Genomic DNA, 54,854 nt, shown 5'->3' on the forward strand with positions numbered 1-54,854 from the left:
GGCAGCCCAGGTCCGGAACTCCTCGATGCGGTCGAGTATCCGCTCGCCGGCGTGGGTTTCACCGCAGTGACCTTCCGGACAGACGGCTTTCCCCCAGATATCGACCGAGACGGTCTCGACGACCCCCTTTCGCTCCAGTCGCGATAGCTCCTTCAGGAGCCCCTCCTGTTGCTCGCGCACGCCGATCGGCGGCGCGAACGACCGCAGAAACACCTCGATCCGCGGCGGGCGTCCGCTGCGGAGTGACCGTGTCTTCGCCGTCCACCACTCACTGGTTTGGTCTGAACTGCGTCTCATTGTTACCCGTCCCTGGTTCCTGCCCAGGGTCACCGGATACCCCGCCCCGACTGTGCTTAAGTATCTCGACCGTTCGGTCCGATTGCCGTCGGTTAATTTCGGTCCAAACCGACGATAACGCGTGTATAGAGCAGGCGTCCACGGCGAATACCGTCGATACTCACGTGTAAGGAATCGGAAGCCGACGGAAGAGCGCCAATATGGACCGATCGAGCCGTAAGTAGTTCTTACGGCCCGGATCGAGCGCGTGAGACGAAGGCAGCGGGGAACCAGTGGATACCTGATCGGGTCCGGCGGGGCTCCCCCCAAGTCGGAACGGTGGCGAACCGCTCCGAGGCCGTGTGGCACGTCACGCAACTGTGCGTGTGACCCTCTGCGAGGGCCCATCCGGACGAACGGCCGAGTCCACTATTGTTATTCACTCGGTACGACGCTCGACGATCCGGTCGCCGTTCCGGACAGCCGCTGGATAACCTGACTATACTAATCACCACGAACGATGATGAGAGACTGTGCCACCGACGTGGTGGCCATCCACCATGACACAGTACGCTGACGTGGAGAACACTGGTGCACCGCTGGTTCCATTGCTCACCGATCGCACTGGTCGCGGTGACGGGACCGGTGAACTGACCGCCGGCGAGGTCGTCTGGCGGCTGGACACGGAGTGACGACCGGCGCTCGACACCGCCCGGATCCAGCGCGTTCCCCCGGTTCGGCGGCTCGCTCGCCGGTCGAAAACGCCACATAACGATACTCCCGGCAGCCGATGGATACAGTGCCGCGTCGGCGGTGACACAGTGGAAGGGTAGCTCAGTGGCAGAGCACCGTCGTGACCCTCGGTCCGACGGCGGCTGCAAGGCCCCGCGTGGTTCGATTCCCGCCCCTTCCGTGTCCTCTTTTGCACGTTACGCCGTCCGCCGTCGATTCCACCGACTAGAACGCTCCTACACACACCGGGTTTCCGGTGAAAGTTCCCGTCCGAGCGCTTCGATCCGTGAGTCGAGCGAGCGTGTGTGAAGCACAACCGATCCTCACAGGACACGCGTAGTAGCCGCCCCCTACCCGGAACAGCCGGCGTCCGGACACACCGGGTTTCCGGTGAAATCGCGTTCACAGAACCCGATAACGCTATTCGTGAAAGATATAGTATGTGATTCTACCCGGACTCGAAGACCGGTATTAGACCCGAGAATTCACGTAACCGACCTTTTTCACCGGAAACTCGGTGTGTTAATGTAACATTTCCATTCGTTTCGTGCTGTATTATTGTCGGGCAGTGGTCAGGTACGTGGACCGACACCGTGTTTCCGGTGAACCGAATCGGGGGTATTGACGGCGTGTCTATCAGAATAATAGTATACTTTCCGATGGATGCCGACCGGCCCAATTTTCGCCTTTCGTTCTACCTCGCTCTCGATTTCACCGGAAGTCCGGTGTCCAGATTTCGGGGAAAAAGTAAAGACGGGTCCACCGGAAACGCGGTGTGAGAGGATGTCCGAATCCGACGATCTGTTCATCCGGGAGGATCCGATTTTCGCGAACAAGGAGCTACTGGAGATCAACCACCTCCCGGACGAGGGGCGGATCGTCGGTCGCGACGAGGAGATCAGCCAGCTGGCGAACGCCGTCAACCCCGCCATCTTCGGCCAGAGTCCCAGTAACATCCTCATCTACGGGAAGACGGGGACGGGCAAGTCCCTGTGTGCGAAGTACGTCTCCCAGCGGCTGATCCGGACCGCCGACGAGGAGGGCGTGACGGCCGCGTTCGCCTACGTCGACTGCGCACAGGACTCGACGGAGACGCAGGCCGTCCAGACCATCGCGAGCGCACTGAACGACCGGGAGACGACCGATATCAAGATTCCCGACCGCGGGATCAGCACGGCGACGTACTACAAACGGCTCTGGTCGATCCTCGACGCGCGGCTGGACGTGGCGCTCGTCATTCTCGACGAGATCGACAAACTCGATTCCGACGACATCCTGATGCAGTTGTCGCGTGCGGGCGAGGCGGGCAAGATCGACGAGTGCAAGATCGGCGTGATCGGCATCAGCAACAAGATCAAATACAAAGACCGGATGGACGAGCGGGTCAAGTCCAGCCTCTGTGAGCGGGAGTTCGTCTTCCCCCCATACGACGCGACGCAGTTGCGCTCGATCATGGACGCCCGCAGCGACGCGTTCCGGGAGGGCGTCCTCGAGGAGTCCGTCGTGCCACGGGCCGCGGCGCTGGCGGCCAAGGAACACGGGGACGCGCGGAAGGCGATCGACATCCTGCGGTACGCCGGCGAGATCGCCCAGGCCAACGACGTGGGGACCGTCCGCGAGGAGTTCGTCATTCAGGCCCGCGAACGGGCCGAGACCGACCGATTCCGGGAACTCATCCGCGGGTCGACACCGCACTCCCGGCACGTCCTGCAGGCGCTGACCGTTCTCTCGCTGGACGAGACCGACGAGGAGGCGTTTCGGACGACACGGGTGTTCGAGGTGTACCAGCAGATTTGCCGGCAGGAGGGGGCCGATCCGCTCTCCTTGCGCCGCGTCCGGGACCTCCTGAAAGAACACGCCTTCCTGGACATCATCGAACAGTCACGACACAGCGGTGGCAGTGCGGAAGGGAGTTACACGGAACACCAGTTGCTGGAGGATCCGCACGTCGTCAAGCGCGTTCTGGCCGAAACCGTCGAGTCCTGAATCCCGCGAGTCGGTCGAAGCAGGTAAGAGGACGGACTGGATACCGAACGTATGGCCGATAAGTCGATCAGCTACGCTCTGGTTCGGGAAGTCGCTGCGGAGAAGGGGGTCGATCCGGAAGCGCTGGTCCCGCTCCACGACGTGATCGATCCGGACGCGCTCGAATCGATGTTCGACAACACCGACGGATCGACGCTTCGGAACGGCCACCTCTCCTTCAGCTACGAGGGTTTTTCCGTCAGAGTGGACGACGACGGCTCCGTCTCGCTCACGTCAGCTCCCTACGACGAGTAGAGCGACCGTGCCGACGTGTCGTGTGCGTTCTGTTCGCACGATACCTATCAGGAATTATTGACAGGAGCCAAATAACTGGCGGGCGAGGGGATACACAGATGTCAAGCGAGCGTTCACGGGGTGCTCTGGAGGGGCTGCCGGAGTCAGCCGTGTTCCCCGTCGCGCTAGTCTGTCTGTTGGTCGTCTCGTCACTGGCGTTCGCCACGAACTACGACATTCTCGGTGCCATCGGCGTGGTGCTGCTCGCTATCCTCTCGCTCGTCTACGGCGCGCTCCAGATGCCCGAGCAACTGGACTAGAACAGACCGAGAACGACAGTACTCACCGCCTGTACGATCTGCTCCCAGATGGAGAATCCGACGGTGATCGACAGCACCGTGTCGAGTCCGAAGAAGGCGAACAGGCCGGCCCCGACGAAGTGCGCCTTCCTGAGGTCGAACGCGTGGGAGAACCGATAGAAAAACAGGGCGTTGGCGAGGCTCACGGGGATGATCGCCAGCATCTCGCCGACCCAGATAGCCGGATGTGCGCCGTACTGGATCGCGAGGCCGATCGTGACCAGCTGGGTCTTGTCGCCGAACTCGCCGACGGCCATCATGCTGAAGATCGGCAGGAAGCTCCCGAGCGTGGTCGGGACCGTCCCGATCACGGGGAGTTCGTACCCGTCGACGGCCTGGACGCCGGAGCCGTCCGTGTCCATCGGCTGGTCCTCGGGTGCCGGCGCGGACCGCCAGAGCGCCGCCGCGAAGAACAGGAAGAGGGCAGCGGTGATCGCGTCCAGATAGAGCCCGGGCAAAGCGTTGCTGACCGCCTGCCCGAACCAGATCTCGAGGGCCGTCCAGCCGGCGAAGGCGGTCCCCGCGGCGGCGACGACCACGAGCGGGTTGTAGCGCGTCGAGAGCCCGGCGATGAGAAACTGCACCTTCTCACCGGGCAACACGGCGAGCTGGGCGGTCATCGCGATCACCATGATCTCGAGGAAGCCGCTCATAATTCGGAGGCGTGTCGGGTGTCGGGCTGGTCCTGGGTATCGGTCTCGGCGGCCCGCGCGCCGATCGTCTCGGCGACCTCGTCGGGGAGGTCCTGCCGACCGTCGTCGTGGGAGACCGTCACCATGCCGATGGGTGCCTTCTCCTCGATTACGAGCCGACGACCGGGGACGATGCCCGCCTCGGCGAGGTACTCCAGTTCGTCCTCGTTCCGGTCACGGACGCGCGCGACGACGACGCACTCGCCGACGGGGAACGCCGCGAGCGGCCGGGTCTCGTCGGCGGCCGGCGGTTCGAGCGTGGCTTCCGGGATCGGATCGCCGTGCGGGTCGACCGCGGGGTCACCCAGTCGCTCGGCGATCCGCGCCTCGAACTCCTCGCTGATGTGGTGTTCCAGCACGTCGGCCTCCTCGTGGACTTCGGTCCACTCGTAGTCGAGGTGGTCGACGAGGAACGCCTCCAGCAGGCGGTGGTGTCTGATGATCTCGACGGCGACCGTCTCGCCCTCGTCGGTCAGCTCCACGCCCTTGTACTTCTCGCGCGCGACGAGCCCCCGATCCTCCAGTTTCTCCATCATGCTCGTGACCGTCGGCGCGGTCACGTCCAGCGAGTCCGCGATCAGCGAGGGCTTGACCGGTGCCCCGTGCTCGCGCTGGAGTTCGTAGATCCCCTTGAGATAGTCCTCCATCACGTCACTCAGCATCTTGGTTTGTTTTAGACGCATCTAATCCATAAGTCTGTTCCTTCAAACAACCGAGTTCACACGCACGAATTCACGTCCGTCGACCGATAGACCTGGCCGCCTCAGGCGGGATCCTCGCGGATGCGGTGCAGATCGACGTCCGCGGATAGATCGCCGAACTCCGGGTCCGCTCCGACGACGAGTGTTGCGTCTTCCTCGAGCGCCAGCGCTGCCGCGTACGAATCACCCAGCGAGATGCCGCCGGCACCTTTGATCCGGGCGACACCGCTCCAGGACGGGGTCTCGACCGTCAGGCCGTAGCCCCGAAGAATTCGCAGGTCCCGCTGTCCGACCTCGAACTCGTCGTCGCCCGGCGGAACTCGATTCGGATCTCCCGTTTCGAGACGCGCGATCTTGTAGACGATCTCGGTCGCTGTGGCGTGGGAGATCGCGCCGGTCGACTCGTCGCGTTCGATCGCCTGCAGTCGCTCGGTCACGTCAGACGCGCCCGGCTCGTCGTAGAGATACGCGAGAAGGGGCTCCGTGTCGAAGACGTACTCCGTCATCGGTGCCGGTCGAGTTCCGCGTCGCGCTCACGTTCGAGTTCCTCGTCCTCCGCCTTCATCTCCTGTAAGTGCTCGCGGACCTCGCCCGTCTCGTAGCGACCGGCGTGGACGCCCTGCATCTCTTCGACCGAGGGCAGGGGTTCGACCACGATCTTCCCCTCCGCTTCGTGGATGAGTACTTTCCCGGGCGTCTCGATACCGAACCGCTCCCGCAACTCCTTGGGAATCGTCGCTTGCCCCTTCTTGGAGACGCGGATGACCTCGCCGTCGTCGGTATTACTGGACATCTTTGTATTACATTTCGAGTCAGTCATACTAAACCCTTCTTGCTATACTCACGGCTGTCGTCGGTACCGATGAGGAAATCGTGAAATCGGTGGCGGCTCGACGGGGTTCCGGTCGACGAACGGCGGTCGCGGAATCGACCTACAGGCCCCAGTCCAGGTTCGCGGCGATCTCCAGGTGGTCGGTCGAGTGCAACACCGTCGCGACGCCCACGCCCACGAGGACGGCGCCGGCGAGGACGCCCGAAGCCAGCACGGTCCACACCGTCGGTCCCGCCGACTGGATCGACGGCGAGTACGTCGCGATGGCCCAGAAGAAGTCGCCGATGAAGATCCCGCCGCCGATCAGAAGGATGGTCCCGAGGAGACGACTCGGCGTCGGCGTTGCGGGTTTGTCCTTGATACGCATTGCATTAGGTACGGTCTTCCAGCGAAATATGTGTTACTACGGTCACGGCCGTCGAAAGTGTTGAGCAGTCGGTTCCGGTCCGGCGATCCGACGGCCGGTATCGGGTCCGTTGCCCGCAACTAACTGCGAAGAGAGTGACTTCGACGCGGCAGGATCTCAATTACAAAGCCTTCACCGACGAGTCTCAGACGCGGATGTACAGCGGGCAAACTGTCGCGGTCGTGGTCCCGGCGTACAACGAGGAGGGGTTCGTGGGAGACGTCCTCGATTCGATCCCGGCGTTCGTGGATCGTGTCTACGTCGTCGACGACTGTTCGACCGATGGGACGTGGCGGGAGATTCGCGACCACAGCGAACGGGACGATCGGGCGGTCGCAGCGAAAGCCGACGGCGGACGGTCGGTCGACCGGATCGAAGCGATCCGACACGAGACCAACCGTGGTGTCGGCGGCGCGATCAAGACGGGGTATCGGCGTGCGCTTCAGGACGGGATGGACGTGACCGCGGTGATAGCCGGCGACGGGCAGATGGACCCGTCGATCCTCGACCGGTTCGTCGAGCCTATCGTCGAGGGCCGGGCCGACTACACCAAGGGGGACCGCCTCCAGTCGCCCGAGCTCCGGGCTGGGATGTCGTCGTGGCGGTCGGTCGGCAACTACCTCCTGACCTTCCTGACGAAACTGGCCAGCGGGTACTGGCGTACCAACGACCCACAGAACGGCTACACGGCCATCTCGATCGACGCGCTCGAACGGATCGATCTGGACGAACTGTACGACCGCTACGGGTTCAGCAACGACCTGTTGATCACGCTCAACGCCTACGGCTTCCGGGTCGCCGACGTGCCGATGCGGGCCATCTACGGCGACGAACAGAGCCACATCAACTACGCGTCGTTCGTTCCGCGGCTCTCGACGCTGTTGTTCGTCGGCTTCCTGTGGCGGCTGAAGGTCAAGTACTGTCTCGCCGACTTCCACCCGCTCGTGTTCCTGTACGCGCTGGGCGTGCTCGGCGGCGCGTCCGGGCTCGCACTCGTCGGGCTGGTGGTGACACAGGGCGCGTCCCTGCTGGCCGGGAGCGTGTCGGTGTTCATCCTCCTGTTCAGTTGCGCGCTGCTGGTGTTCGCGATGATCTTCGACATGCAGCACAACGAACACCTCGAAGAGACGGTTTCGTACTGAACGCGGCTCCACCGACCCTATTTTTTCAGTCGGCCGTCGACGACCGCCCGACTTCTGCGGCCCCTGTCGATACCCGTCGCGAGACACCCGTGACGCTGTCGACCGCGTGGGGATTCTCGGCGACGGTCACGAGCAACTCGGTGAGGTCGACGGTCTCGTCCAGCAGGTCACGTCGGCGAGACTCCCAGCGGTCGACTGCTTCGTCGTCGGTCAGCAGCTCGAGGGCTGTCTCGCGGACGCGCTCGAAGGACGCGACGTTGCGGACGAGGCCGCGCTCTTCCAGTTCGAGGAAGTTGCCCATGTCGTCCGCGCCGACGAAGGAGTTCGAGCGGACCGCGGGCGTCCCGAGCAGCGCGGCCTCGGTCACCATCGTCTGGGTGTCGGCGACCAGCAGCGACGCCTCGGCCAGCGCGTCGTGGAGCCGGGCGGGGTGGAGATCGAAGCGCCGGCCCGCGGTCGATTCCACGTCCAGGTCGTCGCCCTCGTCGGAGACGAGGACCGTCGCGTGATCGGCCAGATCGGCGATCAGCGTCCGGACCTGCTCGACGGAGAATCCGCCGTGGCCCACGTCGTGGTGGGAGCCGAAGGCGTTCAGGCGGAGGATCACGAACGGATCGTCCCCCACGCCGAGGTCCTCGCGGACGGACGGATCGGCGGCAAAGCGGTCGGGGTGGAGGTAGGCCGACTCCTTGAACCCGTGGAACACGCGGTGTTTCGAACCGAGGTCGTTCCGGAACGTGTCGGGAGTCAGGAGTGCGTCGGCCAGCAAGCGGGCGATCCGGTGGTCCAGCGACGAGGGCTCGGAGTCGTGGACGAGGATCGTCCGGGCACCGGTCAGGCGGCCGGCGGGCGCGGCGTAGGCCCCGATCCCGAACACCACGTCGGGGTCGAACCGCCGCGCCGCCGCGAGGGCGCGGGCGTACTGGGCGGGCAGGTTGGTCAGGAGCGAGCGTTTCGTCGTCCCGCACTCGCCGTAGACCTGATAGGGGAGATCGGCGGCGTCGGCGAGCGCGAGCGTACAGCCGTAGTCACGCGCGAGAACGCGTACCTCGTGGCCCCGCTGCTGTAGTTCCGAGACGGCGTTTTTGTACAGGTGGACGTGTGCCGGCGTGTTCGTGAAGAACAGGTATCGCATTACCGGTTCTGTACCGGGAGAACTCTTTGTTAACGGCTCTATTCGGTTGGGCACCGAAAGAATCGGCAGGTCGGAGTACCGCTTGCTGGTCCCGTTCTAGATCTGCGCGGGATCGATCTCCTCGCCGTCGACGAGCAGGCGGAACCGGTCGGCGGAGACGTTGGCGGTCCAGTCGGTCAACCGGCCGCGAATCTCGTAGTCGTCGGTATAGCCGTTACCGGTCGCACCGGCGACGATAGTCGTATCGCCGTCTTCGGTGACCGTATCGCTGGCCACGCTCTTTCCGCCTTCGGCGTTCGGCCCCTTCGAGACTGGTCCGTCGACGGTGAACTCGTAGCGGACGAGCGGCCCACCTTCGGACGTCTCGATCGTGAACGTCCGCGGTTCGTCGGGTGCGGCCGTCGCTTCTTCGCCGTCGACGAGGACGCGGTAGTGTTCGGGGTCGACGTCGGCGGACCAGTCGACGAGTTCGCCATCGAAGCGGTAGTCGTCGGTGTAGCCGTTGCCGGTCACGCCGGCGACGATGGTCGTCTCACCGTCCTCCGTGATGGTGTCGTTGCCCTCGGCAGCATCGCCTTTTGAGACAGTTCCCTCGACCGTGAGTTCGTACTCGACGAGCGGGCCCCCTTCGTTCGTTTCGACCGTGAGCGTGTGCTCCGTCGACTCGTCGGCCGTCGCTTCCTCACCGTCGACGAGGACGCGGTAGTGTTCGGGGTCGACGTCGGCGGACCAGTCGACGAGTTCGCCATCGAAGCGGTAGTCGTCGGTGTAGCCGTTGCCGGTCACGCCGGCGACGATGGTCGTCCCACCGTCCTCCGTGATGGTGTCGTTGCCCTCGGCAGCATCGCCTTTTGAGACAGTCCCCTCGACCGTGAGTTCGTACTCGACGAGCGGGCCGCCCTCGTTCGTCTCGACCGTGAGCGTGTGCGGGAGTGTGGTCTCTTCGTCGTCGGTCTCGGTCCCGTCATCGCTTCCCGAGCCATCGGTGTCTCCCACGCTTCCGTCGGTGTTCGCGTCGGTACTGCTACCAGCGGCTTCCTCGGGAGTCGTGGGTACACCTGCGGGCGGATCGGTCCGCGGTTGGCCCGCAGAACTGCCGGTTAGTTCGTTCCCGTCCCAGTAGAGATGGGTCGTCCCGTATCTGGTGTCTTCCACCCTGACGCTGGCCGTATCACTGGTATCCCAGCCCGGCGCGCCGACGACGACGTCACCGAAGCGGCCGCCGGAGAAGTCACAGTCGTACGCTTCGGTGTGCTGGAATCGACCGATGAACCCTCGGTCGCCACCCACGGCCACGCAGTTCCGGCAGTACGACCCGTCCGTGCCGATCCGGAAGTGTGCGGCCCGGCAGTCGGCAGCGAAGGAGTTCGTGATGTGGACTTCGCCACCGCCGCCGGTCCCGCTGTCGTATTCGTCGGTGTGTCCCGGTGTGCTCGCGTAGATGGCGTTGTCCGGGAACCCCTGGATGTTCACCCGGTCGATCTTGAGCGTCCCAGCGTGTGCCTTCCCAACGTAGATGCCCGTCGAGCCCGGGTACGAGTCGTCGATCGCGCCATCGCCGAGATACACGTTCTCGATGACGCCCGTACTTCCTTCGTCGACGAGGGCGATGAACGGTTCCGCCTTCTCGAACTCGTCCCACACGCCACGAACGCCGACGTTCCTGACCGTCCAGTCGCTTCCACTCGCGTAGATCAGGTACGTCGCTCCGTCGGCTGTGATATCGATCAGCGTATTCTCGAAGGTCTCACCGTCGCCGATTCGCTTCTCGTATCGTTCGCCCGCCGGAACTTCGATGACGTCGTAGTCGCCATCGGCAGCCGCCGCGACGCCAGTCGAGGCAACTCCCAGCGTGGCGACCGCCCCCATCATCGACTTCAGATACGGGCGTCGGCCCACTACACCTCGGGTGGTGTGCTTTCTCTCGTCGCTTTCGTCACCGTAACTATCGTCTTCCATACACCTCGATCAGGAGATGCTTACCCAGTATAAATATTTCATTTATGTATCAAAACCGCATGTTAGAGTGCGTAATTGGCCTTGAATAGTCATATAACATATAATAAACGCAAGTAAATAAGAGTAGTCGGATAGCATGCGAGCCCAACCGTATTCGGCCGGCTCGTTATCGGATCGAACCTCGGTAAGAACCGCCTAACAGTCGTGAGAACGGTCCGGAACCGGTCGGAGTTTTCCCTGTAGTCGGGGTCAGCGTTCGGCCGGAGTCGAGATCGGTAGCTGGCGCGCGGTCAGATCAACTCCGTGCGGAGCTGGTCGACGTCGAGCAGTCCCATCGAGACGGCCAACAGGGTCCAGGTCGTAACGCCGAGGAGGACACTGCCGATCAGCGTTGGTATGTCGGTAACGAACCGCTGGGAGAACGAGACGACTGCGGCCATCACCAGTGCGACGGCACAGACCCGACCCAACCGGTTCCCAACCTGGGTCCGGGAGATCGGGAGTTCCGAGTCTATCAGGTAGAGGTTCACGGTCAACATGATCGCGTAGCTACCGACCGTCGCGACCGTCGCTCCGACAGCACCGTATACGGGGATGACGACGAGGTTCAGACCGAAGTTGAGCAGGGCGGTACCGCCTTTGGCGACAGCTCTGCCCCGAGCGCGGCCGAGATAGTCGAGCGTGTCGTTCGTGATTCTATTGATCGCTTGCAGGACGACGAACACCGACAGAATCTGAACCAGCGGAATGGCACCGAGATATCCGTCACCGAAGACGTACCTGACGGCCGGGTCGGCGACGAGATAGATGCCGACTGCTGCTGGGAGGTAACACAGGAGCGTGTACTCGAGCGTCGTCTCGTATACGCGGGCCGCGCGGTCGAGGTTACCGCTCGACTTGTACTCACCGAAGGATGGAGAGAGTGCGAAGCCGAGCGAACTCGCCGGCGCAGTGACGAACTCCGTCAGTTGTTTCGCTAGCGTGTAGTACCCCACGACGACCGGCGTGAGGAAGTACCCGATCAGAAGTATGTCCACGCGCTTGTAGAGGATTTCCGCCGCGCTCGTGACCGTTAACGGCACGCAGTACGAGAGGATGCGCCGAAGGAGCGCCAGATTCGAGACGGCTGCATCCTCGGCATTACGACCGTCGTCCCTCCCGTCCCCAGCCAAGTCGGCAGCCCCCTGTTCCGTCGACGTATCCGTATCGGGACCGTCCTCCCGCGAGGAGACTCCGATCCGTGATACCAGTCGGAACAGGGCGAACAGGCCGAACACCGCACCGAGTGCGTATCCGGACACGTAGCCGAGGAGTGCACCCGTCGCACCCATCCCCAGACCGAGAAACAGGAGCATCGAGACGAGTGTCCCAACGTCCGTGACGACGGACTGGCGGGCGCTCCAGTCGACCTCGTTGAACCCTTGACACAGATAGTAGCCGTAGGTGTTGAGCGTTCGAAAAGCGATATACAGGAAACCGACCGAGAGTAACGCAGTCAGTTCGTCCCCGCCGAACAACCCGGCGATCCGGCTGCGAAACAGGAACACCGTAGCCGAGACGACGAGGATAGTCAGGCCGTTGATGAGGATCATCGAGCGGACGATGAACGGAATCCGTGTGGGGTCCCGCTCGCGGTACTCGGTGACGTAGCGGGCAGTCGACTTGGCGATACCCAGCTGACTGACCAGCAGGGCGAGACCGAGAACGGAGATGGCGAGGTATAGCCGACCGTACTCCGAGGGAGTCAGAAACACCCTGGTGAGCAGAAGGGTGATCACTGCGCTGATGCCAATTCGGAGCAGTTGCGACGCCAGAACGGCCTTGAAACCGTCGAGTAGGTTCCTCGTCGACGGCATATTAGCTAGTGTCCTTTGCGGTGAACGTGATGGACCAGTTTGCCGCCTCGTCGACCGACCGACCGCCGACCGTTTGCCCCTCCTCCGAGAGCGGACGGACGACGAGCGTCGTCGTCTCGGTCGCGAGCGAGAGCGGAGGAGTGGTGTCGGGGAGAAACCCATGCGCCGAGAGTGATTCCGTCGGGATCGAGCCGGGCAACGCGGTACAGAGGTCGACGTCCCGGTACCGGTCGACGACGGCGGCGAGCAATGCCCGGACGACGGCAGGCCGCAGCCCCGAGAGTGGGAGGGCGTCGACGATGTTCGCGCGATCGAACCCGTATCGGTTCCGGTGCCCGACGACGACTGCAGCGACGACAGCCCCTCCCTCGCGGGCCAGGAACGTATCGTAGTCCCAGCGAGGATTGTCGAACCGCCAGTCGAGGAACTGCTCCTCCCGATGCGTGTGCAACGTGTCCGGGACGGCGCTCCGATACAAACGGGACAGGATGTCGATCGGAACGCCCCGACGGCGTTCCACGGTCACGGGCGATCCACCGGGTCTGGCGAGGGCGTCGCGTACACGGTAATACGCATCGGTCGCAGACGCGATGGTTCGAGCAACGGGTGTGCCGATCGGGCCTTCGATCCGTGAGCCGACGACTGCGGCCGGGTGCTGGATCCGATAGTATATCGGGTGTGTCGTTACGGCCCGCCAGCCGAGATCGAGGTTGCCGGGGAGGGTCCGGTCGTTCGGGAAGTTGAAGTACAGAGACGGGGGGCCGTCGCGATGGGCCTCGATGGCGGCTTCTGTCATTTCGGTGAACAGCCCGCGTCGACGGTGGTCAGCGGCGACCATCGTATCACACGGCTGGTACGCGAGCACGGCGTCGTCGCCGGCCGCGATCGGCATCGGGAAAAACGACCTCGCGCCGACCAGTTCCCCGTCGGTCTCGGCGACGTAGATAGTGACGTCGTCGGCGTAGGGGTTATCCTGGTATTTCCAGCGGAACCACGCTGGCCTGGCCGGCCCGTCGAAGACGTCACGGTAGAGCGATAGGTACGCGTCGTGGTCGTCCGGCCGGAAGGGACGAACCGTGTAGCTAACCGGCATACTCACCGTCCAGCGTTCGGCGAGCGACTTCGTCCATCGTCGCAACCGTGATCGCGCCGTCCCGTCGTCGTCGGGCCACGTGTGAGAGGACGGCCCGGAGCCGCTCGAAGTCGGCCGCTCGCGTCAGATTGTTCGGATGGAGCCAGAGGTGGAACACGCCGTCGGTGTCGGCCGCCGCGTCGATACCGAGTTTCGCCTGCCTGACGACGGGATCCTCGGCGATCAGTTCGAGGGCCGACGTGACGGGGGTCTCCAACGAGAAGAGGTCGAGTGACGCCGGCAGTTCGACCAGCCCGTGTTCGTCGACTCGTGGTGTCACGACCGGCGGCGCGTCGCCGACAGTGTATCCGGCGAGTTTCGCGAGTGGGTACAGCGGCGCGTCGTCGTACCACCGTGAGGGCGTTCTGGTGCGGTAACAGCGGAACCCGTGTTCGGCCAGTTGCGCTCGGAATCCGACTACGTTCCGGGGATAGACGAACGAGCGGAGCGAAATATCGTGTGTTGCAGCGATCTCGACGCACGTTTCGAATTCGGCGGCCGCCACGTCGGTACCGATCTGACCTGGGTCGAAGATGACATGTGAGAACGAGTGACAACCAATCTCGTGATCGACGCCCGCACTTCGGATGTGGTCGATCAATGCCGACCCGTACCACCGACGGTGGGAGACCTCGGTACCACCCGGATCCCGGGCGAACCACTCCGTTGGTGCGGGGTGGTTCCCGTGTCGACCGTCACACTCGTCGAGAAACAGGTGGCCGACCACGGCCCACGTCGCCGGCACCTCGAAGCGATCAAGATACCCGAGGAGACGTACCCATGCGGACCGGGCCCGCTCGATCCGTTCCGTGGGCCGGTCCGGCTGATCGTGGAACCCCCAGGCAAGTTCGGCGTCGATCGATATCACGATCCGTCCCATCGTCGTTTGATCAACAGATCGCTGTCCGCAATAGTTAGGAGCGAACTTGTGACCCGTGTTCACGATCGGGTCCTGTGACGACCGTCCCGGTATACGACTTATAACAAAGACCCAACCCATCGGGGAAGATACACGATGAGGGAGTCCCTGATTCGGTCGACAGGTGACGGCGTTCTCGGGACGGTACGCGGGCGTATCCAGTCGGCGGTACGGCAGGTACCGACCGATCTCGTGTTGGTGGTCGCCTTCGCGCTCGGTGCGGTGAGCCTGCTCACGGTCGGGGTGTCGTCGCCGCTCGTCCGGGCCGTTCTCGGGTTCCCGCTTCTGTTTCTGGTTCCGGGATACGTAACCGTCGCGGCTGCGTTCCCGCGGGCACGCTCGGGCACTCTCGAGCGAACGGGCGCTCTCGGGCAGGTTCGAGAGGTGAGTGGCGTCGAACGAGCAGCACTGTCGTTTGGACTGAGCGTCGCGCTTTTGCCACTACTCGCACTCGCCATCGACGTCTCACCATGGCCGTTCGAGTCACCCGTACGCGCCGGGGCTGTGAGCGGGTATGCGGGGGTGATGGCGGCGGTAGCCGTGTACCGACGGGCACAGGTCTCGGACGCCGACCGGTATAGGTGGCACGTCGGCCGCACCCTTGCGTCGATTCGGACTGCACTCGCCGGGACTTCGAAGCGGGAGACTGTGCTGAACCTGCTCGTCGCTGTTAGCCTCGTTGCGGCGACTGGCGCTGTTGGATACGCGCTGGCCACGCCACAGGACGGCGAGCAGTACTCGACGATCTCGATACTCACCGAGAACGAGTCGGGAGACCGAGTTGCGGGGGACTATCCAACCGATCTCGACACAGCAGACGATCGGCGACTCGTCGCGGCCGTCGAGAATCGCGAGGGGCGGGAAACCACCTACGAACTAGTCGTAGTGGTTGAGCGAGTCGATCCGTCAGGCGAGGACAATCGGGTGACCGAGCGCGCGGTGCTCTCCCGCGGGAACGCGACTGTCCCGCCAGGTGGGACGTGGTACTACAGACACGGTCTTCGACCAGTTCTGGACGGCGAGAACCTGCGGGTGAGCTATTTCCTGTACGAGGGCGACGCACCCGCGACGCCGACACCGGAGAGTGCGTCTCAGCACGCCTACTTCTGGGTATCGGCCGCTGACGAAACCCCATGATCCCCGCCCGTTGCGGTTCGGCGGGGAGTAAATAGAGGATAACAAACTGTGAGGGGGTCGATCAGTCGTTGAAATGGTCCTTTCGCCGACCCGGCGTCGCCTCGGAAAGGTCGGTCTCGTAATCGGGGCGACAGCGGTGGCAGTGGGGGTGTTGATCGCACACCGAACGCCAGCAACCGGGTACGAACTGTCAGTCTACCACGCGACGCCGGTTGCGGTCTGGGCGTGTCTCGCCGTGGCGCTTGCCACGGCGATCCTCGTGGGACTCACCGCTGGCGCAGCCGATGATCGAGGGGTACTGGCCGGCGCGCTCGTGGTCGGAGGGGCAGCGATGACGGTGTTCATCGGCCTCCCGATCGTCCGCGGATACCGCTACTACGGACACCACGACGCATTGACCCACCTCGGGTGGGCACGAGCGATCAGCACGGGTACCATGTCGCCGTTTGACCTGTTCTATCCGGGTATTCACACGGCCGGTGGGTTCGTCAGTGGCGTCGTCGGGATACCGCTGTCGCGGGCGATGCTGTTCGTCGTGCTGGGATCGGCCCTCGTATATCTCGTCTTCGTACCGCTCTGTGTCAGGCTCGTCGCTCCAACCGGAATGGCGACCGCCATCGCCGCGTTCGGCGCGTTTTTGCTCCTTCCGATCACGTCGATCTCGACGTATCTCCTCCCACACGCAATGTCGCAGGCGATATTCGTCTCGACCGTCTTCCTTTTTCTCCTTCTGAAGTACGTCACCACATCCTCCCGGGGCATCTCGATATCGGCGGTCGGAGCGATGCTGGCGCTCGTCTCGGCGTGTACGCTCCTGTACCATCCACAGCTCGTGGCCCACCTGATAGCCGTCGCAGTCGGAATTTGTCTCGTTCAGTACGCGTATCGTCGTAGAGCGTCGTCCGGTCCGGTCGACAGCTGGTCCTCACGGACCCGGATCAGCGACCACGAAACACTGTACGGGCAGACGCTGTTTCTGATCGTGCTCTTTTTCGGGTGGTCTTCGAATCACGGATTTTTCCTCGGGACCGTCAGCGCCGCTGTGGGGGGAACGCTCGAGTTCCTGTTCGGGGGGGCGGGAACGGCCGGGGCGGCAGTCGCCTCACAGAGCGGATCGCTGCAGGAAGTCGGCGGGAGTCTCCCGGAACTGTTCCTCAAACTGTTCGCTGTAAAGGCGATCGTTGCGCTAGCGGCCGGGGCGCTGATCGTCGACATCCTCCTCAGGGGATCGGAGGGTCGATTCCGTGATATTCCGTCGGTGACGAAATACGTCACCGTCGGACTGATCGGCCTCAGCACGGTGTTCGGGCTCTATTTCCTCAGTTCGGCTTCGAAGCTGTACTTCCGGGTCGTCGGTCTGGTCATGGTGCTCGTCGTGGTCCTTGCGGCGATCGCTGTCTACGAAGGCGTCAGCCGCGTTCGGTGGTCGTCGTCGATCTCGATTCAGGCAGGGCTCTCGGTCATCTTGGGTGTACTCGTCGTGGCGTCCTTGATCACCGTATTTCCGTCGCCGTACGTCTACAAGGCGTCGCCACACGTCACCGACATGCAGATAGAGGGGTACGAGCAAACGTTCGCTGTCCGGAACACGAGCAAGGGTCTCGCGGGCTTTCGAAACGCGCCCAATCGCTACGACGACGCGGTTAACGGGAACGAGGACCTGAAGCGAAGCCACTACACGATCACCGAGGACGATATGGCCGAACCGCTAACTAGGCGTTTCGAGACGGACACCTACGTCGTGGTAAGTCAGGCCACCATCGAGCGGGAACAACGAGCCTATCGCGGGCTCCGATTCACACGGCCCGAGATACGTGGAATCGGAACACAGCGCCGTGTCGATCGTGTCGTCGCCAACGACCAGTTCGATCTCTACCTGGTCCCCGCCTCGAGATAGCCATTCCGGTGGCCCGCTGGCGGCCAGCGACACCGAATCCACTCTATAACTAACGGTCTCGCCTCGGGGTACTACCTCGATGACCGGTACGTCAACGCAGGAGTCATCGGTGTTGGTCGTCGCCGATTTCACTGGGAACCAGGGAAAAGCGGAGCGACACGTCGGGCCACTCGCGCGGGTCGCCGATCCCACGATGCTCTGTGTGAATCCGCCGGCGGCAATCGACGGCGTGGACATCGAAACGCCGCCGACCGTCGGCGTCAGACCGCTCGACCTCCTCATTCTGTCGCTGTTCGCCGTGGTCGAGTGCGTTCGTCGCGACTATGCGGCCGTCTGCTCGTTCTCTCTGTTCCCGTACGGATGTGCGGCACTCGTCGCCGGTCGAGTCGCTTCTGTCCCGACCCACCTCGGTGTCATCGGGGGCGACATCGACGTACACGCGACCGGATACTACGGGCCGGCAGTCCGGTGGCTCATGAGTCGGTTCGCGGTCGTTTCCGTCCCGGGGACTGCGTCTTGTCGGAAACTCGATGCACTCGGCGTGCGACCAGGGAGGGTAGCGACACTCACGAATCCGATCAGACCGGCCGCGTTTCCGGCGGCTTCGCCTGTGTCCCACCGGCCAATCGACCTGCTCTGGGTCGGGCGGTTCTCCCGGGAGAAGGATCCGGTACAGTTCGTCGACGTGGTAGCGGAGATAGTCGCAGGTGCTGGGAGGGGTGATCTTCGGGCGGTCATGGTCGGCGACGGCACCGAACGGGCGGCCGTCGAGTCGCGGATTCGCCACCACGGCGTCGGGGACCACGTGGAGTTGCCGGGGTGGGTAGACGATCCGACGCGGTACTACCGGAACGCGCGGCTCTACGTACTCACATCCGACCGGGAGGGATTGCCGCTTACGCTCATCGAGGCGATGGCGACGGGGGTCACACCGGTCGTCCCGGACGTCGGGAACGTGTGTGACGTCGCCGTAGACGAACAGACCGCAGTCGTCATTCCCGGTGGAGAGACGGCCGGATTGGTCGAAGCGGCGAAGCGGTTGCTCACCGACGACGACCGTCGGACGACCCTGGCGGAGAACGCGATGTCAGTCCGGGAGACCTATTCCTATGAGGCCGCGGCCGACGACTGGCGACGGATACTCGCCGCCATCGGCGTTCCTGGAATCGAGGCCGTCGATACGGGGACAGCCCAGTCCCGGGCGACCAATGTCCTGTCGGAGTAAGTCATACGGCGGAACGGCCGGGATACCGGCCGTTGGTAGAGCGTTCGAATGTCGTAGACGACACATAACCAAAATAGTAGGGCGTCAATCCCAGATCGATGGTGGGCCAATCCCGGAGTGACGACGATCAGGAGGCACGGCGCAGGCTCTCTCGGCGGGAACTGCTGCTTGCGTGTGCCGCGGGTCTGGCTGGATGTAACGGTTTCGACGCCAGTCGTTCCCAATCCGGTCCCGGTTCACCGACTCCATCCATGACTCAGAGTGCAACGGCCGACCACGGAACGGTACGACGCGCAGCGCCGGGCGAAGTAACGGACGTACTGGCAGCGGGAGCCGACGCGCCCGGCACGACGCGTGTCGAGCTCTACCCCGAATCCGTCTACCGGCCGAGCACCCCCTGGTCGATCGCAGATGGCGTCGTCCTGCGGTACAACGGCGCGACCGTCGAGCCGCGGGGGGACGTAGACCTCCACCACGTTTACCCGGGTGGCCGGGTCGAGGACGCACACGTGAACCTCCGCAACGTCGACGGAACTTACACGTCGAGTGTGTTCCGCTTCGACAGCGGGAAGTTCGGATTCTACGGAAATTCGAACCCCTGGCACGTACGCGGCGGCTTCACCGAGGGACGGATCGGCGAGGGAACGCTCTTCGAGTTCGCGCAGGGAGGCGAGCAAGCGATCTACTTCGTTCGGGTAGCGCACTCGGTCCGGAACATCGGCACGGTCGTGGACATGCACCGGTCGGACGCATACGGGATCAACGGATGTCAAATATCCGGCATTTGGTATGGGTTCCAGCGAGGTATACACACGCACAACTCCGGCTCTGTCGATCGCCTGACCGACAACATTGCGGGCAACGAGTTCGACGTTGTCGTCCAACCCGCCGACGAAACCGAAATACTCTGGGACCTCGAACGGGGTCGATTCAACGTTCTTCGAGGCCGGTTCTGGGACTACGGTATGTACGACGACGTGATGTGGCGGTTACACGGGGACGACGCCGACGACCGATACGGGAACGTCCTGCGCTGGTTCCCCGTCGACGGGAGCAGGCGGTGGTTGTTGGCGGAAAATCGGGTGGGCCACGCCTTCGACGACCAAGTCGGTAGCGACCGGAACCGGATCGTCGTACCGTGGTTACAGGGACACCCAATTACCGATTTCACTGGATGAGCGGTCGTCTACCCAATCCAGCGAGACTCACTCGTTAATCCGCCCAGGAGCGTTTAGCGACGTGATCTGTTGGTGCCCCTCAGTACGGAGAAACTCCGAGCAGAACTCCCCGGGCGACCCGACCCAGCCACCCATGTCGAGCGCTCGCTCGATCAGCCGGCGGTAGAGCCGTCGGTACCCGGGGAACTCGCGGGGATCGAACAGTCGCGGGTGAAAGAGCACGGTCATCACGGCGTCGTTGGCCCGGGCCTCGGTGAGCAGGGACTCACAGGCCGCCCACGCGGCCTCGAACCGCTCGCCGGGATCGGGGAGGGTCTGCTCCATGAGCGTCAGCGGGAAGACGACGAACCCGTCGTCGAAGGGCCGGCGGAGGTCGTACCCGTGCAGGAAGCCGTACTCCTCGGTCGAGCCGAGGCTGGTGTCGTAGGCGAGGCCGAGATCGCGGTAGTGACGCCACGTCTCGGGATCGTCGAATCGGAGGTAGTGCTGGCGACCACCTGCGATGTCGTGGCCCAGCACCGACTCGATACGGGCTTTCTCCTCGGCCAGGCGCTCGCGGTCGCGAGCGGTGTGGTAGGAACCGTGGAGGCCGACCTCCCACCCGCCGCGGTCGAGCTGGCGCACGGCCCGGGCGATCGCTGGGTCGCGCACGTCGTACCGGCTGACGGTCTCTACTAGCGTCTGCGGGTCGGTCAGGTCCGACCACGGCCGCGAGCGTACTGACTGTTCGTTGAGGAAGTAAAACGCCGAGCGAACGCCCAGTTTCGCTTCGAGAGTCATGATCTCCTCGAACTGCCAGTAGGGGTTGTGGCCCGGCAGGAGAGCGCGCAGATGTCGGGGTGACCGCTCCGCGAGGGCGTAGAACGCGGCGTGGACGGCGGTCTTGTAGGGCCGGTCCACGTCGTGGGTGAGGCAGAGCGCGAACGGGTACTCGGTGTCCGTGATCGCCGTCACGGCTCATCCCCGGACCGCGTCCTCGACGGGTGCAGCCTCGATCGTCCGGTCGAGCGCGCGGACGATACGTTCGGCCGTATTCCCGTCGCCGTATGGCTGTGGTTTCTCCGTGACCGCGAAGCGTCGGCCGAGGTTCCGCCGGATCGCACCGGCGTCGGCCCCGACGAGGACGTTCCAGCCGGCCTCGACGGTCTCGATCCACTCGGTCTCCTCGCGCATGGTGACACAGGGCGTATCGAGGTAGAACGCCTCCTTCTGGACGCCGCCGGAGTCGGTGGCTACGCGTTCGGCACCGTCGAGCAGGCGGACGAAGTCCAGATAGCCCACCGGATCGACGAGGTGGACGGACTCGGGCAGGTCGCCGATACCGTCGGCGGCTTTCAGCGCCGCAATGGTCCGTGGGTGAGCAGGGAAGACGACGGGCAAGGGCGCGTCGGCTAGTCCCTCGACGATAGCGGCCAGTCGCTGTTCGTCCTCGGTGTTCGCGGCGCGGTGGACCGTCGCGAGGATGTACTCGCCGTCGTCGTGGCCCAGACGGTCCAGCACCCGCGAGCGGTCGCGGGCGCGGTCGCGGACGGCAAGCAGGGCGTCGTAGGTCACGTCCCCGACCTCGTGGACGCCCTCGGTGACGCCCTCGCCGGCCAGCGTCTCGACTGCCCGCTCGGAGGGGGCAAAGAGCAGATCCGAGCAGTGGTCGGTCAGCACGCGGTTGATCTCTTCGGGCATGGCCCGGTTGTCGCTCCGGAGTCCCGCCTCGACGTGTGCGAGTCGTACGTCGCGTTTCGCGCCGACGAGTGCCGCAGCGAGCGTGGAGTTGGTGTCGCCGTAGACGAGCACAACGTCGGGGGATTCGCGGGCCACGACGGTGTCGAGTTCTGCGACCATCGAACCGGTCTGTTCGGCGTGCGTCCCCGAGCCGACGCCGAGGTTCACGTCCGGTTCGGGGATCGGGAGCTCCTCGAAGAACACGTCGCTGAGCTCGCGGTCGTAGTGCTGGCCGGTGTGAACGAGGACGTGCTCGTGCGTTCCCAGTGCCTCTGAGACCGGGAACGCCTTCACGAACTGTGGCCGTGCGCCGACCACCGAGAGCACCTTCATCGCCGTCCCCCGTGTCGCTCGTCGTCGATCGACTCCTCGGCCGTTCCTGCCCGTCGCCGTCCCGATTGCCTGGTAGCCAACATCGTGTCGTGGCGGCGGCTTCCCGCCGGCCGGCCTTTGTTATGGCTTCGGTGCAATCGCGAACGCGGCGTGCAGATGTCGTTTAACGGCGGTCACGGGGCTGTATACTCGTCTTTGGATGGTTGCGGCGTAGTTGCGACGCGTAGGCGAGGTATAACAAACTTGGCCGGTCACGAGAGGTTGACACGTTCTCCCGGCGCCGACGGCGGGAGGGAAGTGAGTATGACACAGATCGAATCCGAGCGAGCGACGGCGGAGCCAGCGGCGGGCGGGATCACCGGGGCCGACAGGACCGTACTCCGGTGGTTCGACCGCACGCTCACGTACGCGCGTGAGCGTGACTATCGCGGGTGGGACTACGGCGACGGCATGAGCAGTCGCCTGTTACAGGCACTCCCGGTCGAGAACAAGTGGGTGAACCTGGCCGTCCAGGAGACGGTCAAGCGCGCCCCGGTCAACGTCAGGCCCCTGTTCCTGGTCGAACAGCGCCGCAACTACAAGGGGACGGCGCTGTTCGCGATGGCGAACCTGACGGCGGCCCGGCTCCGCGGCGACGAAGCCGTCGACTTCGAGGGGACCACCGCCGTCGACTATCGCGGGGAGGCCCGCCGGCTGGCCGACTGGCTCGTCGACGAGCGCCGGGATGGGTACAGCGGCTTCTGTGGCGGCCACAACCACACGATCCAGTTCCTCGACGGTCGCGGCCGCCCCGAGGACCCCGACGCGGTGTCGACTACCTACGCGGTGAAGGCGCTTCTCAGAGCGAGCGCGCTCGACGACTCCTACGCCGACCTCGCGCGGACGGCAGCCGACTTCCTGATCGAGGACCTGAACTACCGGCCCGTCTCAGACGGGCGCGGCGCGGTGATCGACTACCACCTGAACAAGTCGGGCGACCACTACACGATCAACGCGGGGGCGCTGTGTGCGCGGACGTTCCTCGACATCTACGACGCGTTCGGGGACGAGGAGTACCGACGACGGGCGACGGAACTGCTCGATCACGTCGCGGACCTGCAGACCGCACGCGGCGGCTGGTACTACCGCGATCCACCGGACGCCTCTCACCTCTCGATGGACGGCCATCACAACGGATTCGTGATCGAGTGTTTCCAGCGGTACCGGGCGGTGACCGGCTCGGATCGGTACGACGGGACGCTGACCGACGCGCTCTCCTTTTACCGCCGGGAGCTGTTCGAGCCCACGGGCGCGCCGAACTTCGACGAGGAGAACGCCTATCCCCGGGACATCCACGCGAGTACGCAGGGCGCGCTCGTGTTCACCTACGCCGGCGAGTACGAGTTCGCCCGGCGGATTCTGGAGTGGGTGTTCGAGAACCTCCACGCGGGCGACGGGGCCTTCTACTACCGGAAAGAGCGGTTTTTCACGCGTCGCGTCACGCTGATGCGGTGGTGTCAGGCGTGGATGGCCTACGCCATGGCCGAGTACCTCGACGCGCGACGGACGGAATCGATTACCGACGGGTAACCGTCGCATAACAAAACAGCCAGTAGTCGAAGGACAGCGCCACGGTGCGACAGCGAACTCGCAGCACGTGGACTCAAAATCATGAGCGTCGAAGTACGTGAAGCAACGCAGTCGGATCTGGAGCACTGGAACAGCTACGTCGAGCAGTCCCCGTGGGCTGGGCTCTTTCACCGCACGGAGGCGTTGTCGGCGCTCGCTCGTCATACCGAGTGCGAGCTCGTCCGTCTGGTGGGGTTCAAGGGACAGGAACCGGTCGGAATCTTCCCGGTCTTCGAGATACAGAAGGGCCCAGTCACCGCGGCGGTGTCACCGCCGCCCGACGTGCGGGTGCCGTATCTGGGTCCCGCCCCGCTGAACCTCGGCGGGCTCAAACAGCGCAAAGCCGAGCGCCGTCACCGTCGGTTCGTCGAGGCGGCGCTCGACTGGATCGACGACCGCCTCGACCCGCAGTACACGCATCTGCGCCTCCATCGGGGCTACCCCGACCTCCGGCCGTTAACGTGGGACGAATTCGACACGGAACCGGCCTACACCTACCTCGTCGACCTTTCGGTCGGGAGAGAGGACCTGCTCGATTCGTTCAGCCGCGACGCTCGAACCAACATCCGTGACGGACGAGAGGACGACCGCATCGCGATCTGTGAAGGCGGCCGTGCGAACGTGCCCTTCATCCTCGACCGGGTCAGGGACCGCTACCGGGCCCAGGGCATCGACTTTCGGCTCCCGACCGCACTCGTCACGGATCTCTACGACGACCTCCCCGAGGGTGCGATTCGCCCGTACATCTGTCGCGTCGACGACCGGCCCGTCGGCGGGATCCTGGCCTGTGAACACGGCGACACCGTCTCTCGGTGGCAGGGCGGCGTCAAGACCGACGCCGACGCACCCGTCAACGACCTGCTGGACTGGCGGGTGATGGAAGACGCCGTCGACCGCGGCTGTACCACCTACGACCTCGTCGGCGCGAACGACCAGCGCATCAACGAGTACAAGGCGAAGTTCAACCCGGAACTCCAGCCGTTCTACAGCGTCGAGCGCGGGTCGACGATCCTGACGCTCGCGACCCACCTCTACGACCGCATCCGGTCGGCGTCGGTGACGCCTGCAAAGTGAGTGCCGGACTGGCCGACTGGATTAGAGATCGTAGCCCCAGGTCCGCAGTATCTCCTCGGCGTCGTCCAAGTGTGCCATCCCCGCCAGATAGATCGCCTCGCGTGCGTCCGTGCGCGAGAGGTCGACGCCGAGTCGGTCCTCGAGCGTCCGTTCGGCGTCGACGGCGCGGTCGTGAGTCTCCTGCTGGACGAACAGCTGGTGGACCTCCGGCCGCTCGTCTTTGACCCGATCCCGCCGCAAGACGAGCGGGAGTTCGTCACGGTCGAGTGGCCCGTCGTCCTCGGCCGCATCACTCCCCTCCTCTGGTTCCGTGCCGCCTTCGATGGCCGGGTCCGTCTCGGCATCGTCTTCTAGGGTCGCCGCTCGACTGTCCGAGGACTCACTGCGTTCGTCCTCGCTCTCCTCACTATCTCGCGGGTCGCTTCGCTCCCCGCTCGATTTCTCCGAGGACTCGCTTCGTTCGTCCTCGTCGTCCTCACGCTCACGGTTCGCTTCGCTCTCCGTTCGCGATTCCGAGGACTCGCTTCGCTCGTCCTCGCTATCCCCAAACGGATCAGACGCACCGGACTTCATGCGACAACCCCCTCTTCGTCTTCACGGAGATCCCCGGACGTGAGTTCAACGTCGAACTGCGCCGAGACGAACCGCGCGAGTTCGTCGAACGCCGCCAGCGTCTCCCGCTCGCGCTCGGGCCGGTCGTTCGTCGCGACGTAGTCGAACGCGGTCGTCTGTGCGTCCCAGGCCCCGTTGAGCATCGCCTCGCGAACCGGGATCTGGACCGGCGAGACGGGATAGGACACCTCCGAGAGGGCCTCCTCGTACTTGTCGCGCATCCGCGTCCGCCGCACTTTGTTCGGAACCACTGCGACCACGCCGACTTCCGTGTCGACGTCGGCCTCCAGATTCGAGACGGTGTCTTCCAGCCCGCGCAGCGACTGCTCGCCCTTCGGCGAGAGTTCGAGCGGGATCACGACGTTCGCAGTCGCAGAGACGGCATTGTAGACGTGTTGCCCGCCGGTCGCGGGCGGATCGACGATCACCACGTCGTAGGTCTCGGGCACACCGGCGTCGCGGATCACCCGGCGCAACTGCAACTCCTTGACGAACCGGCCGCCCATGTCCTGTTCCATCTCCTGGGCGCGCTGGAGGTTCGTCTCCAGACTGTCGAGCATGTTGTGGCTCGGCACCACGTCCAGTCCGTGGCTGGTCGTCCGGACCAGCTCCTCGAACTCGCCGTTGGGGCGGTCGATCAGATGCCGGACGATGTTGTCCACGTCGGGATCGGCGCGCTCCTCGTCGACGCCGAGGTGGTGACTCGCGCCGCCGTTCTGCGGATCGAGGTCGATCAGCAGCGTCCGCTGGCCGTGGCGCTGGTGGGCCGCCGCCAGATTGACCGCCAGCGCCGTCTTCCCGACGCCGCCCGCCTCACTCCACAGCGCGTACGAGATCATATGATGCACTGCACACACTAACTGATCATAAATATTCGTCAGACGTACTGACCAGACTGTCCAGTAATACTGAACAATAATACTGGCCAGCATTACTGATCAGAAATACTGATTAGTATTATTGGCCAGAGCGACTGACCAACAACACCAATCAGAAGAACTGCCCAGGAATAGTGGCCAGAAGAACCGACTCTCCGTTCGGATCAATAATACCGATCGGTATTACTGTCCAGTCATACCAATAGTACGATTCGGGCCCCACTAAAGGTACTCGTCGAACACCGACGCCAGTTCCTCACGCACGAGGTCGGCCATCGCGTCCGCGCGCGCCTGGCGGCGCGTGCGCTCGTCGAGGTAGTTGCGTTCGGACACCGACGGATCGCTCGACCCCTGCGCGTCGGCTACGGCCGCCGTATCGGCCGTAATCGACGGCCGCTGGGCCCTGTACAGTCGATACCAGGTCCGCCGGCCCATCTTCGGTTTCGGTGGCTCGCCGTCGACGGTCACGTCGGCCCGTTCACCCAGATCCCGGAGCCAGCGGCGGGCAGTCTGGGTCGTGATCGGACCGCCTTCGGGCGACGGAAGCAGGTGGCCCGACCAGTCGCTCGCCTGCAGGCGGTCGATTCGGGCCCGCACGGCCTCAACGCCGACGAGAATCGCCACCGTGTTACGGGTCCGCCGGGCGTTCTTCCGTTCGCCGGCCGCGAAGGTGACGTGTGGCGTGTCGCCGTCGGGCGGATCGATGACCAGCTGATCGACGTGCAACTGGCAGGCTTCGACGGGACGGAGGCCCCAACCGGCGAGAAAGAGGAGCAGGAACCGCTCGTCGGCATCCGCGACCGAGAGGAGAGCGTCCAGTTCGGGCGTCGACAGCGCCGGGTGATCGTACACCGGCCGGCGGTCCCAGCCGAACCGCCGCGTGAGGTTCCGGGCAGGGTTGTACGTCGCTCGCCCCGTCTCTTCGAGGTAGGTGTACCAGTTTTTCACTGCCGACACGTACTTGCGCTTCGAGGCGAGCGTCCCGAGGCGGTCGTCGAGAACCCGGAAGACGGCCTTCGTGCGGGCGATCTCGTCGGGTTTCGCGCTCTCGTCCAGCAGCGGCGAGAGGAGATCAGCGCGGTCGTGAGTGTTGCTGTAAGTCGTAACGTACGTTCGAAGGCGCGCGCGACGCGAGTCGACGGTGGACTCGGCGCGGTCGCGGTCCCGGGTCAGTTCGGTGACGTACCCCTCCAGCGCGGCCGTCGTCGGCTCGTGCGCGAGTCCCCAGGGATCGCCCTCGCCGCCGTCCGGTGGGAGACCGACCTCGTCGTAGAACTCGCCGGGCGAGAGCCCGTAATCGCGGCGCAGTCGCTCGACGAACCCCGAGTAGTTCGACTTCAACCACGCGTAGGGCGGCGTCTCGCGGTCGGGGTCGATCGACAGCTCCTCGTCGGCCGCCATCGCCGGGCCGATCTCCTCGCGATAGAACGACTCGAACTCCGCCAGCGAATCGAAGGCGGCGTAGCTCGTCATAGCTGTCTCGCGTCGTCCGCGTGGTTGGCTGTATCGGTCGATCTCACTATTTCCAACGATCGTATCGAGAAACCTAACTGTTGTGGTGTCTTGGTGTCCAACGCAGACAACCATACAACACGCGTATGCCGCCAATTTATGATTGTCGGGAATAAACCGTATGTCGATATACCGTTTTCACGACGGGCGGCAGACGAGTAAACCACCGTAGGAGGGTTCCGCTACTCCAGTTCCACGGTCGGTGGCTCGCCGTTCCAGCCGTACGAGAAGACGACGAACAGCACGGTCAACAGGCCGATCCCCACGAGTCCGAGTTTCAGCAGTTTGGTGAGCGTTCGGATCACGTCCCTAGATTCGGGTGACAGGACCAAGTAGTTTCATGTCCGGTCCCGAGACTGTCGAGTTCGGGTGCCTACGTCTGTGGGGTCAGATCGTCGGGTCGTCCGGGGTCAGGTCGAGAGTCGAGGCGGTCGAATTCGGCCTCGATGGCTTCGATCCGCCGTTCGATGCGATGTTCGGCTTCGGTCATGCGGCGTGTGAGTTCTTCGAGTTCCTCGGTCGTGCGCTCCCGATCCGGAGACGCACAGCACCACCGGATATGGGTGTCGAGTCGGCGGTGTGAGAGGATCCTGTAACATTCTGGACAGCGTGGCATGTATTACCGTGAGTACTCCAGCCGTATCCTTCATCGTTCGCCCAAATCCTTTAGGGTGGTACGGCCGCCCACCCGTGCCGGCCTTGGGTTTTATCAGCGGGTTCGTGGTACCACTACTCGGTCGGTCGCGTATCACTGACCGACGGCAATCATGAGTCACCAGGGAGACGATCCGAAGGGATCACGTGAGCGACAGCGCACCGGAACGCCGCCCAGCCAGCCACAGCAGACGAGCCAACAGCCGCCCCGACAGTCACAGCCGACACAGTGGCAGGGCCAGACCCAGGGGACACCCAGCCAGCAGCCCCAGCAGGAGTTCACACAGGGACCGGGGGGTGGCCAACAGATCGGAGGCGGCCGACAGTCGAGTGGGCAACAACCTAGCGAGCGACGATCGAGCGGCCAGCGGGGCGGAATGCCACCGGGCGGGACACAGCAGCCAGGTGGTGGCCAGCAGCCGCGTGGGCAGCCACAGGGTGGTCGCCAGCAGGGGGGACAGCCGCCACAGTCCGGTGGACAGATCGGAGCGCAGGGAGGCGGAGCGATGGGTGCCGGTCAGCCGGGAGGATTCACGCAGCAGGCGAGCGCGATGCAGTCGGCACCCCCACGAGCGACTGGCGGCGCGGCCGCACCGCCACGGGGTCGTCGGATGGCACCGGCGAGCGTCGAGGAAGTCATCAGCACCGACGTGATCACCGCCCGTCGTGACACACCGATCCCCACGGTCGTGTCGCTACTGCGCGAAAACGACGTGGGCTCCGTGATCGTCGTCGAAGACGACGGGGAGACGCCAATCGGCCTCCTCACGGACCGCAAGATCGCGCTCGCGATCGAGTCCGAACCCGATATCGCCGATCTGACCGCGGAGGAACTCGTCTCGACGGACCTGCTCACCGGACGGACCGACATGACGGTGTTCGAGGCCCTCGATCAGCTGAAGGAGGCCGGCATTCGCCGGCTTCCCATCCTCGACGAGGACGGTTCACTCGTCGGTATCGTCACGCTCGACGACCTGCTCGTCCTGTTCGGGAGGAATCTCAACGACGCAGCCGAGATCATCGCCACCCAGACTATGAGCCACTCCTGACGGAGCCGGCGGCCTCACGGCCACCGCCCTCGATGGTCCCCAGTCCATCGCCACGAGTCGCTCGTTCTGCCATTCGAATACCGGATAGTTGCAAACTCGATTCGTTTGCGTTCCAGTTCGAGTCACGTAGCTGCAAGGCGTTACAGTAGTACGTTCGTAATGCAGTCGAATAGGTGTCGGTCGATTGCCGAATCGGTGCCCGGAGCGCATGGTGTCGGTCTGCATCTGCAGGCAGCAGCCATTCCCCGACGAGGACCGTACGTCGGACGAACTATGGTAGAACTCACAGAGGAAGACGAGGGGAAGACGGTCGTTCGCGGCGACGAATCGGTCGGGCGGGTCGTCGAAATAGATCACGGCACGGCTTACATCGATCCGGATCCCGGAATCACCGACACGATCAAATCGAAACTCGGGTGGGGCGAACGGGAGAGCGAGGACACCTATCCCCTCCAGGAGGCCAGCATCGAATCGGTCACCGACGACGAGGTGCGGCTCGAAGGCGATCTGTAGCGGCGGGTAACCTTTTTCGCGGCGTCCGGACGAGTTCGAGCGACAGCCCTGTCGTGCACTCGGACCCGATGGATCCGTCGTCCGAGTATCGGGGTAGAAGAAACCGATTACTCGATGTAACGCTCGATTACCGCCGGACGGCAACGGACCGATGGACCGGGCGGGTGGGGGTTTCGCGAGGGCGGCGTAAGTGGAGAAAAACTTTTGGTAGCGGTACTGTAACGGAACCACGAGACAGATGAGAAATCCCAACGTGTCACAGCGTGACCACGCTACCGCTTCACAGTCTCTCGGTCACCGGACACAACCGTACGTCGTCCACCACGACTTCGACGGGCCGTCGGAGCTGACCACGACGCTCGCACACGCCATCGCCGACGTGACCGGTTTCGACGTGACCGAGACCGGGTTCACCCTGAGTGACTACGTCGATCCGGCGGCGCTGGACCGCCTGTTCGCCCCCAAATCCGACGGAACACCGCGGACGAACGGCCACCTCGGGTTCACGATCTGGGACTGTCAGGTCACCGTCTACAGCACCGGACAGATCGTCGTCACGCAGACCCAGCCCCAGAACGGCGGCCGCAACCAGCAGAATCCGACTCCTCGCTGAACCGTCGGTCGTCGGCTACGCTCGGTCTCCGATAGCGACTGCGACGGGGAACGCGCCGGCGGCGGACAACAACCGCTTACCGAGGGACGAAACCGACAACCGACGGCTATGGGGGTGAACGATAGCGGTTGTTTATAGCGACGCCAGCGGACGACACGCACGCACCGGTCGGAACGCGGTAGGCCACTCGCCTGCACGCACCGGACGGCAGACGCAGATCGCTTATCCATCTATGAGCCAGCAACGACAGACCCAGCGAGAGACCGGCGAGTCGAGCGAGCAGACGGAAGAACTCCAGCGGACACTGATGGAGAACGGGCGCAAAGCCATGCGGCAGTTCGTCGAACTGCCGCTCCAGCAGAGCCTGCAGTTCCAGCGCAGCGCGGCGGAACTGTTCGTGAACGGACTGGAGGCACAGAAGTGGGCCCAGGAGCGGGGGATCGAACTCACCAAGAACACGATGGGCAACTACCTCCAGACGCTCGACGACGTCACCCAGAACGCCGAGGAGCTGGCCAAGACCGAGATGGCAGCGGGCCAGCAACAGGGCCAGGCGATACAGCAAGCCATGGGCCAGTTCCAGGGCGGCCGGGGAATGCAACGACAGCCGTCGGGCGGCCAACAGATGGGCGGTCAGCAGTCGACCCCACAGCGGTCCCCCGAGATGGGACAGCAGACTCCGACAGGCGGAGTCCAGCAACCGCAGGGGTCACAGCCCCAAGAGATCGGGCAACAGCAATCTCAGCAGCCGGGCGGCCAACAGCAACCACAGCCCCAGGAAATCAGGCAGCAGCCACAACCACAGGGGCTGGGTCAGCCACAGCCTCCGGAGATCGGGCAGCAGCGACCGCCGCAGATCCAGGGGCAACAACGGCCGCTCGGGCAGCAGCCGTCGCCACAGCAGCCAGCGACGGAGCAGTCGCCCACACCGCAGGAAGGCGAACGACAGACGAGGCCCGACCCCACGGAGGCCTCACAGCAGGGTTCCAGAGCCGAAGGGAAACAGGCGGACGGGCCGGCACAGAAAGAATCGCCGCCCGAGACGCAGTAACGCCGACGAATCGGCCGTTTTTTCGGTCCCGCTCGATCAGTCCTCGGTCCAGTACATCAGATCCTCCTTCGGAACGTCGCAGTTCGGGCACGTCGGAGGGAGGTCGCCGGCGATCTCGCCCATCTCGCCACAGCCGATACAGCGCCACATCAGTTCGGCCTCGCCGAAGGCGTGGCCGGATCGGGCGTGTTCGATGCTGAGTGACTCCACTCCGTGTCGGACGGTCAGGTAGAGGCCGCCGTCCTCCATGCCGCGGACGGTGCCCACGGCGTGTCCGGCCTCCGTGTACAGCGTCTGTCCGAACGCGAGATCGACCTCGTCGGGATCCGTCGATTCTGGGGTTTCACCTCGGCCGCTCATACCCCGGATTCGGGACGGACCGGCAAAAAGTGTCTGTCGGGTCGGCCGTCATCTTAGAACGACTGCTCTTCGTGATCGAGTTCGGTGTCGTTGGTCGCGCGGTCGCTGTATGATTTTCGGCCGACGGCCTCCTCACCGATCATGTTGAGGACGCTCTGTTGGACCTCGTCGGCGGACTCGTAGGTCTGGTCGTCCTGTGTGTCGAGTACCGACTGGAGTTCGACCGTGCCGTTCGCGTGCTCGATCTCGCGGTCACCGTGGGCCGCGAGCAAGTCCTCGTTCGTCAGCGGGTACGATTCGGCGTCGAGTTCGTCGTCGAGACCGCCGAAATCGAGACCCATATCGCGGTCTTCTGTCACTGTGCTCACCGACAGCCCGTACCACGCCGACGGACAAAAGGGGTCGGGCCGCAACTCCGACGGGAGCGTCAGGTCGGTTCACCCTCCGACTCGAGTTGTTTCCCCGTCTCGGGTTCGTCCTTCGTCCTGGGGTCGTCCTTCGCCCGGAGTTCGACGTCGGTCCCGGTCGTCCGCTCGATGCGGTCCGTGTCGATCCGATAGGCGTCCTCGTCGTACCCCTCCCACTTCAGCGTCGTCTTGACCCGGTCGACCAGCGACGGATCGGGTTTGACGTAGATCCCCTCGGCAGTCACGTCCGTCACGATCCCGATATCGTTACCTGCCGCGTCGACGACCGTCTTCCCCTCGTCGGTCTCGGTGAGCGTCGGCCGTTCCTTTGCCATGGTACCACTGGTCACGGTACGCGGGGAGCAGCCATAACTCTCCGGGGCGGGAGCGTCGGGCCGGAACGCCGGCGGGTTCGGCCAGCCGGCTGATTTGAGTGACTTGGGCCTGCAGGCTCGGTGTTGATCCGGGTTGGCGGTGTATCGGCCACCGGTGAGACCCATGAGTTTCCACGCGCGAACGGTCCTGCAGGTCGAGGTACCGGACATGATCTCGTCGACGATCGCCGACGTGGTCGCGTTCCTCCCCCGACTGATCGGTGCGTTACTGATCCTGCTGATCGGCTGGGCGATCGGGATCGCGATCGGCAAGGTCGTCAGCAAGGTGACCGATAGCGCCGAACTCGACCAGCTGGTACTCGATACGCCGCTCGGGAGGATGCTGGGGGGAACGGAAAAGGCCGTCTCGCGGGCGTTCGGGGCCACGGCGAAGTGGTTCGTCGTCGCCCTGTCCGTCCTGGCGGCCGCGGACGTGCTGGCGGTCACGTTGCTCTCGGAGTGGATCCAGACCGCGGTGTCGTACCTCCCCGCGTTCATCGGCGGGCTGGCGGTCATCGTCGCCGGGTTCATCGTCGCGGACTTCATCGGCGACGCGATGATGCGAACCCGGGCGGCGACCCAGACGGCGTACACGTCCTGGTTCGCCACGGGCACCCGGATGTTCCTGTATTTCACCGCGGTCGTGATCGGCCTCGACACGATGGGGATCGACGTGAGTATCCTGTTCGTGTTCGCCCGTGCGCTGGCCTACGGGCTCGGCGCGGCGATCGCCATCGGCCTGGGCGTCGCGTTCGGGTGGGGCGGCCACCGCTACGTCGCCAACAACATCGACCGCTGGATGGGACAGGCCTCCAACGGAGCACCGCGCCCGTCCGGCTCACCCGAAGCCGACGGGGGAGCGCGAGACCGGCCCGCTCCCGGCAATCGGGAGCCACCCGTACCAGACGACCGGGACCCGACCGCGTCGGACGACCGAACGGAGGACTGACAACGGAACTCGACAGCCTGCGGGCACCAGCTGGCTGATACGCTGGCTCGGACCAGCCGGCGTTCGGGCCGTGTCCCCTGTTTCGCCGAGCTTTCCCACCTGTCAACGCGGGCTCAGGAGCGGGTACTGCCGCGTTACCACACGTAATCAGTGTATAATAAAACGTCCGTCCGTTCTGGACTTCCCATGGGCACGATCGTGGAGGCACAGGTCCCGGCGTCGGAGTTCGCGCTCGGTGACACGGTAGCATCGGTTCCGGACGTCTCCTTCGAGCCCGTCCGAACAGTCTCGGCCGGGACGGAGCGACCGTTACCGTTCCTGTGGGCCGCAGCCCCGGAGTTCGACCGCCTCGACGAGGCGCTGCGTGCCGACGAGAGCACGGCCGACGTACACCGACTGGTCCGTGACGGGAACCACGTCCTCTACGCCGTCCGCTGGCAGTCCCGCGTCCGCGCGCTCGTCCAGCTCGTCGCCGTCGAGGACGGCACGCTGCTCGACGCCCGACTCCACGACGACACGTGGAAGCTGCGCGTCCTCTTCCCGGAGAAGGCGGCGATGTCGTCGTTCTACGACACCTGCCGGAACTACGGCCTCGACATCGACGTGAACCGGGTGAACGGCCTCGAAAGCGTCGTCCGGCACGGCGGAACGCGACTCTCCCCCGAGCAGTACGAGGCACTCTCCGAGGCGCTGGAAGCTGACTACTACGGCGTCCCGCGGGGTTCGACACTGGTCGAACTGTCCGACCGCCTCGACGTCTCCCACCAGGCCGTCTCCGAGCGACTCCGGCGGGCCCACCAGTCCCTCATCGAGTCGTCGCTCCACGACGGCCTCACGCCGGACGAGCCACACCCCTGACCGGGATCGCCCCCGCCGGGCGACGTCGGAAATCCGGCAGTATTCCGCTGGTCCCGGTAGCGACGGGACCGTGACGGGGCGGCCTCGGCAGGTACTTCCCAACAGTCCGGCTCACCCGAGCCGGTCGCGTCCCTCGGTACCTTCGTAGGCAAGTCCGGCGTTCGGGGGGCGACGGCCGGCGAGGACGACGTTCGTGACGCCCCCGAGCAGGAAGATCAGCGATGCGAAGTAGAGCCAGGTGATGAGCAGGAGGACGCCGCCGAGGACGCCGTACAGTTCCGCGGTCGAGGAGAGGGAGATGTACAGTTGAAAGAGCAGTTGCAGGAGCGTCCAGCCGACCACGGTGACGATCACACCGGGCACCGCTTCCAGGGGCTCGATGTCCACGTCCGGGAAGACGTAGTACACCGGGTAGAAGACGGCCGACAGCGCCGCGATCAGAAAGAGGACGTTGAGAACGCCCAGGAACGGAAGCTGTGGGACCATCGCGAAGATCAGGCCGGCGAACAACATCGCGAGCGTCGCGCCGGCCATCGCCGAGATCACGATCAGCGCGTCGGTCACCTGCCCCCGGAGCGGGCGGCGGCCCTCCGTGTCGTACAGCTGTGCGAATGCGGTATCGAGCCGACGGAACAGCGTGGTCGCACCCCACAGCAGCGCCACGAGCCCGAGTACGGAGAGTCCGAGTCGACCGCTGGCGCGGGTCAACGCGTCGTAGACCACGTTCTGTCCGGCCGGGGAGAGGTACTGTCGGGTCAGCGACAGTACGACGGCGACGAGGCGATCACCGCCGAGCCACGAGAGGGCAATTACGATCAGTAACAGGAGCGGGAGCAGGGAGACGAACGCGGAGTACGCCAGACTCCCGGCCATGAAGGGCACGTCACGCTCGCGAAACTCGGTGACGATCACGCGGACGACGGTGGTCGCCTCGCCGACCCGATCGGGAAGCGCGTTACTCATCGCGCACACCGCCGTCGGCGTCGTGACTCGGGCCACATCCGTGCTAGCACGTGGGATGGCAGGCACTTATCAGTCGCGGGGCATCGCCCGGTCGATAGCTCGGTTCCTTGCAGTGGCTGGCCGCGGGTTTTCCCGTCCGGACGTGGAGCGATCAGTCGCTGCTCCGCGCAGCCGTGATTCCCATGCACCCCGAGGAGACCCGACCGAAAGGCGGCGACACGACCGATAACGGCGACGGCGTCACCGACGGCGGCGACGGCCACCGTTCGCTGTGGCTGGCCGAGGAGTCCGAGACCCAGTACGGCCCGCTGACCGACGACCTGACCGTCGACACCGTCGTCGTCGGCGGGGGAATCGTCGGTATCACGACGGCCTACCACCTCGCGACCGCCGGGCAGTCCGTAGCGCTGCTCGAACGCGACCGCCTGCTCGGCGGGACGACCGGCCACACGACGGCGAAACTCACCTCGCTGCACGGCCTGCGGTACGCCGACCTGCTCGAACGCCGGGGAGAGACCCGGGCCAGGGAGTACGCCGAGGCGAACGAGGCCGCCATCGACCGCGTCGAGCGACTGGTCGACGACCTCGGCGTCGACTGTGAGTTCGAACGCACCGAGGCGTACACCTACGTGACGGACCGGGATCGGGTGTCCCGTGTACGGGAGGAAGTCCGGGCCGCGGAGCGACTCGACCTCCCCGCGTCGCTCGCCGAGACGACCGATCTCCCGTTCGAGATCGCGGGCGCGGTCCGGTTCGACTCGCAGGCGCGGTTCGATCCCGCGACCTACCTGCAGGAGCTCGCGGCCGCGACGGCAGATTCGGGTGGCCGGCTCTTCGAGCGGACGACGGCGACGGGCGTCTCGGGCGGGTCGCCCTGTCGCGTCGAGACCGACCGGGGGACGATCACGGCCGACGCCGTCGCGGTCGCGACGAACTTCCCGATCACGGACCACGCGGGGTACTTCGCACGGATGACGCCCAAACGGTCGTACGTCCTCGCCGTTCGCCTGCGGGACGAACCGCCGGAGGGGCTGTACTACGATCCGACGGAGCCGTACTTCTCCGTCCGGCCGCGGCCGGGCGACCGCGACTCGCTGGCGCTGATCGGCGGGCAGAACCACCGCACTGGACACGGCGGCAGTACCGCGGCCCGCTACCGCCGACTCGAATCCCAGGCGCGCGACCGGTTCGACGTCGAGGCCGTCGAGTACCGCTGGTCGACCCAGGACTTCCGGACGTTCGACGACGTGCCGTTCGTGGGGACACTCCCGGTGTTCGACGAGGGCGTGTACGTCGCGACGGGGTTCGGTGGCTGGGGGATGACCAACGGCACCGCGGCGGCACGGCAGCTCGCGGACCGCATCCTCGGTCGCGATCCGGAGTGGAGCCGCGTGTTCCGACCGACGCGAGTCACGCTCGGCGTCGGACCGTTCGTCTCCCACAACGCTCAGGCCGCTCGGCATCTCCTCTCCGGGCGGTTCGGGCAACGGACGACGCCGCCCGCGGCCGCGCTCGATCCCGGCGAGGCGGGCGTCTTCCGCCGCGACGGGGAACAGGTCGCCGCCTACCGCGACGCGGACGGGCGACTGTACACCCGGTCGGCGGTGTGTCCCCACCTGGGCTGTCTCGTCGAGTGGAACGACGGCGAGCGCTCCTGGGACTGCCCGTGTCACGGCTCCCGGTTCGACGTGGACGGGACCGTCCTCGACGCGCCCGCGGTCCAGGAACTGGAACCGGTCGACGTTCGACCCACCCGGACGGAGCGCGACCGGCGACCGTCGGCCCCGTCGGAGGAAGATTGAGGAGGCGGGCCGCCGGCCGTCACGGAGGCCCGGACTGCGACTGAGATACTGGTATCGGGTCGGCGACGGACCTCAGCGTTGCTGCTGGAAGCTCCCGCCGGTCTGCTCCTGTTGACCCTGTTGCTGGCCTCGCTGTTTGTACTGGAGGCCGCCCCGTGACTGCTCGGATTCCTGCTGGCCCTGCTGGGGCTGCTGTTGCTGACGCTGCTGGGGTCGTTGCTGTTGTTGATCCTGCTGGGGCTGCTGTTGCTGGCCCTGCTGGGGCCGTTGCTGGCTCATCGGGGACTGTTGCTGACCTCTCTGTGGCTGTTGTTGCCCCATCCGAGATTGCTGTCCCTGCTGGCGGCCCTGAATCTGTGGCTGTTGCTGTTGCCCCATCTGAGACGGCTGTTGTCGACCCATCCGGGACTGTTGTCCCTGCTGTGGCTGCTGTTGTCTCATCTGGGGTCGCTGTTGACTCATCTGTGGCTGCTGTTGGCCTATCTGTGACTGTTGCCGGCCGATCTGTGGTTGCTGTTCCCGCTGGAACTGTTGCTGGCCCCCTCGCTGGCGGGACTGGGCCTGCTGTCCCTGCTGGGTGCCCTGTCCCCGGATTTCGCCGCCGAACTGCTCGCTCTGGCCCCGCTGTGGCATCTGCTGGGACTGTTTTTTCTGGCCGGACTCCTGCTGGGACTGCTGTGGTTGCATGCCAGCCTGGGACTGCTGAGAGTGCTGTCCCTGTGCCAGCCCGATCTGCTGTCGAAACTGTCGTTTGCCCTGCTCGCCCTGCTGGTCGTGCTGCTGGGGTTGTTGCTCGATCTGCCCCTGCTGTCGTCCCTGTTGGCGCTGCTGTTGCTGGCGTCCCTGCTGGCCGCCCTGTTGCTGTCTCTGCCCTTTCTGGCCCTGATTCTGCTGGCCCTGGCCCTGCTGATACTGTTCGGTCTGGTATGGATTTTGCTGGTTCATGGGTTCGTCTGTGGCTGCTGTCAGCTGTGTATCGGCTCCCGTTCCGGGTGAGGAAGCGGTCCCGGGACGGCGTTACCGGAGTCCGTCGCTACCCCGTCGGTGGCTGCCACCGCGCCGCCATTAACCGTTTCGTCGGTTCCGGGTTCTAAGGCGACGTTACTCCGTTTCGTCGGGAGTTGGGGCCGGCTAGAACCCCTGTGTCATGCCGCCGGAGGCGCCACCGGACTGCATTCCGCCGCCTCCCATTCCGCCACCACCCATTCCGCCGCCGGCTCCCTGCGTCGTGCCCATCCCCTGCTGGATCTCCTGCATCGTCTGCCCGAGAACCTGCGCGCACTCCTGACAGTGGCTGCGGTCGTGCTGCCCGCACTCCTTCGCACAGGCCTGGGCGGCCTGCTGGAAGGTCTGAAGGATCGATCCGGCGAACCGAGAGTTCTTCGGGAGCAGAGCGATGGCCGCCTCGCCGATCTCCGTCACGTCCTCACAGAGCCGGATGCACTCCACCATCTGCGGATTGCTCTCCTGAATGCACTGGTCCGCACACCAGCCACACACGTCGATAGCGCGTGCGATGCTTTCGGCGAGTTGCTGGGGCTGGCCGGGCTGTTGCTGGGAGCCGCCCTGGGACATCCAGCCCTGTGTCTGTCCGTACTGCTGTCCGCCCTGTGTGCCTGTCGACTGCTGGAACTGGCCCTGGGTCATGATCTGACGGGCGAAGACGCCCAGCGGGAGTTTCACTACCCGGTCAATAGGTATATCTCGGTTATCGCCAGTAACGGCGGCGTATCTGCTCACACCCCCGGAACGCCGGCCGCGTCGAACGTCGTCACCCCGAGGGCAGCGAGGATGGCGACGACCACGAGCGAGGCGATCCAGGCGATCAGTGCGATCCCGATGGCCTTGAGCCAGCCGCCGGGGTACCGGTAGTTGATGACGGCGATGTACGCGATCAGCGCGACGAGTGGGCCGAGCAGGGGAATCCAGCCGATAAACAGCGCGACGAATGTCCAGACGATCGCCCCGATCAGTGCCGTGACGAGCGCGTAGGTGTAGTCGTCGGTGTTGGTGATCACCCGCGCCCCGACGTAGATGCCGAGCGCGCCGATGAGGAGGCTCACCACGAACACGATGATGGAGTCGATGACGGCCATGCCGCCACTCACCCACCACGTACCGTTGTTATTGGGAGGTTTCCCGAATCGACGGCTCGACGGGCGAAACCCCGGACGCGTCAGGGTTCGACCCATCCACCGTCGGCAGCTGCGCGCTGGACGGCGTCGAGCAGTCGCTGGACCGCCAGCCCCGCCTCGAAGTCGGGGTCGTACGGGTCGTCGGCCGCGATCGCGCGCAAGAACTCGTAGTTCTCGTGGACCACCGCGTGCTCCCAGCCGAGGACGTGCCCCGGCGGCCACCAGTGGTCCGCGTAGGGATCGTCGGCCTCGGTGACGAGCTCCCGCTCGAATCCGCGACTGTCGGGCCATCGGACGAGGAGTTCGTTGGGGCGTTCGAGCGACCAGCGCAGCGCGCCCTCGGTCCCGTCGAGTTCGATCCGGTGGTCGTTCTTCCGCCCGGGCGCGACCCGAGAGACCTCGACGGTTCCCGTCGCGCCGTTCTCGAAGGCCAGCTGCGCGGTGGTGGCGTCGTCGACGGTGACCGACTGCGTGCCGTCGCCCTCGGGATCGGGCCGTTCGTCGACGAACGTTCGGGTGTGACCGCTGACCCGGGTCACGTCGCCGACGAAGTAGCGCGCGAGGTCGAGCGTGTGCGCGCCGAGGTCGCCCAGCGCGCCGCTGCCGGCGAGGTCGGCGTCCAGCCGCCAGGACCACGGGGCCGTCGGGTCGACGAGCCAGTCCTGGAGATAGCGGCCGCGGAACGCACGGATCTCGCCGAGTTTCCCGGCCTCGACGAGTCGCTTCGCGCGCGCGACCGCGGGCAGAAACCGGTAGTTGAACGCGACGGCGGCGGTGGCGTCGCTCTCGCGCGCGGCGGTCGCCATCCGTTCCGCGTCGTCGAGGCTGTCCGCGAGCGGTTTCTCACAGAGGACGTGGACGCCGGCGTCGAGCGCCTCGATCGCCGGTTCGGCGTGCAGGAAGTTCGGGGCGAGGTTGTAGAACACGTCCACGTCGTCGATGGCGTCGCGCCAGCCGGTCGCGGTCTCGGTGAATCCGAGCCGGTCGGCGGCGTCGTCGAGGGCCGCCTCGTCGCGTCCGATCAGGATCCGCCGTTCGGTCTCGGGGGTATCGGGGAAGAACATCGGGAGCCGCGCGAGGGCGTTGGCGTGGGCCCGGCCCATGAACCGGTAGCCGAGGAAGCCGATCCGGAGCGTCACGCCCAGAACGCCTCCCCGGGTTCGGATTCCAGCAGGACCCGGTCCAGTAGCTCGACGGCCTTCTCGAGGCCTTCCTGCGGGCTCGTCAGGGCGTCCTCGTGTTCGATGCTCACCGCGCCGTCGTAGCCCACCAGACGCAGGGCGGTGACGATGCGTTTCCAGTGTTGCTCGCCGTGGCCGTACCCCACCGTTCGGAACAGCCACGACCGCTCGGCGGGCCGGTCGTAGGCCGTCGTGTCGAGGACCCCGCGGGTTCGCTGCCGGGACTCGTACAGTTCCGTGTCTTTGGCGTGGACGTGGTGGATCGCGTCGCGCTCGCCGAGCCAGCGGATCGTCGCGACCGGATCGATCCCCTGCCAGTAGAGGTGCGAGGGGTCGACGTTCGCACCGACCCGTTCGTTGGTCGCGTCGCGGAGGCGAGCGAGGGCGTGGGGTTCGTGGGCGAGTGTATTCGGGTGCATCTCGATGGCTACGTCGACGCCGTGTTCGGCCGCGAGGGCGGCCACGTCGGTCCAGTACTCGGTGGCGCGGTCCCACTGGTACGCGAGGGCGTCGGCGTGTTCGGGCGGCCAGGGGGCCGTGATCCAGTTCGGCGTCACGTCCTCGGGGCTGCCACCGGGGAGTCCGGAAAAGCAGGTGACGGCGGCCACGTCGAGTGCGTCGGCGAGGCGGATCGCCCGGCGGAGTTCGCGGTCGGCCCGGTCGGCACGGTCGTCGTCGGGGTGGAGCGGGTTGTTGTGCGTCGCGAGCGCGCTGATCGACAGGTCCCGGTCGTCGAGAGTCGTGTCGAGGGTCGCTCGTTCGTCCGGGTCTTCCAGCAACGTGTCGGGGTCGAGGTGGTCACTCCCGGGGAAGCCGCCACAGCCCAGTTCCACGGCGTCGACGCCCAGGTCGGCGAGGTAATCGAGTGTGTCCTCCAGGGGGCGCTCCCCGAGGGGGACGGTCAGGACACCGAGGTCCATACCTGTCGTTCCACGCGCGGCCGGTAATAGTTCACCCCGGCGTGGGAGTCTCCTCGGGTGGCGCGCTCGGGACTCCCCTCACCGCTGGGGGCGGGAGCGGCCGTCGGCACCGTCGTCGGTTCGGGAGCGATTGACGTCGAGTTCGGCTTCGAGCGCGCGGAGTCGGCGGTACATCCGTCGTTCGGACTGAGATATCCGGCGGTCGAGACGCTCGATTTGCCGTTCCGTATCGTTGTCCAGTGCCGTGCAGTACTGCTCGTGCGTCGCGAGTCGGTCGTACGGGACCGGCCGCTCACAGCCAGGGCAGGTCGGCATGTGTCGTCCGTAGTACAACCGCTCACGGCTTCACTCTTTGGTCGCCTGCGGGAGGTGTTCCGGAACGGAGGCTGGCGGAGTCGGGAGACGGCGGCGTCAGACCTTTCGCCGTGAATAACACAGGAGTTGTATGGTCCTGCAGATCGGCGTCATCGGTGTCGGCGGACTCGGCTACCTCCAGGCCAAGACGTACGCTGAACTCGGGAGCGTCGATATCGTCGCGGCCGCGGACGTCACTGCGGACGCTCGCGACCTCTTCGAGCGAGAGTTCCACGCACCGGCCTACGAGACGTACCGCGCACTCCTGCACGAACACGGTGCCGAACTCGACGCCGTCACCATCGTCACACCCCACACCCTCCACTACGAACAGACCATGGCCTGTCTGGAATCGGGCCTGCACGTCCTCGTCGAGAAACCGATGGTCACGGACGTGGGCCACGCCAAAGGGCTCGTCGAGGCGGCTGCCGATCGCAATCTCGTCCTGCAGGTCGGCTACCAGCGCCGGTTCCACGACGGGTTCAGGGAGATCGACCGGGTGCTCCGGAGCGGTCGCATCGGCCGCCTCCGCGCCGTGGACTGTTTCGTCAGTCAGAACTGGATCGACAACCACCGCGGCACCTGGCGGGTCGATCCCCAGCTGTCCGGCGGCGGCCAGCTCTACGACACCGGCTCACACGTCCTCGACGCTCTCGTCTGGCTCTCTCACGCCCAGCCGACGGCGGTGACTGCCCAGATCCAGTACGCCATGCCCGATATCGACGTCGACAGCGTGTTGACGGTCAGACTGGAGCGCGACGCCGAACCGATCCTGGCGAGCGTCGCCATCGTCGGTGACGGCGTCGACGCCACTCCCCGGGAGGGATACCGGTTCTGGGGAACCGACGGGACCATCTCCTACATGGACGACGAACTGGAGATCGACGAACAGAACGGCGCAGCCTACCGGACCGAGATGGCCATCGACGCCGACTTCGACACGCTCAACCGCCGGAAGCTCCGGAACTTCGTCGACGCAATCGAGGGGACGGCCGAGTTAGCCGTCCCCGGAACCGTCGGGCTCACCATCACCGCGCTCACCGAAGCGGCCTACGAGGCGGACGCGACGGACTCTACCGTGTCGGTCCAGTCGGTCGTCGAGAACGCCACCGTCCAGCAGTGAGATTCCGGCGCGATTCCGCCTGCGTCAGCCACCCGGCACGACCCGGCGCGCGAGCCAGCCGAGGAAGGGTGCCACGTCGCGCTGGGACGTGAGGCGGTACTCGGCGGCGGTGTCACGCGAGCCGACGTGGACCCCGACGTCACCGGCTGTGAGGACCCGGAAGACGTCCTCGTCCGTGGTATCGTCGCCGAGATAGACGGTCCGATACCCGTCGGGAAGCCGCCCCTGCATCCAGCGCACCGCCTGCCCTTTGTCCCAGTCGATGCGCGGCCGTATCTCGACCGATTTGCGCCCGGAGACGAGTTCGAGCCGATCGTCCAGTTCCGGAGAGAGCGCATCGATGCGGTCGGTCACGACGGATTGCAGCGCCGCCGGGACCCGTCGATAGTGGACCGTCAGCGAGAGCCGCTTGTCCTCGATCTGGCAGCCGGGCACGTCACCGAGCGCCTGCCGGAGAACGGTCCCAGCGTGGTCGAGGGCGGGCCTGTGACGTTCCACCTCGGGATGGAGCTCTCTCGTGTCACCCCATACCAGTTCGAGCCCGTGATTGCCTGCGTAGACTGCATCCGTGATTCCGGTGCGCGAGCGGAGATCGTCCAGTTCGCGGCCGCTCACGATGGCGACGACGGCGTCGGTCCGCGCGGCGAGACCGCCGAGGGCGGCCGCGTTCGCGGTGGTGATCTGCGGGTGATCGGGATCCTTCGCGATGGGTGCGAGCGTGCCGTCGAAGTCGGTGGCGACCAGCAGTCCCGATCCGCGTTCCAGTCGCGCCGCGATCTCGCCGAGATGGGAAGCAGCCGGTCTCGTTCCGCGCTCGTGTGCTGGCGGCCGTGTTCGACGCTGTGAATTCGGCCGGCGCTGGTAATTGGTATCGTTAGTCACGGGTCGTAGGTCACGCGGGACGACGATGTACCGGAGACCGCCGTTCGCCCGGTCGGAGGCACTGGTTGACCCACGAATCGAGGGTCTGTTCGGTAACCGCCCGACGGAGGCCGTCCATCCGCTGTCGTCGCTCGTCGTCCGGCATGGCGAGGGCGTCCTCGATGGTCGTGGCGAAGTCGGGCACGTCCAGGGGGTCGATCGCGAGTGCGTGGTCGCCGAACTCGTCGTACGCACCGGTCCCTCGACTCAACAGGAGGACGCCCGGGTCGGAGCCCTGCGCGGCGACGTACTCCTGGGCGACGAGGTTCATCCCGTCCCTGAGCGGGCTGACGATGGCGAGGTCCGCCTCGCGGTAGAGCCCGAACAGTTCGGCCTGTGAGAGGTGCGCCGTCGTGTAGATGACCGGTTGCCAGTCGTCGGTGCCGAACCGATCGTTGAGCCGCTCGACCCGATCCTCGACGGTCGCCCGAATCTCCCTGTACGCCTTGATCTCCTCCCGGCTGACGCTCCCGACCTGCACGTAGGTGAGGTCACCGCGGAGGTCGGGATTGTCGGTCAGGAGCCGTTCGAGCGCGCGGAGGCGTTCGGGGATTCCCTTGGTGTAGTCCAGTCGGTCGACGCCGACACCTAGCGTCACGTCGTCGGCGATTCCGTGCTGTTTCCTGAGACGGGCCGGGAACGCGGTCGCGGCCGCAGTCCCTACGGTGTCGCGAACGTCCTCGACGGGAACGCCCATCGGATTAGACTGGATGGCGATCTCACGACCGCGATACGCGATCCGTCGGTCGGACCAGTCGACGACGGCATCGTCGACGGCGGTCGCGACGCACTCGAGGAAGTTCTGGACGTAGCGTTCGGTGTGGAACCCGATCCGGTCACAGCCGAGTAGCCCCCGGAGAAGATCCTGTCGTCGCGGGCAGGCGCGGAACGTGTCCCACGCCGGCCAGGGGATGTGCCAGAACTGCGCCACGTCGACCGCCGGGCCGAGTTGCCGTCGGACGATACGCGGCGCGAGCGCGAAGTGATAATCGTGAAACCAGATCGTCGTCTCGTCGAGTCGGTCCCCGGGCGCGCTCGCGATTGCATTCGCGGCGAATCGCTCGTTCACCGTCCGATAGGTGTCCCAGAACGCCCCCTCGCAGTTCACGTGACCGAGAAACGAGTGACAGAGCGGCCACAGCACCTGGTTGCTGAACCCGTAGTAATAGTTCTCCACCTCGGCGTCGGAGAGCCAGACGCGTCGCAACGTGTATCGTTCGTCCGTCGGCCCCGAGTCGGTTCGAGGGGGTGCCCCGGACGAATTTCGAGGGGGCGCCCCGGACGAATCGGTGTTTTCCGATAGATCCTCGGCTGGCGGGACCGCGACACAGCCGTCGTCGTCGACGACTTCCTCGTCGGCGTCACCGTCCCCCCAAGCGATCCACGTGCCGCCGAGTTTTCGCATCACCGGATCGAGACCCGCAGTGACACCTCCCGTCGGTCGGTCCACAGTGATCGCCCCCTCGTCGAACTCGTGACTGTACGGCTGTCGGTTCGACACTACGATCAGATCGCGAGCCACGTTTCGATCAGGCGGCCCATGCCCCGCTCCTATGTCGCGTTGCGGTTGCCGTGTCGATTCCCGATTCGACGATCCGGGACCACCGGTCCCGGTTCCGTTCGGCCGTGGTGGCGTATGGTCGTACATGATCCCGAGAGATACCGTAGTCCGGACCGGAGTGCAGGTTTTGCCGGACCAAGCCGGTGGTGCTTGCATCTGAAAGGACGATCCCGGTTGGACGACGGATCCCCTGGTCACGGTCGATGCCGACAACGGGTCACGGTCGATGCCGACACCCGGACAGAATCGAACTCCGTCCTCGGTGAGTCACGGCGAAGCGGCAGTGGGAGCCGACCGGATCCTTGCCACTTCGTTTCGTATTCACAGCTATTTACAGTCGTATGGCTGTAAAGTTGGAGCGACAGACAGGAGTAGCGTTCACGAGGGACGAGTCAGTGGCGCGCGCACACCGGGTTTCCGGTGAAACGGGTGGTAGAGAGGGGGTGTGGAACGAGGGGTGTTTGTTCGAGGCGAGGTGGTATTTGGAGCGCGCGCACACCGGGTTTCCGGTGAAACCGGGGCAGAAGGGGACTGGGGAGGGAGATCCAGCGGGGGACGAGGGAAAACACCCTAGAAACAGACACACACCGGATTTCCGGTGAAAGTCTATGCTAGAGCGGCCAGTAGTACCGAAATCCGCTGAGATATTGTGGCGCTAGAGACTGAGCTAGAGACTGGGCTTCCGCTAGCACTATCTGAATAAAACTGGATAAAATTGATAACTGTGTTTAATTACATTAGTTTTATATACTACAAAGGAGTAAAGTCCATTGATTAGATCACAACCATTAGAGTGATAGCTGGCGCTATCACGTAGAGCGGAAGCTGCCATCCGAAACGATCCTCTTCGAGTGGTGTGGTTCTCGCTTTCGGTATCGTTCTTCGCTCCAGCTCTCGCTGTCACGCTTGCTTCCACTCTCGGTTCGATTCCTCTGTCACCGTGATCTCCCTCCGTTCTGGTCCGTAGCTTTCTCGTTGAGAGGTCTACTCCGGCTTCAGACGGCGCTTCGACCGACGATACTCCTGCAGACAACGTGCAACCGACGACACTCTCATCGACGACCTCACTGGCGACGGCTCCCCACCGACGATCCCTCAACCCCCGTTTCAACTGCACCCCTCCCCCTCCAACCCCCCATTTCACCGGAAACCCGGTGTGTGTCTCTAACCCGATTCTTTATAAACCATTTCACCGGAAACCCGGTGTCCGATTTCGAAATTTTACAAAAGTTATAATACATAAATTCTCCATCCAGTTTCTGGCTTCGTCCATCGGTCGTCAGTGTCCCGACATCTCACTGGGATTCACTTCTCGATCGTCGTCACCAACTGGTCTTTCTGAACCGGTCGGTGCCGGCTACCCCTCGTTAGCCTGAACGTACGTTCGAACGTCTCGGGTAATTGGTGTATAACTATAGACGAAAATTCATAACGAGAATACGGACCCATGTTCGACCTGACTGGTTTCCAACGAGACATCATGTACCTGGTTGCGGGGTTAGACGACCCACACGGCCTCGCGGTCAAGGACGAACTCGAGAAGTACTACGAATCGGAGATACACCACGGCCGCCTGTATCCGAACCTGGACGAACTGGTGAAGAAAGGCCTCATCAAGAAAGGCAAGAAGGATCGACGTACCAACGTCTACAAACTCACCGACCGCGGCGTTCGCGAGCTTCAGGACCGTCGGGACTGGGAAGACCAGTACCTGCAGGACAAACAGGCCATCCCGACGTAACGGCCCACGTAGCGATCCCGACTATTTTTTCGACCCGTCCGACCAGCCAGTTACGGATCGGCAGTTCCTGACAGCGTCAGTGACTCTCACCGACGCCGATCGCACATGGACCGGGTAACAAACCGTCCATCTCCCGTCGATCGGAGTCGATGCTACCGTCCCGGGAGACGCGATCGGCGCTATCGGCGGACCACCACAGCTGGCTCCGGTCCGTCTCGCTGCCCTGGATACTCGCTCTCGTCGCGAGCAAGTCGGGCGATCTCGTGACGACCGTCGTCGGACTGGCGGTCGTCGACGGCCTCACGGAACGCAATCCCGTGGCCGGTACTGTCTTCCGCCAGTTCGGCGTCGTCGGACTGTGCGTGATGACCGCCGCCGTGTTGCTCGTCGTCGTCCTCGTCGTCGAGCATGCTGCATCGGTCCTCGAACGTCACGACGATACCTCGGTCGGGCCAAACACCGTCTATTTCCTGGGATACTTGCCACTCGTTACCGTATTCGGTGCGGCGACGGTGTATAACGCCGTCTTACTCTGTATACACGCCTGACTGCGCCCGGTTGGGTCGGCGTATCGGGCTGCCGTCCGTGGGTTACTGCGCATAACCGGGGTATAACTATCCCACCGGCACGATACGCCCCGGTCGATGTCGCGCCGGTACGGTCCGGCGAAGGGTGATAGCATGGACGAGGCTCATACGACCGACGACGTGGCGGACGATGTACAGGCGGAGCCGGAACTGATCTCGGTGGTCGTCGAGGACGACGACGCGCCCGACCAGTGTACCATCTTCCACCCGGAGTCGTCGGGTGTCGACCGGATGTCACAGTGGATCACTGCGGAGACCGATCTCTTCGTCGATCTCTACAGCGTCCGGTAGAACCAGAAATTCGGTTGTCGGACACTCAGTCGCCGGTCTCAGCCCCGACTTCGATCGCGTGGAGTGCCGAACAGCCGCCGACGGCCAGGACGAGCACGCCCAGGGCGGCGATCGACGCTGCGCCGCCCGCGACCAGGCTGACGAAAAAGAGCGCGGCACCGACGCCGCTCAGCCCGAGATAGTACTCGTGCCAGGGTCGCGTGTCCGGTGACTGGTTGTCCAGATACTCGTAGAGCTGTGGGGCGTTCTCACCGAGAGAGACGATCCCGCGGTTCTGGTTGAACTGGACGATTCCCATGTCGGCCATCTTCGGCAGGTGACACTGGTAGAGGCCCACGTACACCCGCTTGCGCTGGCTGGAGGTGATCGACGCGATGTCCGTGTCGTTTTCCAGCGCAGCGATATGCTCCGCCAGGTCACTGAGTGTGACCTGCTGTTCGTGTTCGCGCAGGTATCTGATCACTTCGCGACGACGCTCGTTTTTCAAAATCTCGAATATGAGATCTAGTGATAGTTCTTCGGCGGGCGACTCCTCACCCCCCTCGGCGCTCGTCGTCGGTTCCGTTGCCGATTCCTCGATCTGCTGTGTCGTTGGTCCCGTTGACCCCGTTTCCTGTGTACTCATGCTCTAATCACCCGTCTCTGGGATCGCACTCGTTCCCCCTCCCAGTCGGTCGTGTACGTCCTACCGGGACGCGTCTCCATTCGCCCCTTTACTGCTGGTAGGCCTCTCCCAATGACCGACGCCACGTGGGAACGCGTTGATTTATCCGCGGCGTCTACACGCACGACAGGCAGGCACTTAATTGTTATTTGTCGTATAAGAAATGAATACTTCACGCTGGCGCTACGATCGGTAAGGATCTGTTTCGGTCTCGGTGGCTAGCGAATCAGCACGGTCAGACAGTAACAGGACGGAGAACAGCAACCGCACGGTCGTATAGTATCAAAAACATTTTCGAAAAATGGGATCGGACGAGATACGTTCGGGCGTGTCAGTCACTCTCTACCGGAATCACCGACACCGACGGTCGTCACCGGGGTTTCGAATTCGGTACCGTCGACGACGTTTCGGCCGTCGACGACGACCGCACCGTCGAGTTCGCTCCAGTCGAGGCTGTCGAACTCGTCGTGAGCAGTCGCGACGACCACCCCATCTAATTCCGTCTCGGGGAGGTCACCGACCTCGGCCGATCGGACGTCGAACGCGTCCAGGTCGACGACGGGATCGACCCCGATTACGTCGGCGCCGGCGTCTCGCAGCAGGGACGCGATGGCGACGCCGGGGGATTCACGGGTCTCGTCGACGCCGGGCCGGTACGCGAGACCGAGGACGGCGACCGTCGCGTCCGAGGGTGCCACGCCCGTCTCGCGCAGTGCCTCGCACAGTTTCCCGACGGTGTATCCCGGCATCGCGTCGTTGATGCGTCTCGCCCGTCGCAACAGGGGCGTCCCGGTCTCGGTAGTGTCGATGAGGAAGTACGGATAGTAGGGGATACAGTGGCCGCCGACGCCGGCACCGGGACGATGCAGGTCGCAGTACGGTTGTGCGTTGGCCGTCTCGATGGCCTCGAACACGTCGACCCCCATCTCCTCGGTCAGCGTCGCGAGTTCGTTGGCCAGCGCGATGTTCACGTCCCGATAGACCCCCTCGAACACTTTGACGCACTCGGCGGTCGTGGCGTCGGAGACCGCGTGGACCTCGTTGTCCGTTAGCACGTCGTACAGGGCCGCGGCGGCCCGTGTACTCTCGGGGTCGACGCCCCCGACGACTTTCGGATACGCCCCGCGAACGTCACGGAGTGCCCGCCCGCTCGCGGTCCGCTCGGGACAGAACGCCACGCCGAACTCGCCGGGGTCGCAGTCGCTCTCCTCGGCCAGTATCGGGGCGACAACCTCATCGCAGGTTCCTGGCGGGACGGTCGACTCGACACACACCAGATCGCCGGGTTCGAGGCCGCTCGCGACGGCCGAGATCGCCGCCCGGAGCGTCGTGAGGTCGGGACTCCCGTCCTCGACGAGGGTCGGGACGATGACGACGTGGACGCTCGCACGGGCGGCGGCCGCGTCCCCCTCGGTCGTCGCGACGAAGGACCCGTCGGCGACGACCTCCCGCATCGCCTCGGGGAGCCCCGGTTCTCCGCTGACGGGGCAGTCCCCGTCGTTGATCGATTCGACGACGGATGCGTCGACGTCGACGCCGGTCGTGTTCCCCGTGACCTCGGCGAACACCGTCGCGAGGGGGAGCCCCATCTTGCCGAGACCGTAGACTGCCACTGGCACCCGGCCGGCGCGGATCGCGGTGCCCTGTCCGTTCGCCGGACTCGAACCACCGTACAGCGAGACGGCCGATTCGGACTCGCGGTGCATGTTAGTTCTCTATCGCCGGGGGCTCGCCGGTCGCGTGGTCGTCGATCCGACGGGCCACGTCGAGTGCGGCCAGCGCGTCCTCGCCGGTCACCGGCGGGCGCGATCCGGTGGTCGCAGCCTCGACGAAGGCTTCGAGTTCGGCCCTGAGCGGCTCCCCGTTCTCGATGGTCGGTCGCTCGATGATGCTCTCGTGGCGGTACCGAAGGTCGCCGTCGGACTCGTAGTACTCCGGGACGGAGTGGCGGTGAATCTGGACGCTCTGGGCCTCGTAATCGACGTTGACGCGACACTCCTCGGCCGTGATGGCGAGTCGTCTGACCTTCTCCTGGGTCACACGGCTGGCGGTCAGGTCGGCGACCACGCCGTCGGCCAGCTCGAGCTGGGCGGTGACGTGATTCCGGTCCCGGGTGCCCATCGCCGAGACGCGCTCGACGGTCGAGCCGATGGTCGAGAGCACCACGTCGATGTCGTGGATCATCAGATCGAGGACGACGCCGTCCTTGCTGTCGCGGTCCACCGGCGGGCCGAGCCGCTGGACGTCGACGGCGATCACGTCCAGGTCGGCGACGATCTCGGACAGCGCCCTGACGGCGGGGTTGAACCGCTCGACGTGCCCGACCTGTAACGCCACGTCCCGCTCCCGCGCCATCTCGACTAGTTCTCGCCCGCGCGCGAGGTCCGAGACGAACGGCTTCTCGACGAGGACGTTCACGCCCCGATCGATGGCCTCGGTGGCCACGCCGTAGTGGTAGCGCGTCGGGACGGCGATCGAGACCGCGTCACAGCGCTCCAGCAGGTCGGTCTGGTCCATCGCGTCGGTCCCGTACTTCGTCGCCACGTCGGCGGCGCGGTCCGCGTCGGCGTCGGCGACACCCCCGAAGTCGACCCCGGGGAGCTCGTTGTACACGCGCGCGTGATGCTGGCCCATCGATCCGACGCCGACGACGCCGGCCGTCGGTCGCTCCTCACTCATGTGTCGTCCATCGTGTCGCGGTCTCGTTTTCCGTCTCGTCGCGCCGTCTCCGGTCGTTCGTGGTGGGTTTCCGTTCGATCACTCGTGGCTCACCTCGCGGATCGTCCGCGCGATCGTGCGCCGGTCGGCCTCGGTCGTCTCGGGATGGATCGGCAGGGACAGCACTTCCTCGGCCGCCCGGCTAGCGACGGGGGCCGACGCGTCGACCCCCTCGTAGGCCGGCTGTTCGTGGATCGGCGTCGGGTAGTAGACGCCGGTGTCGACGCCGGCCGCCGACAGCGCGTCCTGCAACCGCTCCCGCCGCTGGGTCCGGATCGTGTACTGGTGGTAGACGTGTCGCCGCTCGACCGGCTCGACCGGCGGGATGACCGACGTGTCTTCGAGCATGTCGGTCAACTCGGCGGCGTTGGCGCGGCGCGCCCGGTTGAACTGGGGGAGCTTCTCCAGCTGGACCAGTCCGATGGCGGCCGCGAGGTTGGTCATCCGGAAGTTGTGTCCCAGATCCACGTGCCGGTAGCTGCCGTCGCGCCCGTGGTTGACGAACCGCTCGGCCCGCTCGGCCACGTCGTCGCGGTCGGTCACGACCGCGCCCCCCTCCCCGGTCGTCATGTTCTTCGTCGGGTAGAAGCTGAACGTCCCCGCATCGCCGATGGCGCCGACGGGGCGGCCGTCGTGGCGCGCGCCGTGGGCCTGTGCGGCGTCCTCGATCAGCGCGAGGTCGTGTGTCTCGGCGATGTCGGCGAGGTGGTCCATGTCCGCCGGCAGTCCGTAGAGGTGGACCGCGAGGATCGCGTCGACGTCGTGTTCCCTGACGACGGACTCGACCGCGTGGGGATCGAGGTTGTACGTCTCGGGGTCGATGTCGGCGAACACCGGTTCGGCACCGCAAAACCGGACGGCGTTGGCCGAGGCGACGAAGGAAAACGGCGTCGTCACGACGCGGTCGCCCTCGCCGATGCCAAGCGCGTGGAGCGCGGTGTGGAGCGCGGTCGTCCCGTTGCTGGTGGCGACCGCGTGGTCGGTCTCACAGAAGTCCGCGAAGGCGGTCTCGAACTCCGTGACGGTCTCGCCGGCCGCCAGGCGACCGGATTCGACGACCTCGGACACGCGAGCCGATTCGCGCTCGTCGAGTTGTGGGGCGGCGATGTCGACCGACCGGACGCGTTCCTCGCCGGTTACCATCGTCGTCCTCCCGGCGACCGATGTCGCTCGACAGCACAGTTGCGCCGACAGACAGTGTTCGTTCTTGGGGACCTCATGGTTCGAGTTCGCCAGCGGGCGAAACCCCTGGCACGCCTCCATCCAGTCGGCAGTTCGCCTTTGTTATGCGGCCCATTTACCCGACGTATCGGACGCCTCACGGCTGTACGCCCCGACTCCGTCGATTCCTGACCGACTACGGGTCGGTTCGGGGCCGTATCACCCGCCAGGCGACACAGTGTGGCACGCTAACGGGATGGGCGGACAACGGTAGCACGCTGGTACCGTTTATAAGCTGGGTGTAACAAAGGGACGAGGCAGAAATTGGGAGGCACGTCACGCAGAAATGACCGTGCCAGGCGTCCAGTCTCGTCGAGAGAGCTAATCACGAGGGACGAACTCCTTGATGGCATACGATCAGGAAGAACTGACGCAAGACCTCGTTTTCGACATCTTGAGCAGTCCGCGCCGTCGGTACGTTCTGTACTATCTGCGGACTGTCGGGGAGCCGGTCGCGCTGAACGACCTGGCCGAACAGGTCGCGGCGTGGGAAAACGAGACGGAAGTCGACGAACTGTCCGATCAGGAGCGCAAGCGAGTGTACGTCTCCCTGTACCAGACTCACATTCCGAAACTGGATTCGGTCGGCATCGTCGAGTACGATCAACAGAGCGGGATGGTCGAGTTGACCGACCGCGTCCACCGGATCGACGACTACCTCACCGAGACGAGCGAGCCGATCCCCTGGCAGGCGTTCTACATGGGGCTGGCCGCCGTCAGCGCGGTGTTGCTCCTGCTCGTCGGGCTCGGAATCGGCCCGTTCGGGCAGATACCGGCACTGGTTGTCGGCATCGTCATCACCGCCGGGTTCGCGATCTCGGCGTCGGCCCACTACCTCTACTGGCGGTCACAGCGAAAACAGGTGCCGAACGAACTGCGTACCCGCGGTGGCTGAGTACGTGGTTCGTCGCTGCGTCACTCGTGGACGACGCCGCTGCCGGTCCTGAGTGAGCGCATCGTCGAGCACTCCAGACACGCGTACACGTGATCCTTGTTGTCGCCGAAGACGCGGGCGAAGGCGCTCGTGACGTAACTCCCGCAGTTTTGACATCGGGTGGACGTCTCGTCTGGCGTCTCGTCGGCCACGGTCGTGAGTTCCGCTGTCATGTGCGGTAGGCACGTGGAGTGGGGGGTGCTTTGTTATAATCGGGCTATTGATGCGTATTTGGATTGTTACGAGCTTATTCAGATTGTTACGGGCTTACTGTGGGTGACCGTATCGCTGACGGCCGCTCACGCCGAATCGGGTGAGGCAGGGGCTGCGTTACGATCACACTGCGCCTTCGAAAGGTAAGTGACGAGTGGTCCGGGGGCAGGTGGAGTCCGGCGGGGAACCACCTGAGAACGTGTCGCTGACCGCGCAATAAGGGGGACAAAATTATTGGGGGTGACGACGAACAGGTGGCAAGTCACCGAAGGACGCCACGGACGAGCCGTGAGCGGTGAATCGTGTCGGTGAGGCAGTCGCGGCGGGGTGACGAAGACGTGAGCGACGGGGCTGAGTACGCGAACGAACGCGGTACGGCTGGCGCGATCAGGAGGACGATCAACTAAATGAACTCAGACTGGGACGACGTAAGCTTCGTTATCAGTTCGCAGTACCGCATCGCGGTCCTCAGGCGGCTCGCCGACGGGCCGGCGACCCCGTCGCGCATCGCGAACGACGCCGATCTCGGCATCGCACACATCTCGCGGGCCCTCCAGGGGCTCCGCGAGCGGAATCTCGTCGAACTGCTGGTCTCCGAGGACAGACGCAAGGGTCGTGTCTACGGGATCACCGAAAAAGGCGGCAACGTGTGGCAGAAGATCGAGGCCGAAAACATGGTGTAAGCGTCCGGGTTCACCCCGAGCGTCGCCACGGTCGATCTCCGGAGCCGGGCGAGTGCTTCCGAGATGCCAATACACCCCGCCCCACGACACCGTTACTCGTCTTCGGTCTCGCGTGACGCGTTCCCCACGTCGGTGTCTTCCGGAACGAGCTGTTCCGGCGTCCGCTCGTGCATCGGTGTCCGAGCGAACTCTGTAATCCGTTCCCACTCACTATCTGTCAGCCGTCCTTGCATGCGCACGTTCGTTTGGCGTGTCGTGTCTTAGTAATACCCTCCTTAGTTCACAGGTAATCGACTGGTAAAAACCGGATTCGAACACTATCGGGCACAAAGCTAGTTATTGCTCACTGATAGTATGGGTGTTCTGTCTTCGCAAGCAATCGGTAGCCGAGACGGGATCAGCCGTGAACGGGGCGTAATCGATCCGACACCGGCCGGCAGT

The 54,854-nt window shown here is 64.8% G+C and carries 61 protein-coding genes and 1 tRNA gene (1 of these 62 only partly in view); 26 read left to right on the forward strand and 36 right to left on the reverse strand.

Translation table 11 applies throughout. The features are described from left to right. Nucleotides 1-297, reverse strand: the 5' portion of a protein-coding gene (locus tag BV210_RS19115) for an HTH domain-containing protein (protein ID WP_157526195.1). The gene continues 234 nt to the left of window position 1, outside the view; 297 of the gene's 531 nt are visible here — the first part of the coding sequence; it begins with the start codon at nt 295-297; the stop codon falls past the left edge of the window. 539 nt (nt 298-836) lie between these two features. On the opposite strand from BV210_RS19115, the gene BV210_RS20795 reads away from it, so the two are divergent. From BV210_RS20795 to BV210_RS20095, 5 genes are all read left to right on the forward strand, one after another. Then, nucleotides 837-968 (forward strand): hypothetical protein, encoded by a 132-nt coding sequence (locus BV210_RS20795; RefSeq protein ID WP_256385570.1) that lies wholly within the window; start codon nt 837-839, stop codon nt 966-968. A 131-nt stretch (nt 969-1,099) separates the two neighbouring features. Next, nucleotides 1,100-1,189 (forward strand) — tRNA-OTHER (locus BV210_RS19120). A gap of 602 nt (nt 1,190-1,791) precedes the next feature. After that, nucleotides 1,792-2,994 (forward strand): orc1/cdc6 family replication initiation protein, encoded by a 1,203-nt coding sequence (locus BV210_RS19125; RefSeq protein ID WP_077208411.1) that lies wholly within the window; start codon nt 1,792-1,794, stop codon nt 2,992-2,994. A gap of 51 nt (nt 2,995-3,045) precedes the next feature. Then, the gene (locus tag BV210_RS19130) at nt 3,046-3,288 is read left to right on the forward strand and encodes a HalOD1 output domain-containing protein (RefSeq protein ID WP_084802737.1); all 243 of its coding nucleotides are present in this window, start codon (nt 3,046-3,048) and stop codon (nt 3,286-3,288) included. Nucleotides 3,289-3,386: 98 nt separating this feature from the next. Then, nucleotides 3,387-3,587: a hypothetical protein gene (locus BV210_RS20095; protein ID WP_157526197.1), complete on the forward strand. Its 201-nt coding sequence runs from the start codon at nt 3,387-3,389 to the stop codon at nt 3,585-3,587. On the opposite strand, the gene BV210_RS19135 is transcribed toward BV210_RS20095, so the two are convergent. The 5 genes from BV210_RS19135 to BV210_RS19155 all read right to left on the reverse strand — a co-directional run bounded on the left by BV210_RS19135 (nt 3,584) and on the right by BV210_RS19155 (nt 6,218). Then, nucleotides 3,584-4,279 carry a TMEM165/GDT1 family protein gene (locus tag BV210_RS19135; protein WP_077208413.1) on the reverse strand — a complete coding sequence of 232 codons (696 nt, stop codon included), beginning with the start codon at nt 4,277-4,279 and terminating at the stop codon, nt 3,584-3,586. The two genes, BV210_RS20095 and BV210_RS19135, sit on opposite strands and share 4 nt — an antisense overlap. Beyond that, nucleotides 4,276-4,980 (reverse strand): metal-dependent transcriptional regulator, encoded by a 705-nt coding sequence (locus tag BV210_RS19140; RefSeq protein WP_077208414.1) that lies wholly within the window; start codon nt 4,978-4,980, stop codon nt 4,276-4,278. The genes BV210_RS19135 and BV210_RS19140 overlap by 4 nt, the downstream gene beginning before the upstream one ends. A 101-nt stretch (nt 4,981-5,081) precedes the next feature. Then, entirely contained in the window at nt 5,082-5,525 is a 444-nt protein-coding gene (locus BV210_RS19145) for a PIN domain-containing protein (protein WP_077208415.1), read from the reverse strand. Next, nucleotides 5,522-5,812 (reverse strand): AbrB/MazE/SpoVT family DNA-binding domain-containing protein, encoded by a 291-nt coding sequence (locus tag BV210_RS19150; RefSeq protein ID WP_077208416.1) that lies wholly within the window; start codon nt 5,810-5,812, stop codon nt 5,522-5,524. The genes BV210_RS19145 and BV210_RS19150 overlap by 4 nt, the downstream gene beginning before the upstream one ends. A 139-nt stretch (nt 5,813-5,951) precedes the next feature. Further along, nucleotides 5,952-6,218, reverse strand: a complete 267-nt coding sequence (locus BV210_RS19155) for a hypothetical protein (protein ID WP_077208417.1) — start codon at nt 6,216-6,218, stop codon at nt 5,952-5,954. 194 nt (nt 6,219-6,412) lie between these two features. Between BV210_RS19155 and BV210_RS19160 the strand changes: the two genes are divergently transcribed. Next, complete coding sequence (locus BV210_RS19160; protein ID WP_077208464.1) at nt 6,413-7,399, forward strand: glycosyltransferase family 2 protein; 987 nt, start codon at nt 6,413-6,415, stop codon at nt 7,397-7,399. Nucleotides 7,400-7,424: 25 nt separating this feature from the next. Here the strand turns inward: BV210_RS19160 and BV210_RS19165 are convergent, their stop codons facing one another. From BV210_RS19165 to BV210_RS19185, 5 genes are all read right to left on the reverse strand, one after another. Further along, on the reverse strand, nt 7,425-8,534 hold the full coding sequence (locus BV210_RS19165) for a DUF354 domain-containing protein (RefSeq protein WP_077208418.1): 1,110 nt from the start codon (nt 8,532-8,534) through the stop codon (nt 7,425-7,427). Between the two features lie 96 nt (nt 8,535-8,630). Continuing rightward, on the reverse strand, nt 8,631-10,493 hold the full coding sequence (locus tag BV210_RS19170) for a hypothetical protein (RefSeq protein ID WP_077208419.1): 1,863 nt from the start codon (nt 10,491-10,493) through the stop codon (nt 8,631-8,633). A gap of 290 nt (nt 10,494-10,783) precedes the next feature. Continuing rightward, complete coding sequence (locus BV210_RS19175) at nt 10,784-12,349, reverse strand: flippase (RefSeq protein ID WP_077208420.1); 1,566 nt, start codon at nt 12,347-12,349, stop codon at nt 10,784-10,786. A 1-nt stretch (nt 12,350) separates the two neighbouring features. Next, the gene (locus BV210_RS19180; RefSeq protein ID WP_084802738.1) at nt 12,351-13,442 is read right to left on the reverse strand and encodes a GNAT family N-acetyltransferase; all 1,092 of its coding nucleotides are present in this window, start codon (nt 13,440-13,442) and stop codon (nt 12,351-12,353) included. Then, complete coding sequence (locus BV210_RS19185; RefSeq protein ID WP_253741739.1) at nt 13,432-14,349, reverse strand: polysaccharide deacetylase family protein; 918 nt, start codon at nt 14,347-14,349, stop codon at nt 13,432-13,434. Before BV210_RS19185 ends, BV210_RS19180 begins: the two co-directional genes overlap by 11 nt. Nucleotides 14,350-14,496: 147 nt before the next feature. Between BV210_RS19185 and BV210_RS19190 the strand changes: the two genes are divergently transcribed. From BV210_RS19190 to BV210_RS19205, 4 genes are all read left to right on the forward strand, one after another. Beyond that, nucleotides 14,497-15,537 (forward strand): DUF1616 domain-containing protein, encoded by a 1,041-nt coding sequence (locus BV210_RS19190; RefSeq protein WP_077208423.1) that lies wholly within the window; start codon nt 14,497-14,499, stop codon nt 15,535-15,537. 73 nt (nt 15,538-15,610) lie between these two features. Further along, complete coding sequence (locus BV210_RS19195; RefSeq protein WP_077208424.1) at nt 15,611-17,434, forward strand: hypothetical protein; 1,824 nt, start codon at nt 15,611-15,613, stop codon at nt 17,432-17,434. Between the two features lie 109 nt (nt 17,435-17,543). Continuing rightward, the gene (locus tag BV210_RS19200; RefSeq protein ID WP_172824939.1) at nt 17,544-18,659 is read left to right on the forward strand and encodes a glycosyltransferase family 4 protein; all 1,116 of its coding nucleotides are present in this window, start codon (nt 17,544-17,546) and stop codon (nt 18,657-18,659) included. Between the two features lie 251 nt (nt 18,660-18,910). Next, nucleotides 18,911-19,837, forward strand: a complete 927-nt coding sequence (locus BV210_RS19205; protein ID WP_077208426.1) for a hypothetical protein — start codon at nt 18,911-18,913, stop codon at nt 19,835-19,837. A gap of 27 nt (nt 19,838-19,864) precedes the next feature. On the opposite strand, the gene BV210_RS19210 is transcribed toward BV210_RS19205, so the two are convergent. Together BV210_RS19210 and wecB are read right to left on the reverse strand one after the other, a co-directional pair. Then, the gene (locus BV210_RS19210; protein WP_253741742.1) at nt 19,865-20,791 is read right to left on the reverse strand and encodes a polysaccharide deacetylase family protein; all 927 of its coding nucleotides are present in this window, start codon (nt 20,789-20,791) and stop codon (nt 19,865-19,867) included. A gap of 3 nt (nt 20,792-20,794) precedes the next feature. Beyond that, on the reverse strand, nt 20,795-21,889 hold the full coding sequence (wecB, locus tag BV210_RS19215; RefSeq protein ID WP_077208427.1) for a non-hydrolyzing UDP-N-acetylglucosamine 2-epimerase: 1,095 nt from the start codon (nt 21,887-21,889) through the stop codon (nt 20,795-20,797). Between the two features lie 303 nt (nt 21,890-22,192). Here wecB and BV210_RS19220 point away from each other — a divergent pair, with 303 nt between their 5' ends. Together BV210_RS19220 and BV210_RS19225 are read left to right on the forward strand one after the other, a co-directional pair. Then, complete coding sequence (locus tag BV210_RS19220; protein WP_253741751.1) at nt 22,193-23,458, forward strand: antibiotic ABC transporter permease; 1,266 nt, start codon at nt 22,193-22,195, stop codon at nt 23,456-23,458. Between the two features lie 81 nt (nt 23,459-23,539). Further along, on the forward strand, nt 23,540-24,571 hold the full coding sequence (locus tag BV210_RS19225) for a GNAT family N-acetyltransferase (protein ID WP_077208428.1): 1,032 nt from the start codon (nt 23,540-23,542) through the stop codon (nt 24,569-24,571). Nucleotides 24,572-24,592: 21 nt separating this feature from the next. Here the strand turns inward: BV210_RS19225 and BV210_RS19230 are convergent, their stop codons facing one another. The 5 genes from BV210_RS19230 to BV210_RS20100 form a co-directional block, all read right to left on the reverse strand. After that, nucleotides 24,593-25,144: a hypothetical protein gene (locus BV210_RS19230; RefSeq protein WP_077208429.1), complete on the reverse strand. Its 552-nt coding sequence runs from the start codon at nt 25,142-25,144 to the stop codon at nt 24,593-24,595. Further along, nucleotides 25,141-26,022 (reverse strand): ParA family protein, encoded by an 882-nt coding sequence (locus BV210_RS19235; protein WP_077208430.1) that lies wholly within the window; start codon nt 26,020-26,022, stop codon nt 25,141-25,143. The genes BV210_RS19230 and BV210_RS19235 overlap by 4 nt, the downstream gene beginning before the upstream one ends. Before the next feature lie 261 nt (nt 26,023-26,283). Then, nucleotides 26,284-27,534, reverse strand: a complete 1,251-nt coding sequence (locus BV210_RS19240) for a site-specific integrase (protein ID WP_077208431.1) — start codon at nt 27,532-27,534, stop codon at nt 26,284-26,286. Nucleotides 27,535-27,755: 221 nt separating this feature from the next. Beyond that, complete coding sequence (locus tag BV210_RS20800) at nt 27,756-27,878, reverse strand: hypothetical protein (RefSeq protein WP_256385569.1); 123 nt, start codon at nt 27,876-27,878, stop codon at nt 27,756-27,758. 68 nt (nt 27,879-27,946) lie between these two features. Further along, nucleotides 27,947-28,189, reverse strand: coding sequence for a hypothetical protein (locus tag BV210_RS20100; RefSeq protein ID WP_157526199.1), 243 nt, complete (start codon nt 28,187-28,189; stop codon nt 27,947-27,949). 544 nt (nt 28,190-28,733) lie between these two features. Between BV210_RS20100 and BV210_RS20420 the strand changes: the two genes are divergently transcribed. From BV210_RS20420 to BV210_RS19265, 4 genes are all read left to right on the forward strand, one after another. Further along, nucleotides 28,734-29,276, forward strand: a complete 543-nt coding sequence (locus tag BV210_RS20420; protein WP_172824940.1) for a CBS domain-containing protein — start codon at nt 28,734-28,736, stop codon at nt 29,274-29,276. A 273-nt stretch (nt 29,277-29,549) separates the two neighbouring features. After that, nucleotides 29,550-29,789: a hypothetical protein gene (locus BV210_RS19255; RefSeq protein ID WP_077208434.1), complete on the forward strand. Its 240-nt coding sequence runs from the start codon at nt 29,550-29,552 to the stop codon at nt 29,787-29,789. A gap of 238 nt (nt 29,790-30,027) precedes the next feature. After that, a complete protein-coding gene (locus tag BV210_RS19260) occupies nt 30,028-30,402 on the forward strand; it encodes a HalOD1 output domain-containing protein (RefSeq protein WP_077208435.1) in 375 nt (124 codons plus the stop codon). A gap of 232 nt (nt 30,403-30,634) precedes the next feature. After that, nucleotides 30,635-31,453, forward strand: a complete 819-nt coding sequence (locus tag BV210_RS19265; RefSeq protein WP_077208436.1) for a hypothetical protein — start codon at nt 30,635-30,637, stop codon at nt 31,451-31,453. Between the two features lie 36 nt (nt 31,454-31,489). Here BV210_RS19265 and BV210_RS19270 read toward each other — a convergent pair whose 3' ends face one another. The 3 genes from BV210_RS19270 to BV210_RS19280 are packed head-to-tail and all read right to left on the reverse strand — an operon-like array spanning nt 31,490 to nt 32,555. Beyond that, nucleotides 31,490-31,813 carry a hypothetical protein gene (locus BV210_RS19270; protein WP_077208437.1) on the reverse strand — a complete coding sequence of 108 codons (324 nt, stop codon included), beginning with the start codon at nt 31,811-31,813 and terminating at the stop codon, nt 31,490-31,492. Nucleotides 31,814-31,866: 53 nt separating this feature from the next. Then, entirely contained in the window at nt 31,867-32,181 is a 315-nt protein-coding gene (locus BV210_RS19275; RefSeq protein WP_253741753.1) for a DUF5789 family protein, read from the reverse strand. 59 nt (nt 32,182-32,240) lie between these two features. Beyond that, the gene (locus BV210_RS19280) at nt 32,241-32,555 is read right to left on the reverse strand and encodes a hypothetical protein (protein ID WP_077208439.1); all 315 of its coding nucleotides are present in this window, start codon (nt 32,553-32,555) and stop codon (nt 32,241-32,243) included. 163 nt (nt 32,556-32,718) lie between these two features. Here BV210_RS19280 and BV210_RS19285 point away from each other — a divergent pair, with 163 nt between their 5' ends. Together BV210_RS19285 and BV210_RS19290 are read left to right on the forward strand one after the other, a co-directional pair. After that, complete coding sequence (locus tag BV210_RS19285; RefSeq protein ID WP_077208440.1) at nt 32,719-33,543, forward strand: hypothetical protein; 825 nt, start codon at nt 32,719-32,721, stop codon at nt 33,541-33,543. 186 nt (nt 33,544-33,729) lie between these two features. Continuing rightward, nucleotides 33,730-34,401 carry a helix-turn-helix domain-containing protein gene (locus tag BV210_RS19290; RefSeq protein WP_077208441.1) on the forward strand — a complete coding sequence of 224 codons (672 nt, stop codon included), beginning with the start codon at nt 33,730-33,732 and terminating at the stop codon, nt 34,399-34,401. 111 nt (nt 34,402-34,512) lie between these two features. Here BV210_RS19290 and BV210_RS19295 read toward each other — a convergent pair whose 3' ends face one another. Beyond that, entirely contained in the window at nt 34,513-35,364 is an 852-nt protein-coding gene (locus BV210_RS19295) for a YihY/virulence factor BrkB family protein (protein ID WP_077208467.1), read from the reverse strand. A gap of 182 nt (nt 35,365-35,546) precedes the next feature. On the opposite strand from BV210_RS19295, the gene BV210_RS19300 reads away from it, so the two are divergent. Further along, complete coding sequence (locus BV210_RS19300; protein WP_084802742.1) at nt 35,547-37,166, forward strand: FAD-dependent oxidoreductase; 1,620 nt, start codon at nt 35,547-35,549, stop codon at nt 37,164-37,166. 72 nt (nt 37,167-37,238) lie between these two features. Here BV210_RS19300 and BV210_RS20105 read toward each other — a convergent pair whose 3' ends face one another. Beyond that, the gene (locus BV210_RS20105; RefSeq protein ID WP_157526201.1) at nt 37,239-37,607 is read right to left on the reverse strand and encodes a hypothetical protein; all 369 of its coding nucleotides are present in this window, start codon (nt 37,605-37,607) and stop codon (nt 37,239-37,241) included. Between the two features lie 51 nt (nt 37,608-37,658). Between BV210_RS20105 and BV210_RS19310 the strand changes: the two genes are divergently transcribed. Continuing rightward, a complete protein-coding gene (locus BV210_RS19310) occupies nt 37,659-38,162 on the forward strand; it encodes a hypothetical protein (RefSeq protein WP_077208443.1) in 504 nt (167 codons plus the stop codon). Nucleotides 38,163-38,297: 135 nt separating this feature from the next. Here BV210_RS19310 and BV210_RS19315 read toward each other — a convergent pair whose 3' ends face one another. From BV210_RS19315 to BV210_RS19335, 5 genes are all read right to left on the reverse strand, one after another. Continuing rightward, complete coding sequence (locus BV210_RS19315) at nt 38,298-38,849, reverse strand: hypothetical protein (protein WP_077208444.1); 552 nt, start codon at nt 38,847-38,849, stop codon at nt 38,298-38,300. Nucleotides 38,850-38,902: 53 nt separating this feature from the next. Beyond that, complete coding sequence (locus BV210_RS19320) at nt 38,903-39,262, reverse strand: hypothetical protein (RefSeq protein WP_077208445.1); 360 nt, start codon at nt 39,260-39,262, stop codon at nt 38,903-38,905. Nucleotides 39,263-39,342: 80 nt separating this feature from the next. Then, nucleotides 39,343-40,440, reverse strand: coding sequence for a Gfo/Idh/MocA family protein (locus BV210_RS19325; RefSeq protein ID WP_077208446.1), 1,098 nt, complete (start codon nt 40,438-40,440; stop codon nt 39,343-39,345). Further along, complete coding sequence (locus BV210_RS19330; RefSeq protein WP_077208447.1) at nt 40,437-41,402, reverse strand: sugar phosphate isomerase/epimerase; 966 nt, start codon at nt 41,400-41,402, stop codon at nt 40,437-40,439. Before BV210_RS19330 ends, BV210_RS19325 begins: the two co-directional genes overlap by 4 nt. Nucleotides 41,403-41,480: 78 nt before the next feature. After that, complete coding sequence (locus BV210_RS19335) at nt 41,481-41,717, reverse strand: hypothetical protein (protein ID WP_077208448.1); 237 nt, start codon at nt 41,715-41,717, stop codon at nt 41,481-41,483. A gap of 130 nt (nt 41,718-41,847) precedes the next feature. Between BV210_RS19335 and BV210_RS19340 the strand changes: the two genes are divergently transcribed. Next, complete coding sequence (locus BV210_RS19340; protein WP_157526203.1) at nt 41,848-42,879, forward strand: Gfo/Idh/MocA family protein; 1,032 nt, start codon at nt 41,848-41,850, stop codon at nt 42,877-42,879. A 24-nt stretch (nt 42,880-42,903) separates the two neighbouring features. Here the strand turns inward: BV210_RS19340 and otsB are convergent, their stop codons facing one another. Both otsB and BV210_RS19350 read right to left on the reverse strand, forming a co-directional pair. Beyond that, nucleotides 42,904-43,761 (reverse strand): trehalose-phosphatase, encoded by an 858-nt coding sequence (otsB, locus tag BV210_RS19345; RefSeq protein WP_077208449.1) that lies wholly within the window; start codon nt 43,759-43,761, stop codon nt 42,904-42,906. A 10-nt stretch (nt 43,762-43,771) separates the two neighbouring features. Further along, nucleotides 43,772-45,301, reverse strand: coding sequence for a trehalose-6-phosphate synthase (locus tag BV210_RS19350; protein ID WP_172824941.1), 1,530 nt, complete (start codon nt 45,299-45,301; stop codon nt 43,772-43,774). 1,507 nt (nt 45,302-46,808) lie between these two features. Here BV210_RS19350 and BV210_RS19355 point away from each other — a divergent pair. From BV210_RS19355 to BV210_RS19365, 3 genes are all read left to right on the forward strand, one after another. Further along, a complete protein-coding gene (locus BV210_RS19355; RefSeq protein WP_077208450.1) occupies nt 46,809-47,102 on the forward strand; it encodes a PadR family transcriptional regulator in 294 nt (97 codons plus the stop codon). Nucleotides 47,103-47,251: 149 nt separating this feature from the next. Continuing rightward, entirely contained in the window at nt 47,252-47,650 is a 399-nt protein-coding gene (locus BV210_RS19360; RefSeq protein ID WP_077208451.1) for a hypothetical protein, read from the forward strand. A 132-nt stretch (nt 47,651-47,782) separates the two neighbouring features. After that, nucleotides 47,783-47,980, forward strand: a complete 198-nt coding sequence (locus BV210_RS19365) for a hypothetical protein (RefSeq protein ID WP_077208471.1) — start codon at nt 47,783-47,785, stop codon at nt 47,978-47,980. A gap of 25 nt (nt 47,981-48,005) precedes the next feature. On the opposite strand, the gene BV210_RS19370 is transcribed toward BV210_RS19365, so the two are convergent. From BV210_RS19370 to BV210_RS19385, 4 genes are all read right to left on the reverse strand, one after another. Continuing rightward, a complete protein-coding gene (locus BV210_RS19370; protein WP_077208452.1) occupies nt 48,006-48,605 on the reverse strand; it encodes a hypothetical protein in 600 nt (199 codons plus the stop codon). A 374-nt stretch (nt 48,606-48,979) separates the two neighbouring features. Then, a complete protein-coding gene (locus tag BV210_RS19375; protein ID WP_084802746.1) occupies nt 48,980-50,350 on the reverse strand; it encodes a nucleotide sugar dehydrogenase in 1,371 nt (456 codons plus the stop codon). A gap of 1 nt (nt 50,351) precedes the next feature. Next, nucleotides 50,352-51,323, reverse strand: coding sequence for a Gfo/Idh/MocA family protein (locus BV210_RS19380; protein ID WP_077208453.1), 972 nt, complete (start codon nt 51,321-51,323; stop codon nt 50,352-50,354). Nucleotides 51,324-51,401: 78 nt separating this feature from the next. Next, on the reverse strand, nt 51,402-52,505 hold the full coding sequence (locus BV210_RS19385; RefSeq protein ID WP_077208454.1) for a DegT/DnrJ/EryC1/StrS aminotransferase family protein: 1,104 nt from the start codon (nt 52,503-52,505) through the stop codon (nt 51,402-51,404). Between the two features lie 424 nt (nt 52,506-52,929). Between BV210_RS19385 and BV210_RS19390 the strand changes: the two genes are divergently transcribed. Continuing rightward, complete coding sequence (locus tag BV210_RS19390; RefSeq protein ID WP_077208357.1) at nt 52,930-53,478, forward strand: hypothetical protein; 549 nt, start codon at nt 52,930-52,932, stop codon at nt 53,476-53,478. A gap of 20 nt (nt 53,479-53,498) precedes the next feature. On the opposite strand, the gene BV210_RS19395 is transcribed toward BV210_RS19390, so the two are convergent. Then, entirely contained in the window at nt 53,499-53,690 is a 192-nt protein-coding gene (locus BV210_RS19395) for a hypothetical protein (protein WP_077208358.1), read from the reverse strand. A 447-nt stretch (nt 53,691-54,137) separates the two neighbouring features. Here BV210_RS19395 and BV210_RS19400 point away from each other — a divergent pair, with 447 nt between their 5' ends. Further along, nucleotides 54,138-54,413: a winged helix-turn-helix domain-containing protein gene (locus BV210_RS19400; RefSeq protein WP_077208359.1), complete on the forward strand. Its 276-nt coding sequence runs from the start codon at nt 54,138-54,140 to the stop codon at nt 54,411-54,413. A 92-nt stretch (nt 54,414-54,505) separates the two neighbouring features. On the opposite strand, the gene BV210_RS20425 is transcribed toward BV210_RS19400, so the two are convergent. Then, entirely contained in the window at nt 54,506-54,646 is a 141-nt protein-coding gene (locus BV210_RS20425) for a hypothetical protein (RefSeq protein WP_172824938.1), read from the reverse strand. Nucleotides 54,647-54,854 lie beyond the last annotated feature (208 nt).

The organism is Halorientalis sp. IM1011, from assembly GCF_001989615.1.
Lineage (GTDB): Archaea > Halobacteriota > Halobacteria > Halobacteriales > Haloarculaceae > Halorientalis.

Excerpts from the sequence above, each read along its gene's own strand:
- BV210_RS20795 (WP_256385570.1), top strand. The coding sequence starts at position 837 with ATGACACAGTACGCTGACGTGGAGAACACTGGTGCACCGCTGGTTCCA.
- BV210_RS19125 (WP_077208411.1), top strand. The coding sequence starts at position 1,792 with ATGTCCGAATCCGACGATCTGTTCATCCGGGAGGATCCGATTTTCGCG.
- BV210_RS19130 (WP_084802737.1), top strand. The coding sequence starts at position 3,046 with ATGGCCGATAAGTCGATCAGCTACGCTCTGGTTCGGGAAGTCGCTGCG.
- BV210_RS20095 (WP_157526197.1), top strand. The coding sequence starts at position 3,387 with ATGTCAAGCGAGCGTTCACGGGGTGCTCTGGAGGGGCTGCCGGAGTCA.
- BV210_RS19135 (WP_077208413.1), bottom strand. The coding sequence starts at position 4,279 with ATGAGCGGCTTCCTCGAGATCATGGTGATCGCGATGACCGCCCAGCTC.
- BV210_RS19140 (WP_077208414.1), bottom strand. The coding sequence starts at position 4,980 with ATGCTGAGTGACGTGATGGAGGACTATCTCAAGGGGATCTACGAACTC.
- BV210_RS19145 (WP_077208415.1), bottom strand. The coding sequence starts at position 5,525 with ATGACGGAGTACGTCTTCGACACGGAGCCCCTTCTCGCGTATCTCTAC.
- BV210_RS19150 (WP_077208416.1), bottom strand. The coding sequence starts at position 5,812 with ATGTCCAGTAATACCGACGACGGCGAGGTCATCCGCGTCTCCAAGAAG.
- BV210_RS19155 (WP_077208417.1), bottom strand. The coding sequence starts at position 6,218 with ATGCGTATCAAGGACAAACCCGCAACGCCGACGCCGAGTCGTCTCCTC.
- BV210_RS19160 (WP_077208464.1), top strand. The coding sequence starts at position 6,413 with ATGTACAGCGGGCAAACTGTCGCGGTCGTGGTCCCGGCGTACAACGAG.
- BV210_RS19165 (WP_077208418.1), bottom strand. The coding sequence starts at position 8,534 with ATGCGATACCTGTTCTTCACGAACACGCCGGCACACGTCCACCTGTAC.
- BV210_RS19170 (WP_077208419.1), bottom strand. The coding sequence starts at position 10,493 with ATGGAAGACGATAGTTACGGTGACGAAAGCGACGAGAGAAAGCACACC.
- BV210_RS19175 (WP_077208420.1), bottom strand. The coding sequence starts at position 12,349 with ATGCCGTCGACGAGGAACCTACTCGACGGTTTCAAGGCCGTTCTGGCG.
- BV210_RS19180 (WP_084802738.1), bottom strand. The coding sequence starts at position 13,442 with ATGCCGGTTAGCTACACGGTTCGTCCCTTCCGGCCGGACGACCACGAC.
- BV210_RS19190 (WP_077208423.1), top strand. The coding sequence starts at position 14,497 with ATGAGGGAGTCCCTGATTCGGTCGACAGGTGACGGCGTTCTCGGGACG.
- BV210_RS19195 (WP_077208424.1), top strand. The coding sequence starts at position 15,611 with ATGGTCCTTTCGCCGACCCGGCGTCGCCTCGGAAAGGTCGGTCTCGTA.
- BV210_RS19205 (WP_077208426.1), top strand. The coding sequence starts at position 18,911 with ATGACTCAGAGTGCAACGGCCGACCACGGAACGGTACGACGCGCAGCG.
- wecB (WP_077208427.1), bottom strand. The coding sequence starts at position 21,889 with ATGAAGGTGCTCTCGGTGGTCGGCGCACGGCCACAGTTCGTGAAGGCG.
- BV210_RS19220 (WP_253741751.1), top strand. The coding sequence starts at position 22,193 with ATGACACAGATCGAATCCGAGCGAGCGACGGCGGAGCCAGCGGCGGGC.
- BV210_RS19225 (WP_077208428.1), top strand. The coding sequence starts at position 23,540 with ATGAGCGTCGAAGTACGTGAAGCAACGCAGTCGGATCTGGAGCACTGG.
- BV210_RS19230 (WP_077208429.1), bottom strand. The coding sequence starts at position 25,144 with ATGAAGTCCGGTGCGTCTGATCCGTTTGGGGATAGCGAGGACGAGCGA.
- BV210_RS19235 (WP_077208430.1), bottom strand. The coding sequence starts at position 26,022 with ATGATCTCGTACGCGCTGTGGAGTGAGGCGGGCGGCGTCGGGAAGACG.
- BV210_RS19240 (WP_077208431.1), bottom strand. The coding sequence starts at position 27,534 with ATGACGAGCTACGCCGCCTTCGATTCGCTGGCGGAGTTCGAGTCGTTC.
- BV210_RS20100 (WP_157526199.1), bottom strand. The coding sequence starts at position 28,189 with ATGCCACGCTGTCCAGAATGTTACAGGATCCTCTCACACCGCCGACTC.
- BV210_RS20420 (WP_172824940.1), top strand. The coding sequence starts at position 28,734 with ATGGGTGCCGGTCAGCCGGGAGGATTCACGCAGCAGGCGAGCGCGATG.
- BV210_RS19255 (WP_077208434.1), top strand. The coding sequence starts at position 29,550 with ATGGTAGAACTCACAGAGGAAGACGAGGGGAAGACGGTCGTTCGCGGC.
- BV210_RS19260 (WP_077208435.1), top strand. The coding sequence starts at position 30,028 with ATGAGAAATCCCAACGTGTCACAGCGTGACCACGCTACCGCTTCACAG.
- BV210_RS19265 (WP_077208436.1), top strand. The coding sequence starts at position 30,635 with ATGAGCCAGCAACGACAGACCCAGCGAGAGACCGGCGAGTCGAGCGAG.
- BV210_RS19270 (WP_077208437.1), bottom strand. The coding sequence starts at position 31,813 with ATGAGCGGCCGAGGTGAAACCCCAGAATCGACGGATCCCGACGAGGTC.
- BV210_RS19280 (WP_077208439.1), bottom strand. The coding sequence starts at position 32,555 with ATGGCAAAGGAACGGCCGACGCTCACCGAGACCGACGAGGGGAAGACG.
- BV210_RS19285 (WP_077208440.1), top strand. The coding sequence starts at position 32,719 with ATGAGTTTCCACGCGCGAACGGTCCTGCAGGTCGAGGTACCGGACATG.
- BV210_RS19290 (WP_077208441.1), top strand. The coding sequence starts at position 33,730 with ATGGGCACGATCGTGGAGGCACAGGTCCCGGCGTCGGAGTTCGCGCTC.
- BV210_RS19295 (WP_077208467.1), bottom strand. The coding sequence starts at position 35,364 with ATGAGTAACGCGCTTCCCGATCGGGTCGGCGAGGCGACCACCGTCGTC.
- BV210_RS19300 (WP_084802742.1), top strand. The coding sequence starts at position 35,547 with ATGCACCCCGAGGAGACCCGACCGAAAGGCGGCGACACGACCGATAAC.
- BV210_RS20105 (WP_157526201.1), bottom strand. The coding sequence starts at position 37,607 with ATGAGACAACAGCAGCCACAGCAGGGACAACAGTCCCGGATGGGTCGA.
- BV210_RS19320 (WP_077208445.1), bottom strand. The coding sequence starts at position 39,262 with ATGGCCGTCATCGACTCCATCATCGTGTTCGTGGTGAGCCTCCTCATC.
- BV210_RS19330 (WP_077208447.1), bottom strand. The coding sequence starts at position 41,402 with ATGGACCTCGGTGTCCTGACCGTCCCCCTCGGGGAGCGCCCCCTGGAG.
- BV210_RS19335 (WP_077208448.1), bottom strand. The coding sequence starts at position 41,717 with ATGCCGACCTGCCCTGGCTGTGAGCGGCCGGTCCCGTACGACCGACTC.
- BV210_RS19340 (WP_157526203.1), top strand. The coding sequence starts at position 41,848 with ATGGTCCTGCAGATCGGCGTCATCGGTGTCGGCGGACTCGGCTACCTC.
- BV210_RS19355 (WP_077208450.1), top strand. The coding sequence starts at position 46,809 with ATGTTCGACCTGACTGGTTTCCAACGAGACATCATGTACCTGGTTGCG.
- BV210_RS19360 (WP_077208451.1), top strand. The coding sequence starts at position 47,252 with ATGCTACCGTCCCGGGAGACGCGATCGGCGCTATCGGCGGACCACCAC.
- BV210_RS19365 (WP_077208471.1), top strand. The coding sequence starts at position 47,783 with ATGGACGAGGCTCATACGACCGACGACGTGGCGGACGATGTACAGGCG.
- BV210_RS19370 (WP_077208452.1), bottom strand. The coding sequence starts at position 48,605 with ATGAGTACACAGGAAACGGGGTCAACGGGACCAACGACACAGCAGATC.
- BV210_RS19375 (WP_084802746.1), bottom strand. The coding sequence starts at position 50,350 with ATGCACCGCGAGTCCGAATCGGCCGTCTCGCTGTACGGTGGTTCGAGT.
- BV210_RS19380 (WP_077208453.1), bottom strand. The coding sequence starts at position 51,323 with ATGAGTGAGGAGCGACCGACGGCCGGCGTCGTCGGCGTCGGATCGATG.
- BV210_RS19385 (WP_077208454.1), bottom strand. The coding sequence starts at position 52,505 with ATGGTAACCGGCGAGGAACGCGTCCGGTCGGTCGACATCGCCGCCCCA.
- BV210_RS19390 (WP_077208357.1), top strand. The coding sequence starts at position 52,930 with ATGGCATACGATCAGGAAGAACTGACGCAAGACCTCGTTTTCGACATC.
- BV210_RS19395 (WP_077208358.1), bottom strand. The coding sequence starts at position 53,690 with ATGACAGCGGAACTCACGACCGTGGCCGACGAGACGCCAGACGAGACG.
- BV210_RS19400 (WP_077208359.1), top strand. The coding sequence starts at position 54,138 with ATGAACTCAGACTGGGACGACGTAAGCTTCGTTATCAGTTCGCAGTAC.
- BV210_RS20425 (WP_172824938.1), bottom strand. The coding sequence starts at position 54,646 with ATGCAAGGACGGCTGACAGATAGTGAGTGGGAACGGATTACAGAGTTC.